The sequence below is a fragment of the Winogradskyella vincentii genome, from assembly GCF_020166345.1.
In the GTDB taxonomy this organism is placed as follows: domain Bacteria; phylum Bacteroidota; class Bacteroidia; order Flavobacteriales; family Flavobacteriaceae; genus Winogradskyella; species Winogradskyella vincentii.
This window is the reverse complement of the sequence record NZ_JAIUJS010000002.1, coordinates 173014-230684: the sequence shown is the minus strand read 5'-3', so window position 1 is coordinate 230684 and position 57671 is coordinate 173014. Positions and strand designations below refer to the sequence as shown.

Here is a 57671-nt window from a genome sequence, read left to right as displayed (position 1 = left end):
TAAAACAGTCTATGATTTTCTTGCCAAAAAAGGAGTAAGTAGATCTAGAATGCGTTATGTGGGTTTAAAACGAAAATATCCACTAGGTGGAGAACCAGCATATGATAGACGTGTAGAAATACAAGTAACACAAATAGATAAAACTGCTAATTAGTTTTTAGCATATTAATATGCGGTATACCATCTTCAAGGTACTCCTCTCCTACTTCTAAAAATCCTAAATTATTATAGAAACTTTTTAAATAGGTCTGTGCAGAAATTCTAATTTCTGAGACATTATACTTTTGTGAAACAGCTTGTATTGAAACTTCCATAATATCATTACCGTACTTATGATGTCGTTGTGTTTCCTTAACCACTACCCTGCCAATACCTGCTTCTTCAAAATAATCACCTGGTTTAAATATCCTTGTATAAGCAACTAACTTATTCTCTATATAACCTAAAACATGGAGTGCTTTCTGGTCTTTGCCATCAACATCTTGATAAACACAGTCTTGCTCTACAACAAATACTTCACTACGTAGTTGAAGTAAATCGTACAGCTCTTGTGTTGTTAATTCCTGAAATGTCTTAACTAAAGTTTTGAGCATAATTTAATCTTGAACAATAACATCCTTAGCATCGCATTTGCCATATTCTGGTTGAATATTAATATGGTTAATATCATACTTGTGGTAAATTAATTCTTCAATAGAATTTAAAATAACATCAAATTGTGATAATGTAATATCCTCTTTAAAATCAATATGAGCTTCGAGATGAATTTCTTCCTCATTTAATTGCCATATATGTACATGATGTACATTTTTTACAGCATCAATAGTTTGAATATCCTCTACTATAGATTTTACCGAAGTTGAATCTGGTGTAAATAACATTAGTACTTTAAACGAATTTTTTAATAAATCCCAACCCATTACAACCAGGTAAACTGCTATTGCTAATGTTAACACACTATCTATCCACCAGATTTCATAATATTTCATCAATAATCCACCAATAAGAACTGCAACACTTGCCAACATATCTGTTAATAAATGAAGGTAAGCACTCTTGAGATTCATATTGTCATCTGCATTCTTTTTAAGTAATAAAACACTAAATCCATTACCTAAAATAGCAATAATAGATAACCATATAACAAGATTAGATTCTATTTCTTGAGGGTTTCTAAAACGTTCAATTGCCTCAATAATTAATAAAACCGCCACAACTATTAATGTCGCAGCATTAATAAAAGCAGCTAAAATTTCAGCTCGTTTATAGCCGAAAGTACGTTTTAATGAAGCTTTTTTCTTGACTAATTTATTAGCTATCCAACTAATAATTAAGGATATAACATCACTAAAATTATGAAGCGCATCACTTAATAAAGCTAAACTACCAGAAACTATTCCACCAATTACTTGAGCTACAGTAATAGCAATATTTAGAAATATAGAAATTAATAAATTTCGACTGTTTAGATCGTGGTGGTGGGAATGGTTATGAGAGTGAGAATGACCCATCTAACATGATAATGGGATTTTATCTATACGTCTTTTATGACGACCTCCTTCAAATTCTGTTTCTAAAAATACATCTACCATTTTAATAGCCTGTGGTATAGAAGTAAACCTTGCTGGTATGCAAATTATATTAGCATTATTATGCTGTCTAGCTAATTCGGTGATTTCACTATTCCAACATACACCAGCTCTAACGTTTTGATATTTATTGGCTGTCATACCAACACCGTTAGCTGTACCACAAATTAAAATCCCTAGATCCACCCTTCCGTTATTGACATCACTTGCAACAGGATGAACAAAATCTGGATAATCTGCACTATCAGTTGTATCTGTACCATAATTTTTGATAGTATATCCCTTAGTTTTAAGGTGCTCTATAATTGCAGATTTATACTCTGGTCCTGCATGGTCGTTACCAATTGAAATAGTCATTTTTTTTGCTATTAATTATAAAGCACAAATTTACAATTTTTTAAAACTGGTTAATAGAATATATCATTACATGTTAATAACTGTTTACAACTATTTAAAATATTAATTAGGAATATCTAATAATTTTTTCAAACAAAAACTGAATATTAATAACCAAATAAGTTAGCTATTATTTTAAATGAAGTTATCAATAAATCAAATAGAGGAAATGAACAAAAACTTTGAGAAATATTATCAATAAAAACTATTAACATCTATTATCAACAGATGTTTACAATAAATGAAAATAACCTATTAATCAATTAGTTAATTATAATTAATGTGTTAATTACAGACTAATAAAGTGTAAACTAAATTCTTTCAAAAGAAAATTTATAAAACTTATACGCACTATTAACAGACTATAATAACCATTATTTATTTTTTAAAATTTTAAAAGAAAAATGATAATAGTATATATAATTGTGGATAAGTGATTTTAAGTTTTTAAAATTTACTAAATACTATCTAATATTATTAATGTAGCTTTGTAAAGAACTTAATATCTTCACTTCCACCTATATTAAGTTTAAAATGAAGAATTCCTAACACTTTTAGGAAATGAATATGATTATAAATTTAAATGACAAGAAAGAAAAAAAGGAGATCTAGAAACAATAAGATTTCCAACCTTACAAATACGATTCTAAGTATTTTAAAAAAAGAAAGAAATAAGACTTTTAATTATAAACAAATAGCTTCAAAACTCGGTGTAAATGACGCGAGTAGTCGAAACCAAATTATCAAAAAACTAGCCCAATTAAAGGTAAAAGGTGAGATAGAAGAAGTAGATAGAGGAAAATTTAAAGCTATTGTCAATACTGAGTATCACACTGGAATATTAGATTTATCTGCTAAAGGAAATGGTTATATAATCAGTAATGACTTTGAAAATGACGTTTTTGTTGCTTCTAATAATATTAATAAGGCCTTAGATGGTGATGAAGTTGAGTTTTATGCTTACCGAAGAAAACATCGAGGTAAACAAGAAGGTGAGATCACCAATATTATCAAGCGAACAAAATCAGATTATGTAGGTACTATCCAAATTCAGAATAGTAAAAAGTTTGCATTTGTAGTAGCTGATAGTCCAAAAATGTATACAGATATTTTTGTACCTATAAATAAAATCAAGAAGGCTGAGGATGGAGATAAAGTTTTAGTAAAACTTACTGACTGGCCAGAAAATGCAAGTTCTCCTTATGGTAAAGTAACTGAAGTATTAGGTAAACCAGGAGAGCACAGTACTGAAATACATTCTATTTTAGCTGAGTATGGATTACCACACCAATTCCCTCTAGAAGTTGAAGCCTATGTTAATAAATTAGACACTTCTATTACTGAAGAAGAAATTGCAAAACGTAGAGATATGCGTAAAGATTTAACCTTTACGATAGACCCAAAAGATGCAAAAGATTTTGACGATGCACTTTCATTTAAGGTTTTAGAAAACGGACTTTATGAAATAGGGATTCATATTGCAGATGTATCACATTACGTTAAACCAGATACGGTTTTAGATGACGAAGCTTATGAAAGAGCCACATCAATATACCTTGTAGATAGAGTAGTACCTATGCTACCAGAGATTTTATCTAATGGTGCATGTTCCTTGCGACCACGTGAAGAAAAATATACTTTTTCTACAGTGTTTAAAATGAATGATAATTGCGAAATTAAGGATCAATGGTTTGGTAGAACCGTAACTTATTCTGATGCTAGATTTGCATACGAAGAAGCACAGGCGATAATTGAAACAAAAAGCAGTGTTATACCTCAAGAAGTTTCTTTAACTGGTGAAACCTATAACACTGATCAGTCAATCACAGATGCTATTTTAAAATTAGATGAATTGGCTAAGAAAATGCGTACAAAAAGAATGCGTACTGGTGCAATTTCATTTGATAAGGTTGAAGTTAAATTTAATCTAGACGAGGAAGCAAATCCAGTAGGTGTATTCTTTAAGACTAGTAAAGATGCGAATAAACTTATAGAAGAGTTTATGTTATTGGCAAATAAACAAGTAGCTGAGTTTATTGGTAAGCAGAATCCTAAAAAGACATTTGTTTATCGCGTACATGATGAACCAGATGATTCTAAACTTGCTCAATTACAAACTGTTGTTGGTCGTTTTGGACATAAGTTAAATTTTAAGGACGGAAAAAGTGTTGCCTCTTCCTTAAATAAACTATTAACAGATGTAGTTGGTAAAAAAGAACAAAACCTTGTGGATACTTTAGCTATAAGGACTATGTCTAAGGCAGAATACACGACACAAAATATTGGCCATTATGGTCTTGCGTTTCAGTATTACAGTCATTTTACATCACCGATAAGGCGTTATCCAGATGTTATGGCACATAGATTATTACAACACTATCTCGATGGTGGTAAGTCAGCAAATGAAGATATCTATGAAGAGAAATGTAAGCACAGTAGTAATATGGAATATTTAGCAACTAAGGCTGAAAGAGATTCTATCAAATACATGCAGATTAGATTTATGCAGGACCACCAAGATGAAGAATTTTTAGGTGTAATTTCCGGTGTTACCGATTGGGGAATTTATGTAGAAATTATATCAAATAAATGCGAAGGTATGGTGAGCGTTAGAGATATGAAAGATGATACATATGATTTTGATCAGGACCATTACGCTATGATTGGTCGTCATAACCATAAAATGTATCAACTTGGAGAAGAAGTTATTGTTAAAGTTAAAAATACGGATTTAGTAAAAAAGCATTTAGATTTTTATCTAGTTGGAAAAGCAGTTAATGAAGATTAATTTTGTGTAACAATCCATTATTATGATTTTAACAACAACAAATTCTATTGAAGGCTATAAAATAGCTGATTACCTTGGTATTGTCACTGGCGTAGCAATAAATGAAAAAAAATTAGCCATGGGTTTCAGTATTTCTAAGTATTATCAGGCAATTCAATCTAGTATTGATGAAGTTAAAGAAAATGCGTTTCAAACACTCACGGAAAATGCCAGAAAATTAAACGCTAATGCTGTCGTTGGCATAAAAGTTGAAATAGAATTAACAACAAGTAATTATGCAATGGTCTCAGTAACCGGAACCGCTGTAAAAGCCACAGAATAAAATATAGCTATTATGAAAAAATTCGCATTAATCCTATCCCTTGTTTTTAGTATTACACTATTTGCTCAAGATACTGTTGAGAAAACAATTGGAGAATTCAAGACCGTAAAAGTTTATGATTTAATAAACTTAAATATGATTCAATCAAAAGAAAACAAAGTTGTTATTTCTGGTAAAAACAGAAAAGATGTAGAAGTAGTAAACAAAAACGGAAAACTTAAAATAAGAATGAATATTGAGGAAATTTATGATGGCAATGATACTGTTGTAAATCTTCATTACACCTCAGTTGACGAGATTGATGCTAATGAAGGAGCCAAAGTCGTTGTTAAGGACACTATAGAACAATTTGAGATTGAATTAAGAACTCAGGAGGGTGCCGAAATTACAGCAGAATTAAAAACGAGTTTTGCAACAGTTAGGGCAGTAACAGGTGGAATAATTAATGTTACTGGTCAATCTAAAAATCAAGATGTATCTATTTATACAGGAGGTATTTTAAATGGTGAGGAATTTGTAACAGAAAAAACGGATGTAAGTGTAAATGTCGCAGGTGAAGCTTACATAAATGCTACAGAATTTGTTGATGTTAGAATAAGAGCAGGTGGAGATGTTTTTATTTACGGAAACCCTAAAAAAGTTGATAAAAGCCGTGTATTTGGCGGTCGTATTAAACGCATGTAATCCTATAAGATTTATTACTTTTGTTTAAACGGCAATGTTTACATGATCGATGATATATTAACAGCAATTCCTTTTGGTATAATACTGGCCTTTACGATTGGCCCAGTTTTCTTTGTATTATTAGAAACTGGAGCAACCAAAGGATTTAAAAGTGCTGTTATTTTTGATCTAGGCGTAATTTTCGCAGATGTTGTTTTTATTGCCTTAGCCTTTTTTAGTACTAATAAACTGGTAGATAAAATAAAAGACGATCCCAATTTTCTCATTTTTGGAGGAGTGTTATTGGTCGTTTACGGCATCATATCTTTTATTAAAACCTCAAGATCCTTTCGTTCTATAGTTAAAGAATATGGCAGGATTGAATTACCCAAAAAGGACTATGGTAGACTTTTTATAAAGGGATTCTTATTGAATTTTATAAATATTGGAGTGCTTTTAGGGTGGTTAGGATTTATAGTTGTTGGTACTTCATTAACAACTTCTGAGAATGGCGTAATTATTTTTATTTCTACCATGTTGATTACTTATTTTTTAACAGATTTAGTAAAGATTGCATTAGCTAAAAGACTTAAAAACAAGTTAACACCGAGACGTGTATTCAAGACCAAAAAAATAGTTGCCTTGGTAATTCTAGGTTTTGGAGTTTTGTTATTGAGTCAGGGCCTATTCCCTGAGCTTTATGAGAAAAGTAAAGAGCAGATAGAAAGGGTTAAACCTAAAGATCTCAACATAAATTAAATATTATGAAAAAGAGTTTATTAATAATCTTATTTACCCTTTTTGTTTTTAGTGGATTCTCACAAAGTAGAACAGAACATTATGTGTTGCCAGAATTTACAGAAGGCATTGTACTTTTAAAAAATGGCGAAAGGAGCAAAGGTATTTTAAACTACAATGCCCTAACAGACAATATTATCATACAGAAAGAAGGTAAATTAATGCCATTAAATAATAATCTCGCTAGAAATACGGACACACTTTATGTAAGCAACCGTAAGTTTGTGAATAGGCACGGCAAGTTTATGGAGCTTTTATTAAACTCTAACGGCACTTTGTTTGTTGAATATTATTGTGTTTTAAAGTCAAACACAGAAGATAGAAATGCCTATGGAAGCTCAAGTCAAACCAGCACAACTGTTGTGGCCTCACAAGTTAGAAACCAAGGTGTGTTGTATAATCTTGAATTACCTGAACTATATGTTGCAGAATTAAAGTTGCGCTACCACTTTATCAAAGATGGTAGGGAATCGGGTTTTGAAACAATAAGAGATATAAAGAAGTTTTATGCAAACCGTAAAAAAGAATACAATTCTTTCAAGAAATCAAATAAGGTGGATTATAAGAACCCTAAGAGCGTTGCCGAATTGGTTTCATATCTAAACTCTTTATAATAAAAAAAACCCCTTTATTAAAGAGGTTTTTTGAGGCGTCTAGCGGATTCGAACCGCTGTACAAGGTTTTGCAGACCTTTGCCTAGCCACTCGGCCAAGACGCCTTTTATAAGGTGAGCAAATATAAAAATTATAAGTTATTTTTTGCGTTTCTGTGACATTTTTATAGTTACCATCTCAACATCTCCGCCTATAGGAGGATTAATTTTACTAACACTCACAGTAGCTTTTTTTACTAGTTGATCTTCATTAAATATTCTATCGAGTATTCTTTTAGCAACAGTTTCCAGTAATTTAGACGGAATAGACATTTCTTCTCTCACAATTTTATTTAAAAAAACATAATCAACCGTGTCGCTGAGTTTGTCTGATTTTGCCGATTCTGAGAGGTCTGCACTTACCTCTAAATCCACTCTGTAGTCACTACCAATTGCGGTTTCTTCTTTTAAACAACCATGGTTGGTAAAAACCCGAATATTTTCAACTTTAATAGTTCCCATGAAGCAAAAATACTATGATACTATTAAATATCCTTTTTCTCAAATGATTAGTTTGTGAAGAAATCAAAGATGTTACTAATAGCACTGGTTTTTGTTTTAAAAAACTCTGTATACGTGCACTTTTTACATGTTACAGATGTGAATTTCTGGTTTTGCACATCAAAGATTTTTGATAGCGTTCCTCCTGTCGCTCTCATTTCTCCCACATCATAGGTTGTGTTGTCACACTTTGGGCATTTATAACTCATAATTTTTTGGTATTGGTTTTATCTATTCTATAGGTAGGCAATAGTGCTTTAATGTTACAATTTGTTTAATTTTACGCTTTAAAATTTTGAGATGTCAGAAGATATAAAATCACTTAACTTTATTGAGCATATCATAGAAGAAGATTTGGCTAATGGTTTACCAAAAGACAAATTAAGATTTCGTTTTCCGCCTGAACCAAACGGTTATTTACACATTGGCCACACCAAGGCTATTGGAATTAGTTTTGGCCTGGGTGAGAAGTATGGTGCACCTGTAAACTTGAGGTTTGATGACACTAACCCAACCAAGGAAGAACAAGAATATGTTGATGCAATTAAAAGGGATATTGCTTGGCTTGGCTATAAATGGGAAAACGAACTTTATTCATCTGATTACTTTGACAAGCTTTATGATTGGGCTGTAAAAATGATTAAAGACGGGAAGGCATATGTAGACAGCCAAACGTCAGAGGCTATGGCAGAACAAAAAGGAACGCCAACCCAACCCGGAACTAATAGTCCATATCGAAATAGAAGTATTGAAGAAAACCTGGATTTATTCAATAGAATGAAAGCGGGAGAATTTCCGGAGGGCACCCATGTTTTAAGAGCCAAAATAAACATGGAAGATCCTAATATGTTGATGCGAGACCCTATTATGTATCGCATTTTGTATGCACACCACCACAGGACGGGAGATAAATGGTGCATTTACCCAATGTATGATTGGACGCATGGCGAAAGTGACTATATTGAACAAATATCTCATTCACTCTGTTCTCTTGAATTTAAACCGCACAGAAAGCTTTATAACTGGTTTAGGGATAATGTTTATGAATATTCGAGCGATTCATTACCTCTGCCGCCAAAACAGAGAGAATTTGCACGTTTAAACCTTAGTTACACCATTATGAGCAAACGCAAGCTCTTGCGTTTGGTTAACGAAGGACTAGTGTCGGGCTGGGACGATCCTCGAATGCCGACAATTTCTGGCTTAAGACGCCGTGGCTATACGCCAAATTCAATAAAGAACTTTATTGAAAAAGTTGGTGTGGCAAAACGAGAAAACATTATAGATGTGTCCTTGTTGGAGTTCTGCATACGAGAGGATCTAAACAAGACCGCAAACAGGGTTATGGCGGTTTTAAACCCATTAAAAGTTGTTATAACAAACTATCCCGAAAATAAAGAGGAGTTGCTAGAAGCAGAAAATAATCAGGAGGATGAATCTGCAGGGTTTAGAAAAGTTCCTTTTTCAAGAGAAATTTATATTGAAAAAGAAGATTTTAAAGAAGAAGCCAACAAGAAATTTTTTAGATTAAAATTAGGCGGAGAGGTAAGGCTCAAGAATGCCTATATAATAAGAGCCAATAGTGTTGTTAAGGATGATAATGGTGAAATAACTGAAGTGCATTGTACTTACGATACTGATACCTCAAAAAGAGTTAAGGGAACACTACATTGGGTATCCATAAAACATGCAATTACAGCAGAAATAAGAGAATACGATAGGTTATTTATGCATGAATCTCCAGATGGAGATAAGGAAAAAGATTTTATGGAGTTTTTAAACCCAGAATCTTTAAAGATTAAAACTGGCTATTTGGAGCCAAGCCTTTCTAGCGCTAATATAGGAGACAGGTTCCAGTTTCAAAGATTAGGGTATTTTGTGGTAGATCAAGATTCAAAAGAAAACGGATTGGTTTTTAACAAAACCGTTGGGCTAAGAGACAGCTGGGCAAAACAAAAGCCAAAACCTCAAAACAATAATCAAAATAAACCAAATCAGCCACCACAGAAACGTTCTGCGATAAGTGTTCTTCAACAATTGGGTAAAAAGTATACAAACCTTCCTGAGGAAAAACAACTTAAAGCAAAAGCACAGATTCTCAATTTAGCAAAAGAAATCTCATATGAAGAATTAGAACCGCTTTTCGGTACGGCTGTTAAAAAGTCTGGTACCCGAATCGCAACAATGATTGTTTTAAAGGAATTACTAAAAAAGGGCTTATCAAGAAACGACAGCATCGATGAGTTTATTGCCAAAGCGCGTGAAGACAAGAACCAATTACTGGTTTCTGAGGCAAGTGAAATATAAGTCAAGTTACAACTGATTGAAAACCCTTAAGATTTCCCCTTAAGGGTTTTTTTGTAACTTAGAGACACTAACTATAAATCAATTTAAATTATGGAACTACCTATTAATCCAATTGCGATAGGTGTCGCGGCTGTTGCCGCATTGCTTATTGGCTCTGTTTGGTACAATCCAAAAATGGGCTTCGGAAATGCTTGGATGAGAGAATCTGGAATGACCGAAGAAAAAATGAAAGGCGGAAATATGGGAATTATTTTCGGCTTAGCTCTGGTTTTTGCTGTTATGCTAAACTTTTTATTAATGCAATTCACAAACCATCAATGGGGTGCTTTAGGCATGATTGGAGGCGATCCAGAAAATGCAAAAGCCTCGTTTGAAGCTTTTATGGCTGATTACGGACATGCGCATAGATCTTTTGGACACGGCGCACTACACGGTGGAATATTTGGTGTTTTTGGAGCATTGCCTATAATTGGCACTATTGCTTTATTTGAACGAAAAAGTGCCAAATACATATTTATTAATGCGGGCTATTGGATAGTCACTCTAGCTGTTATGGGCGGTATTCTTTGTGCTTGGCACTAAAATTAAAACCCCGAAGCTTAACTTTGGGGTTTTATTTCTATTTTGGTTTTTTAGATTGAGCATTTTTCATTGCCTCACCAATCTGGTTACTGGCAGTAAAACTTGCAACCATGTCGTTAAGCATGTTACTGCCTGCCTGAGGTGAATTTGGCAATAGAATTAAATTACTATTTGTTTCACCACCGATTGCCTGTAAAGTGTCATAATGTTGTGTAACCACAATTAATGCCGAGGCTTCTTGAGAGTTAATCCCAACTTTATTTAAGACTTCCACGGACTCTTCTAGTCCACGCGCAATTTCGCGTCTTTGATCTGCAATACCTTGACCTTGTAAACGCTTGCTTTCAGCCTCTGCTTTAGCTTTTTCAACTATAAGTATACGTGCTGCATCACCCTCAAACTGGGCGGCAATTTTTTCGCGTTCTGATGCATTGATACGATTCATTGCGGCCTTAACCTGGGCGTCTGGATCTATATCGGTAACTAATGTTTTTATGATGTCGTAGCCATATTCAGCCATATATTGTTGTAAATCTCGTTTAACCGCAATTGCTATGTCATCTTTTTTTACAAATACATCATCTAATTTCATTTTTGGAACTTCTGCGCGGACCACGTCAAAAACAAATGAAGTAATTTGATCATGAGGATATTCTAGTTTATAAAAAGCATCATAGACATCATTTTTTACTACCATAAATTGAACCGACACCTTAATTTTTACAAAAACATCGTCAAGTGTTTTTGTCTCAATTAGAACATCTAGTTGTTGAATCTTTAGGCTTAGGCGCCCAGCAATTCTATCAACTAAAGGAATTTTCATTTGTAACCCCGACTGTCTTATGCTTTGGTACTTTCCAAAGCGCTCTATTATAGCTGCTGTTTGTTGTTTAACAATGAAAAATGAAGAAATTAAAATAACAAGTCCGAAAAAGATAATCGGAACTAGAATAAATTGGCCCATAGCATTATTGTTTTAGGTTAGCGAATATGAATTATTAAAAGTAAGTAATATTAAATTATTTTAGTTAGGTTTGTTTAATTAGCTATAATCTCCATGAACAAACCCCAACACATCCTATTAGTAGTAATTTGCCTATCATTTGTTACACTTGTTAACGCGCAGCATAGACGTTATGTTATCAAAAATGGAATAGCAATAGGGGGTGGGCTAACCCAATTTGACATATCAACAGACAATTTTAACACCAAAAAAGGAAACGGATGGCTTATTGGTGCCTCAGCGACTGGCGACCTTCCGAACAAATGGTATAATGTGAGCTATGGTTTACAAATTTCTGAAAACAACCTAGAAATTTCAGGTTATGAAACGGTAATTGATTTGGCTGGAGATAAAGAGATTGAATATAATTTGTTTGCAGTTCAACTTGCTTTTTTATTTCACGCTAAAATAGTACCCAATCTCCTCACAATAGATGCGGGCCCAATGCTTCAATATAACGGTAAATTAGAATTACAATCTGACAACGAAGAAAACCTTTACGTTTATTTAAATAACGGAAATAGCATTTTAGCGAAAGAATTAGAGGAAATTTCGGAGATAAACGTTAATGGAGCAATCGGCGCAACATTAGGTTTGGGTGCATTTAAGTTTAGGATTCAATATGTCTATGGTTTTACCAATATTTTGAATAAACTTAACGGGAACGAAGCTGAGTTTGGACCTCATACTGGCAATACAGACTTTAAAGGAAATCAGGCTATGATTAACTTTATGGCCTTAATTACTTTTTAGACCTCTAGAAGGATTCAATAGCAATTTCAATCCTTTTAATGGTTTCGTCTCTGCCTATCATAAACATTATGTCAAACACATCAGGGCCCTTTAAGGCTCCAACCAATGCTAAGCGCAGGGGCATCATCACTTTGCCAAAGCCAATTTCTTTAGAAGTGATCCAGTCTTTAATTGCAACACTAAGTGATTCTGCCGAAAATGCTTCGGTTCCTTCTATTACAGAAACCAATTCGCGCATTAGTTCGTCCGTGTCTTCCTTCCAGGCTTTTTTTGCCGCTTTTTCGTTATACCCTTCTGGTGCTTCAAAAAAGAAGTGGCTCAAGTCCCAGAAATCGTCAACAAAAGTTGCCCGCTCTTTAATTAAACCAACAACAAGCGCTATATAGTTTATGTCAATTTGCTCAAGAGTGTCGCGAGAAGCCTTAAATTCTTTGGCCAACTCAAGATCTAATTGCTCTTGCATATAGTGGTGATTAAACCACTTGGTCTTATCCGGATCAAAACGCGCACCGGCTTTGTTAACTCGCTTTAAATCAAATTCACTTACAAGCTGGTCAAGGTTGAAAATTTCTTGTTCAGTACCTGGGTTCCAACCTAAAAAAGCAAGGAAATTTATTACAGCTTCCGAAAAATACCCATCTTCCCTATATCCTCTTGATACCGATCCGTCAGGCGCGACATATTCTAGAGGAAATACAGGGAAACCCATTTTATCACCATCACGCTTACTTAATTTTCCCTTTCCGGTTGGTTTTAGAATTAAAGGAAGGTGAGCAAATTGTGGCGCCTTCCAGCCAAATGCATCATAAAGTAGCTGGTGCAATGCCAATGACGGAAGCCATTCCTCACCCCTTATCACATGGGATATTTCCATTAAATGGTCGTCTACAATGTTAGCTAAATGATAGGTTGGCATACCGTCGCTTTTAAACAGTATTTTATCGTCTAAGACATTGGTGTCAATAGTTATTTCGCCACGAATAATGTCTTTTAGATTCAAAATTTTATTCTGTGGGGATTTAAACCTCACCACATAGTCTTCGCCGGCACCAAGTTTTGCTTTAGTCTCTTCTTCTGAGAGAACCAAAGAGTTAACTAGTCGACCCTTTTCCCTGTTGTGCCAATTATAAATAAATGTTTTGCCTTTTGCCTCGTGATCTTTTCTGTGTTTATCTAATTCTTCTGAAGTGTCAAACGCATAGTAAGCCTTTCCATCCTCAATTAATTTATCGGCATATCGTTTATAAAGGTGTTTGCGCTCACTTTGTCTATATGGACCAAATTTTTCGTTTTTACCAGGACCTTCATCAAAGGGAATGCCACACCAATTTAATGCGTCAACAATATATTGTTCCGCACCTTCGACATATCTGTTTTGGTCAGTATCTTCAATCCGAAGAACAAATGCACCACCGTGTTTTTTGGCAAATAAATAATTGAAAAGAGCAGTTCTTACACCGCCTATATGCAATGGGCCTGTTGGGCTTGGCGCAAAGCGCACACGAACGTTTTTAGACATAATTGTAAATTATACCGCAAAGATAGTTTGATAAGACGTGACAACAAAGCGATTAACAATCTAAGAAACGATCATTTCTTTTGGTATGCGCTTGTTCATAATTTTAAACCAAAGTGGAGGCAACATTGCCAAGACCATTGACGTTGGATAACCAAAAGGCATCTGGGGACTTTCTTCATGGCAATCTAAAACCTGATATTTTTTTGAGGACTTATAGTGATGATCGCTGTGTCTTGTTAATTCATATAGCACAATTCTACCTACAACGTGATTAGAATTCCATGAGTGTACTTCCTTAACACGCTCATAGCGCCCGGATTTGGTTTGCTGACGTAACAACCCATAATGTTCAATGTAGTTTACAGTTTCAAGAAGTATAAAGCCCACAACCCCTGTGGCAACGGCAAAAACAAACGTTTTAATGCTAAATAATGAAAATACAGCCAATAAATAAGCTAGCTGCAAAATTGTAAACCAGAGCATATCGTTTTTCAAAGAAATAAATGAAAGACTGTTGTTTTTTAGCAGTTTGATTTGAATTTTCCACGCACTGAAATATTGTCTAACGGTTGATGTAAACCAAAAAGAATAAATAGACTGATTGAACCTCGCTGTCGCTGGGTCTTCTGGTGTTGCGGCATGCAGATGATGACCGTAATTGTGTTCTATGTAAAAATGCATATAAAAAGACGGCAGGAGCAAAGCTTTACCAATGAACCTTTCGTTTGTGGTTTGTCTATGTCCTAATTCGTGCCCAACATTTATGCCGTTTACACCCAATACTATACCAACAGAGACGATCAAGCCAATAAGCTCATATGTTTCAAGAGATGATGTCGAAACCAACAGCAGACCATATATCAAAATGCTATATACAACAGGAAGGTTAAAATAAAGCAACCAATCAAAAATGGTTTTTTTTAATTTAGTATCAACTTCATTGGGCTCTAGGTTTTTATTGTCAATCGGAAAAACCAATTCCAAAATTGGTATACAGACGAATGCAAATATTGGGGTTGCCCACACCCAAACGCCTTTAAATATAAGCCCAATAATGGCCATTAATGGAATTGAAAACGCTGCCAGATACTTCAGATCTTTCATCTATTTTAACAAATTAGAACTTTAATTAACAGAATCTTACCAAATTTAGGGAAATACCAATTAAAATAAAATTGTAGATTAGTAAGTTAGTATTACCATATGAGCAATTTTGAAACCATAAAAAGCAAGCTTGAGGTATTCATTAAGAAGTATTACACGAATGAACTTCTTAAGGGCGCCATACTGTTTTTTGCAATAGGAACGCTTTATTTAATAGTGGTTCTTTTTGTAGAGTATATGTTGTGGCTTAGTTCAACAGGAAGAACCATATTGTTTTGGGTATTCATAGCTGTTGAGTTGGGCCTGTTTATAAAATTTATAGCTATTCCCTTAGCCCATTTATTTAAACTTAGGAAAGGCATTAATTATGAAACGGCCTCAAAACTAATTGGAGGTCATTTCTCTGAGGTAAACGACAAACTACTCAACGTATTACAGCTAAACCAAAGCCCAACACAGTCTGATTTAATAATTGCAAGTATCGAGCAGAAAGCCATAGAGCTTAAGCCTATTCCTTTTCAGTTGGCCATAAATTTTAAATCAAATCTTAAGTATTTAAAATATGCGGCTATACCTATTGCAATAATAGCTTTATCCTTTTTGTCAGGTAGACTAAATTGGTTTAGTGACAGTTATGAACGTGTCGTAAACTATAATACGGCATATGAACCACCAGCACCATTTCAATTTTTTGTTGTAAACGATTCGCTTGCAGCAATAGAAAATAAAGATTTTAAATTAAGGATTAAGGTTGCTGGAGGGGTGATTCCAGAAAACGCACAAATTAATTTTAATAATCAATCTTATTTTTTACAACCAGTAGCAACGGGTGAGTTTCAATTTGTATTCAACCTATTAAAGCAGGACACAGAATTCATACTATCAGCCAACGGAGTTACCTCAAAACCATATAGTATAAACGTGCTGAATACGCCTAATTTGGTGAGTTTTGATATGGAATTAGATTATCCCGCACACACCAAAAAACAAGACGAGACATTAAAAAGCACCGGTTCAGCAATAATACCAGAAGGCACAAAGGTTACTTGGAAAGCGTCAACAAGATCAACTACTGAGGTTAATATTTATGCAGAGGACACCTTGAGGTTTACAAAAGAAGAAAGTGGTTTCAGCGCACAGAAACGCCTATTTAATAACTACAACTATAGCATCTCTACGAGCAACAATCAACTAAAAGACTATGAAAATTTAGCCTATAGTATAAATGTTGTGAAGGATGCTTATCCTGAATTAAAGGTTGAAGTCCAGAAGGATACTTTAGATGATCAAACGCTTTATTTTTATGGACAGGCGAGTGATGACCATGGGCTCAGTAAGCTACAACTAGTCTATTATCCATTAAATGATGAGTCAAATAAACACACAGAACCAATTTCTATTTCAAATTCTAATTTCAGTGAGTTTATAAGTTCGTTCCCTGATCAATTAGAATTAAAAGAAGGTGTTGGTTACCAGCTTTACTTTGAGGTTTTTGATAATGATGGTATAAATAAATATAAACGCACCAAAAGCAACGTTTTTAACTACAGAAAGTTGACCAAAGAAGAGGTTGAGCAAAAACAACTTCAACAACAGAATAAGACCATAAACGACATCAGCAAAACCTTTGATAAGCTTGAAGAACAGGATAAAAAACTAGAAGAGCTCTCTAAGACTCAAAAGGAAAAAGACCAACTTAATTTTAATGATAAGAAGAAATTCGAAGAGTTTTTAAAGCGTCAAAAGCAACAAGAGCAGTTGATGAAAAACTTTAACAAAAAACTACAAGATAATCTAGAGGAATTTCAGAACGAAAAGGAGGAGGAAGACCAGTTTAAAAAAGATTTACAAGAACGCCTAAAAGAAAATGAAGAAAAGCTTAAACAAGACGAGGAACTATTAAAAGAACTTGAGGAATTAAAGGATAAGATAAACAAAGAGGAATTCACCCAAAAGCTTGAAGAACTTGCAAAGCAAAACAAAAACAAAAAACGCAGTATGAAACAGCTGTTGGAGCTCACAAAGCGTTTTTATGTTATAAAAAAGACCGAAAAGATTGCGAATCAATTGGAGGATTTAGCAAAAAAACAGGAAGAGTCAGTTAAAAAGAAAAATGAAAACACAAAAGAAAACCAAGAGAAGTTAAATGAGGAATTCGAAAAACTTCAGAAAGATATAGACGAGCTAAAGCGTGACGACAGAAGGCTTCAGAAACCTATGAGTGTTCCAAGGGACGAATTCATAGAAAGCGAAATTAACTACGATCAAAAAGAGGCCAAGGAGTCTTTAGAAAAAAAGGAAGAAATTGAAGGTGAAAAGGGTGAGCCAACACCAGAATCGGAACAGGAGCTTAACAAAGCGGGAGAGCGTCAAAAAAAGGCCGCCAAGAAAATGAAACAGCTGGGCAACATGATGAAACAGTCATTATCTGGAGGTGGAGGCGGTGGCGACCAAGCTTCTGAGGATATTGATATGTTGAGGCAAATTCTCGAAAACCTCTTGTTGTTTTCCTTTGACCAAGAGGCATTAATGAACACATTTGAAGAAATAAATATTGACAATAATAAATACGGGAAATATATAATTGAACAGAGCAATTTAAGAGAGCATTTTGAACATGTTGACGACAGCTTATTCGCATTATCGCTAAGACAACCTAAGATTTCAGAAAAGGTTAATACACAAATAACAGAGGTTTATTTTAACATTGACAAATCTTTAGATCAATTAACCGAGAACAGATTATATCAAGGGATTGCCTCTCAGCAATATACGATTACCGCTAGTAATGAACTGGCTAGCTTTTTGAGTGATGTATTGGATAATATGGAAATGGCCATGAACCCTTCTCCTGGCTCTGGAGGTGGTCAGGGAGAACAGTTGCAGGATATTATTATGTCACAAGAGGAGCTAAACAAACAGATGGAGGAGGGCGTAAAGAAGAATGAAAGTGGAAAGCAAGGCGAAGAAGGTAGAGAGGGTGAGGGTGAAAAAGAAGGCGAAAAAGGCGAAAAAGGAGATAAAGGAGATAAAGGACAAAAGGGACAGGGAGAAAAGGAAGGAAACCAAGGTAAAAGTGGTACAGAGGGTCAGTCGGGTGAACAAGGCAACCAAAATGGTGGCCAAGGTAAAAATGGTACTGATGGACAACAGAACGGTAAAGGAGACTCAAACAATAACATGGAGGGTAAGAGCGGTAAAGATGGTAAAAACGGTAAATCAGGTAATAGTGGAAATGGTACAGAAGAAAAGAATGATGGCTATGGAGAGGGTGGCACTGAAGAACAAAACGCGGAGTTATTTAAGATTTATCAACGCCAGCAACAGTTAAGACAGGCCCTAGAAGATAAAATTGTAAAAGATGGAGAAATACAATCTGCAGGAGAGTTAATTAAAGAGATGGAGGAAATTGAATTGGATCTTCTGAATTATGGTTTTACAAATCAAACATTACAGAAAATGATGGATCTTCAACATCAGTTACTTAAACTTGAAAACGCTACTTTTTTACAAGGCCAAGATTCTAAGCGAGAATCTAAAACAAATACAGAGGATTTCAATAAAACGAACACAAATCAAATCCCAACAGCAAAACAATATTTTAATACTACTGAAATATTGAACAGGCAAGCACTACCTTTGCGTAATCATTTAAAGAAGAAGATTCAAGAATATTTTAAAAGCACAGATGATAAATTTTAATTTCGAAACGACTCTAGATCTAGAAGACGAAAAGAGATTGAAAGAATGGATCGCTGAAGCAGTAGCTACTGAGGAATTTCTTGTAGGCGAAATTAATTACGTGTTTTGTTCAGATGAATACTTACACAAGATTAACCTTCAGTATTTAAATCACGACACGTACACAGATATTATTAGCTTTGATTACGGGGTAGGAAATCAGCTACACGGCGACATTTTTATTTCCGTAGATCGAGTTAGGGAAAACGCCTTGAAATTTGAGGTTGATTTTAAATCTGAATTATTACGCGTTTTGATACACGGTATTCTACATTTTTGTGGCTACAAAGACAAGTTAGAAAATGAGGTCGATGCTATGCGCGCCAAAGAGAATTACTACATCTCTAGGTATTAGTGTTTATAAGCTTTTCAATGTATATTTGCAAAATTTTTGTTTAGAACTAATTTTGTTCCACGTGGAACAGTTTAATCAGGAAAGAATGTTTAGTGATGTTTATGATGTTATAGTTGTAGGTGCGGGCCATGCAGGAAGCGAGGCAGCGGCAGCGGCAGCTAACATGGGTAGCAAAACCCTGTTGATTACAATGAACCTTCAAAACATTGCTCAAATGTCATGTAATCCTGCAATGGGTGGAATAGCCAAAGGGCAGATTGTTCGAGAAATAGATGCTTTGGGCGGCTACAGCGGCATTGTTTCTGACACATCGGCCATTCAATTTAAAATGCTTAATAAATCTAAAGGCCCTGCCATGTGGAGCCCCAGGGTACAAAGTGACAGAATGCGTTTCGCGGAAGACTGGAGGTTGTTGCTTGAGAAGACACCCAACTTAGATTTTTATCAAGAAATGGTTTCCGGGCTTTTATTAGAGAGCGACAAGATTGTTGGCGTTAAAACCTCTCTTGGAATAGAGGTTAAGGCGAAATCTGTCGTACTAACCAATGGTACCTTCTTAAATGGATTGATTCACATAGGCGACAAGAACTTTGGTGGTGGCCGTGCTGGTGAAAGGGCCGCAACGGGAATAACAGAAGAACTTATGGAAATTGGGTTTGATTCTGGACGAATGAAAACAGGCACACCTCCTCGAGTAGATGGTCGTTCTTTAGATTATTCTAAGATGATAGAACAGCCTGGAGACAAAGACCCTGAGAAATTTTCCTACTTAGATATTACAAAACCACTAACAGAACAAAGGTCTTGTCATATGACTTATACTAGTCCAGAGGTTCACGATTTGTTGAGAGAAGGTTTTGATCGTTCACCAATGTTTAATGGTAGAATTAAAAGTGTGGGCCCTAGATATTGTCCTTCTATTGAAGACAAAATAAACAGATTTGCTGATAAGGACAGGCACCAGTTGTTTGTTGAGCCCGAAGGTTGGAATACTGTTGAGGTTTATGTAAATGGTTTCTCAACCTCTTTGCCAGAGGATGTTCAGTTTACGGCATTAAAATCAGTTGTTGGTTTTGAGAATGTGAAATTTTTCAGGCCTGGTTATGCAATTGAGTATGACTATTTTCCACCAACCCAACTAAAACATACTTTGGAAACAAAGTTGGTTGATGGGTTATTTTTTGCTGGGCAGATAAATGGCACAACAGGTTATGAAGAAGCGGCTTCGCAAGGTCTTATGGCGGGAATTAATGCTAGCTTAAAAGTGCAGGAAAAAGACCCTTTTACTTTAAAAAGAGATGAAGCATACATTGGTGTACTTATAGATGATTTAATCACAAAAGGAACAGAAGAGCCTTACAGAATGTTTACCTCAAGAGCAGAATACAGGACATTGCTTAGACAAGACAATGCAGATTTTAGATTAACACCAAAGGGGTATAATCTTGGCTTGGCATCAGAAAAGAGGCTAGAGCGAATGGAGGAGAAACAAAAGAAATCAGATGCCTTTGTTCAGTTTTTTAGAGAAACAAGCGTAAAGCCTGAAGAGGCAAACCCTGTTTTAGAATCAAAAAATTCTGCACCCGTAAAACAACAAGACAAGATGTTCAGGCTTTTTGCTAGACCGAATATTACAATTGATGATGTTAGAAAGTTCAAAGCAGTAGATCAATATATCGAAGAAAACAATTTAGATCCTGAAGTTATTGAGCAGACAGAAATTCAAGTTAAGTATGCGGGTTATATTGAAAAGGAAAAGAATAACGCTGACAAATTGAATAGGCTAGAAAATCTTAAGATCCCTAAAGGGTTTGATTATTCAAGATTAAAATCTATGAGTATGGAGGCTAGGCAAAAATTGGCAGAAATTCAACCAGTAACCATTTCTCAAGCGTCAAGAATTAGTGGCGTATCACCAAACGACATTTCTGTTTTATTAGTTTATTTAGGGAGATAATTAATGTTCCACGTGAAACATTTAAACTTTTATGTTTAAAAAATGAATGGAAAAATGAACCGATTAACTTATTTAAAGGTAAAAGACCATTCAGTTTCTGGAGAAGAATTTCAATTGATTTTTAATGAGGATACGGAAATGCTTGAAACCTTTCCAGCGCCAAATGAGGATCAATTATCCAAATACTATAAGAGTGAAGATTATATTTCACACACGGATTCTAAGCGAAATTTATTTGAGCATGTATACCACCTAATTAGATCCAGAGCCTTAAAAAAGAAATTGCGATTAATCAATTCCTTTGGAAATGAATCAAAACAACTTTTAGATGTTGGATGTGGCACAGGCGATTTTTTAAAAACTGCGTTAACAAATGGCTGGGCAGTTACTGGAATTGAACCTAATGAGCAAGCAAGAAAAATTGCAAATGTCAAAACCAACCAAAACGTTTTTGAAATTGGCCACCTTGCCAATCTGAAAGAACACTCCTTCGATGTTATTACACTTTGGCATGTCTTAGAGCATTTGCCGAAATTAGACACTCACATTCAACTTTTCAGAAAGCTGTTAAAACCAAACGGATTATTGATTATAGCGGTTCCTAATTATAAAAGTTATGACGCTGCCCACTATAAAGAGTTTTGGGCGGCATATGATGTTCCAAGACACCTGCGGCATTTTTCTAGAAAATCAATCAATAAATTATTTCAGAAGGAGAACTTTACACTTATTAAAACTATACCATTAATTTTTGACGCCTATTATGTTAGTTTGCTTTCTGAAAAATATAAGACAGGATATATGAATCCGTTAAAAGCATTTTGGGTTGGTCTGAAATCTAATTACCGGGCAAGACACAATAATGACTACTCTTCTTTAATTTATGTCTTAAAACAAACCAATTAACGTCAAAGAATCATTTTAATGGCTTTTTGGCCCAACAATCAACAGGTTAACTGCCCAATTTAAAAAGGGGTGTTAAACAGCTTTATTTGGCTCCGATTTTTATTGAAATTATTAATAAGTAACTTAATATTTATTGATTTTGTATATAGTTATAAAAAAGTCTATTTCACACGCTAACTTTTTTACATTTGCAAAGATTTATACGAAATTGAAATTATGAAAAAATTAATCCTTCTATTGTTTATTACCTTAACAACAATGGCTTGTCAAGAAGAACAAAAAATAGCTTTTGTAGATAACGCTAAAGTTGTTAATGAATATCAAAAGAAAAAAGACTTTGAGGAGAAGTTCAAAGCAAAAATAGAAACCTTTAATAAAAAAGCTGATAGCTTGCAACAAGCAATTCAAGTTGAGGCACAATTGTTTCAATCGCGCGCTGCTAAAATGAGACAAAACAAAGCAGAGGAAGAGTACAATGCACTAGTTCAGAAAAAACAAATGCAGGATTATCAACTTGGTAATGAGGAAAAGCTATTGCAGGCAGAAGGACAAAAGGAAATAGATACCCTGGTTAAACAAGTAAAAACGTTCATAAAAGACTACGGAAAACAAAATGGATATACTTTTATTTTAGGCGCCAATGAAGCAGGTAGTGTTCTCTATGGGTCTGATGCTAAGGATATTACAGATAAAATTATAGCAGAACTTAATAAGGAAAAGGATAATTCTGGCACAAAAGAATAGACTAAGTTTATATAAAATTAAAGCCAAGCTTATGCTTGGCTTTTTTTATGAAGTAATCGAGTTAATTTAATAGACAAGTCTGTAAGAATTATCTTAGAATTTCCATTTCGCTCAATATGATATACAGCATCTTGAATTTCTTTTGAAATTTCCAAAATATTATTATCGTGGACAAAAGGTGCAAATTTCTCTAATTTAAAGTTTTCTGATTTTGGTTCAAGATATACCAACTCATTTGCTTTGTAATTAAGCAATAAAGCTTGCCTAAAATAATTTAGACAAAACCTTAGAAACTTTTTTTGCGTTTCCCTACCGGTTTTGGCTATTTCCTCTGACCACGAAATAAGATCATGGATAGCGCTTTTATTTCCTTTGGCTTTAAAAGCAGATCGAATCCAAACAACAAACCACTTTTCAAACTGAATATCTTCACTATCCTGGTAAATTAAGTCGCAAGCCTTGTTATAATTACCGTTTGATTGGTGGGCTATTTTTGAAGCTACTGATTTTTCAATATGAAAGTTTTTTACCAAACCGCTGGCAATAGTTTCTTCTGGTAACAAAGGAAAATGTAGAACTTGGCATCGCGACTTTATGGTGTTGATTATTTGTTCTTCATCTTCTGCGATCAATATAAAAACAGTCTTTTCTGGTGGTTCTTCTATAAGCTTTAATAATTTATTTGCACAAGCTGTATTCATTTTCTCAGCCATCCATATTATCATTACCTTATAACCACCCTCATATGATTTTAATGATAGTGATTTAACTATTTCATGGGCCTCATCTACACCAATTTGCCCCTGTTTATTGTCTACACCCAAAAGATTATACCAATCAAATAAATTACCATAAGGCTGCTGTTCTAATAATTGTCTCCATTCTTCTAGATAGAAGTTAGAAACGGGTTTGCTTTTAACTTTATGGCTTGTAGTTACAGGAAAAGCAAAATGTAGATCAGGATGAGAAAAGTTGTTAAACTTTAGATTGCAAGACTCATTACCCCCTAAATTTTCACCCTGTACATTTCCACATAGTAAATATTGAGCATAAGCTAATGCCATGGGCAAGGTGCCTGAGCCTTCTGGCCCAACAAACAATTGTGCATGTGCAATCCTCCCCTTATCAACGCTTTTTGTTAAGTGACTTTTAATATGTTCCTGCCCTAAAATATCTGAAAATAGCATGAAACAAAACTATGCATTTTTTCTACTAACCAAAATTTTAAAAGCATTGATATAACAGTGAATTCATTTTTTTTAAAAAACCTTAAAATGCTTGATGTTTATTATAGGTTTTTATTGGTTCTAATCTTTATATTTGTTTCTTAAACAATATAAAATGAAGACATTAAAAGATTTTAATTTCCAAGATAAAAGAGCATTAATAAGAGTAGACTTTAACGTACCTCTTAATGAAAATTTTGAAGTAACTGATGCTACGAGAATTGTTTCTGCCAAACCAACAATTATTAAAATATTAGAAGACGGAGGAAGTTGTGTTTTAATGTCTCATTTAGGAAGACCAAAAGGTGTGCAAGCCGAATTTTCGTTGAAACACATTATTACAAAAATTGAAGATGTTTTAGGGGTCGAGGTGAAGTTTGCTGAAAATTGTGTTGGCGAGGAAGCTGAAGCTATGGCTAACGCACTTCAGCCGGGAGAAATATTGCTACTGGAGAATTTACGATTTCATGAAGAGGAAAAACAAGGTAATTTGGAATTCGCTGAGAAGTTATCAAAGCTAGGTGACATTTATGTTAATGATGCATTTGGTACAGCTCATAGAGCCCATGCCTCAACAACTATTGTGGCCCAGTTTTTTCCTGAAGCAAAATGCTTTGGGCACCTCTTAGCAAAGGAAATAGAAAGCATTAAAAAGGTATTAGAAGATGGAGAAAAACCAGTGCTTGCAATATTAGGTGGCGCTAAGGTTTCATCAAAAATCACGGTTATTGAAAACATTTTGGATAAAGTAGACCATCTTATTATTGGTGGCGGAATGACTTTCACCTTTGTGAAGGCCCAAGGCGGAAGTGTTGGTGAGTCTATTTGCGAAGATGATAAAATGGAACTTGCACTAGATATATTGAAACAAGCTGAGGCCAAAGGAGTAAAAATTCATTTACCAGTAGATGTTGTTGCGGCAAACAGCTTTAGCAATGATGCAGATACACAGGTAGTAGATGTAAAGAGCATTCCTGATGGCTGGCAGGGATTAGATGCGGGGCCAAGATCTTTAGAGAATTTTGACAGCGTAGTTAATCAAAGTAAAACTATTCTATGGAATGGACCGTTAGGGGTTTTTGAAATGGAAACATTTTCCAAAGGAACCATTGCGCTTGGCAACTCAATAGCCAAGTCAACAAAAGGTGGCGCTTTCTCTTTAGTGGGTGGAGGAGATTCAGTAGCGGCAGTAAAGCAATTTGGGTTTGAAAACAAGGTAAGCTATGTAAGTACTGGAGGTGGAGCAATGTTAGAAAGTCTTGAAGGAAAGACTTTGCCAGGTATAGCCGCAATACTGAATTAATATTTCAACACTATACTATAGTAAAAACGCGTTACTTTTAATGCGTTAAATAATTTAAACCATGAAGTTAAAGGGTAATATTACAATCTACATGTGCTTTATTGTGTGCGTGACATATGCTCAAGTAGATAGTACAGCAACAAGCAAGAATGAACCCTTAAAGGTTGGTGATTCTATTATAGATGGCAGAACAATAAGCACACAAAACAAAATCCCAGCTGAATTAGATACCCTTGGAATTAAGAACCTGCAAGACTTGACCGAAGCCAAGGAATTAGATCAGAAATGGTTGGAGGAACTGTACAGCAACTCGCTTTATGATACAATTTACAAATCTGTTTCAGAATTAACCTACGAACCTGTTGATTATCCAGAATTGACAACTGATACATTGAAGGCAAGGCTTGAGCGCCTCAATGCAAGAACACCTTTTAATGTGGAGTACAACCCCTCCTTGGAAAGTGTAATTAAGCGTTTTTTAAAACAAAGAAGGTCCTCGCTAGAAAGACTTATGGGGCTAAGCCATTTTTATTTCCCAATGTTTGAGCAAGAATTTGACAATTATAACATTCCGCTAGAAATGAAGTATTTGGCAATTGTTGAATCCGCATTAAAACCCAGAGCACGATCCCGGGTCGGCGCTACAGGGCTATGGCAATTTATGTTTGCAACCGGAAGGGAATACAAATTGGATGTTAGTAGCTATGTAGACGAGCGCAGCGATCCGATTAGATCTACAACAGCAGCGGCGCAATACTTATCTAGATTATATAAAATATTTGGTGATTGGGACTTAGCATTAGCGGCATATAATTCGGGACCAGGTAATGTTAATAAGGCAATAAGACGATCTGGTGGTTATAAAAATTATTGGAATATAAGATCTAATTTGCCAAGAGAAACAGCTGGGTATGTTCCATCTTTTTTAGCCACTATGTATATTTTTGAATACGCAGAAGAACACGGATTTAAACCTGAGAGACCAGCTTTTCAGTATATTGAAACAGACACTGTGCATGTAAAGCAAATGATTAGTTTAGACCATGTTTCTGACGTGACTGGAGTAAATATTGAGGAGCTTCAATTTTTAAACCCTTCATATAAATTAGACGTTATTCCCAAAGTAGGTGGTAAGACTTATGCATTGAGATTACCTCGTGAAGCTATTGGTGTGTTTACGTCTAATGAGGATAAGGTTTATGCTTTCGCTCAAACGGAATTTAATAAACGTGAAAAACCACTACCTCAACTTTTTAATCAAGATTCTAAAATTAGGTATCGCGTAAAGAGTGGAGATTATTTAGGAAAGATTGCAAGACGATATGGCGTTAGAGTAAGCCAGATAAAACGCTGGAATGGATTAAGAAGCAATAATTTAAAAATAGGCCAACGACTTACCATATACCCAAGAAATCCAGTTGCGTCACCACCACCAAAGACCAATAAAAAATCAACAGACACTAAGGGCAGAATGACCTATAAAGTAAAAGAGGGTGATTCCCTTTGGATTATTGCACAAAAATTTTCTGGAGTTTCTGTAGAGAATCTTAAAGATTGGAACGATATTAGTGGTAGTAATCTCAAAATAGGAATGACACTAATAGTGTCTAAATAAACACCAAAAAATTCAAAAGATATGAGAGTAGTATATACTGTATTAATGTGCATGCTTTTTCTAACTTGTGGCGAAGGCAACAGCGACGGAAAGAAAGTTTATTTACCAGCGTCTAACGGAAATTTAAATACAATATCTGTGGTGGTAGATAATTTGCTTTGGGATAATAAGGTTGGAGAAAGCATAAGAAACATTTTTGCCGCGCCTTTGAATGGATTGCCATTAGACGAACCATTATTTAAAATTCGTCAAATCCCACCGCAGGTTTTTGATGGCTTTGCTACTCGAAGTAGAATTGTTCTTAAAATAGAGAAGGGTAATTTACAACCAACCACAGAAATCGTTAATGAAGCCTTTGCAAAACCACAAACAGTTGCGGTAATTGGAGGTAAAACAGATGCAGAAATAATTAATCAACTTAAAGAAAATAAGGATAAAATTATTGATGCATTTAACAAAGAAGAGGTAAAAGAAAAACAAAGGAGAATAAAGCTGTCTTTGCTTGCTGACGAAAAAATGGAGGAAAGTTTAGGCTTTACAATAAACATACCTTCTGCATATAGAATAAGCAAAGCAACAGATGATTTTTTCTGGGTGAGAAAGAATATAAGCAACTCAAAAACAATGGAGTTTATGTTTTATGAAATTCCATTAGAATCAATTTCAAGGGGAGATAGTACGATTGTTGATATAGTTAATATGAGAGATCGTGTGACAAAAACGAAAATACCTGGTGAAGACAATATTTACATGAAGGTTGAAGAAGCATATGCCCCCTCAATGTTTAACACCATAATAGACAATAAACCAACATACGAGGTTAGAAGTGTTTGGACAATGAATGAATATCCAATGGCCGGACCATTTATCACCTACTTAATAGAGGACAAAATTAATAACCGTTATTTGGTTGCAGATGGTTACGTATATGCACCATCACTTAGTAAACGAGATTTAGTGTTCGAGTTAGAATCGATAATAAAATCAATAAAGATTAAATAAAATAAAAAAGCCAGCTAAGATGCTGGCTTTTTTTGTGGTGTTATTTTTTATTCTTTTTCCTCGTTTGAAGATTCATCTTTGCTGGCATCCTTAAACTCTTTCAATCCACTGCCTAGCCCTCTCATTAATTCAGGAATTTTTCTCCCACCAAAAAGGATTAAAATTACTACCGCTATTAATACCACTTGGGGCCACCCAATAGCTAAAGGTATTGTAACAAAACTCATAATTTTTAATTTAGGCTACAAAGTTAATAATTAAACTTAAATAACAACGTTGTTTAGCTAACTTTAGCACTTAATAACAATAAGGTTTCAGTATTTTAACTAATTTTGTTTCGATGGCAAAAAAGAAAAAAAAAGAAAAAAAATTAGCCAAAAAATTACTACATCAGTATCGACTTGTAATCTTAAATGAAGATACTTTTGAAGAGCGTTTTGCTATAAAGCTCACAAGATTAAATGTCTTTGTTTTGACGTCAATTTCTGCAATTGTATTAATCTTCTTCACCACCTTACTTATTGCGTTTACACCTTTAAGAGAATATATTCCCGGATATTCTTCTGCAAGATTAAAAAAAGAAGCCTCCTTATTAAACTATAAAACCGATTCGCTTGTAAGAGAGCTTGAGCTGAACAAACAATATTATTCCTCAATCAGAAAGGTGCTAACAGGAGATATTGCCTCTGTTGAATTTAATAGAGATTCAATAATGGAACTCGCAAAGAATGATTTAGATTATTTAGAAGTAGAGAAGAACAAAGAGGACTCCATTTTGAGGGCAAAAGTAGAAAAAGAGGATAAATATAATTTATTCGAATCCTCAATTGACCCATCCAATTTTGTGCTATTTCCACCAGTTAACGGAACAATTTCTGATGATTACGATATAAAAGAAAAACATTATGCAGTAGATGTTGTTGTTGCAACAAATACACCAGTTAAAGCAGTTGCCGATGGCACAGTGATTTTTGCAGAATGGACGGTAGAAACAGGGTATGTGGTTATTATGGAGCATAATCAGGAATTAATTTCGGTATATAAGCACAACTCTGCCATAACAAAATCTCAAGGTGATTTAGTAAAAGCAGGCGAAGTTATTGCTATGTCCGGTAACACAGGCGAATTGAGTACAGGTCCACATCTGCATTTTGAGCTTTGGAGTAAGGGCTATCCGGTTAATCCAACCAACTTTATTGATTTTTAGTAATGTCTTCTATAAAAGAAAAACTTTCCAAACCATTTGCTAGCCTGGTGGCAAAGCGTATAGAAAAATGGGCAAGAAATCCAGAAAAAACCCAACAAAAGGTATTTCGAAATTTAATTAACTCCGCAACAGACACATCATTTGGTAAAGACCATAATTTTAAAAAGATTAGCACATATGAGGAATTCAAGTCCAATGTACCAATAAGAGATTATGAGGATTTGAGGCCTTATGTGGAAAGAGTAGTAAATGGAGAAGATAATGTACTTTGGAAAGGAAAACCACTGTATTTTGCCAAAACATCAGGGACTACTTCTGGCGCTAAATATATTCCTATTACCAAAGAGAGTATGCCAACCCACGTAAAAGCCGCAAGAAATGCGATTCTTATGTATATTCACGAAACCGGCAATACTCAATTTGTTGACGGTAAAATGATATTCTTGCAGGGAAGTCCGATTCTAGAAGAAAATAACGGGATAAAACTTGGACGCCTTTCAGGTATTGTTGCTCATTATGTTCCAAAGTATCTTCAAAAAAACAGAATGCCTTCGTTTGAAACCAACTGCATTGAAGACTGGGAGACAAAGGTAGAGGCTATTATTGATGAAACGTTGAGGGAGGACATGACTATTATTTCAGGTATTCCGTCTTGGGTACAAATGTATTTTGAAAAACTAATTGAAAGAACAGACAAGAAAGTAGGAGAGATCTTTAAGAACTTTAGTCTATTTATTTTTGGAGGAGTTAATTATGAACCATATCGTGCAAAGTTTGAAAATTTAATAGGACGAAAAGTAGATAGTATAGAATTGTATCCTGCTAGCGAAGGTTTTTTTGCATTTCAAGATAAGCAAGATGAAAAAGGGATGCTTCTGCAGCTTAAGTCTGGTATTTTTTATGAATTTGTAGAGGCAGATAAATTTTACGATGAAAACCCCGAGCGAATTACAATTAAAGACGTAAAACTTGAAGTAAATTATGTTATGATAATATCTTCAACCGCAGGATTATGGGCATATAATATTGGTGACACTGTGCAATTTACCTCTTTAAAACCGTACCGTGTGATAGTTAGTGGTAGAATTAAACATTTTATATCAGCATTTGGAGAGCATGTCATTGGTAAAGAGGTTGAGCAAGCATTTAATGAGGCAACAGAAAACACAAGTATTACGGTAAACGAGTTTACTGTAGCGCCACAAATTAATCCTAATAATGGCCTGCCTTATCACGAATGGTTTATTGAGTTTGAGAATTTACCCGAAAATGAAGCGAAGTTTATAAAAGATTTGGACAATTCATTACAGCAACAAAACAGTTATTATTACGATTTAATAGCTGGTAAGGTGTTACAACCACTAAAACTGACTAAGATTAAAAAGGACGGTTTTCAAAATTACATGAAATCTATTGGGAAACTAGGAGGGCAAAACAAAATACCTAGACTTTCTAACGATCGTAAAATTGCGGATAAGTTATATGAACTTCAATTGACTAAATAAGCTATATTTGCAGGTTAAACAAAACAATGAGTAAAAACAATAAAAATCATAAAAGAACCAGAGCCCAAGAAAGTTCTAATGCTATAGAGCGCATGTATATTACAATGCGCCATTTGTTTAATCGCGGTTTTTACAAACCAATGGGTGTTTCTGGAGAAACACTTAGAGAGGCGCTACTTTTATTAAGGCCTGAAATTTACGGCTCAATAGCAGATGAAAAGGCTGAATTAGAGGGACTATTTTATGTAATTGATAGGTTGCCTCAAGGAATTGAAGAATGCTCATATATTAATTTAACCAGTGATGAAGGTTATGCCAATTCGCATTTCACGCCGATAATTCCTCAAAAGCGAAGAAGAAATTGTTATCGTATTGATGACGAACAGATGAATATTGAAATTACCAGAGGGCGATCAGAAATATATGATATTTTAACACACTTAACTTTTTTGTTTGTTGAATCTCATAAAATTAGTGAGCGAGTATTAATTAATGAACGTGGTGATACTACTCGAGATTGGAAAAAGCTGGAGAAAGCGGTAATATCAAACAAAAAGCTTACCCAAAAAGAACGGGAGATTGCCATTACACACACTGCAAACATCTTAGGACGGACCTTTAATGAGTTGACCGAGGCATATCCTAATTTTGCTTCAGAGGGTCAGCCCGAGCGATTATTACATATAATTTATTGGTTGGGAAAATTAGCCATCGAAGAAAAAATTAACAATAACAAAAGAACAATCACGTTCAGTCCAGTTTTAAGAGAACGACTTGGGCACCATATACATGGAGAAATATGGGCAGACGAGATAAAAAGTGTTTTACATAAAAACAATTTACTTGAAAGGCCTATTCATATCATAAGCGCAAATATGCACAGCGTTATGAATTCATTGTTTGCCGAATCTACACTTAAAAGCAATAGTAAAATTAAAGACATTTATGATGTTTATAAGTCATTAAGTGACCCGAAAAATCAGAGCGCTCGAGACAAGGTTGAAAAAACTGCGACACAAAACGGAATGATCTATATCAAGGATGCGTCAGGCACCAATATTGATGTTCAAATTTTTGATACGGATAAAATTGATTTTTCGAAAACAAATTTTAATTATCTTGAAAAACAAAAGCAAAATAAAGCCGTTATTTTTGTTATGGATTATGCTTTTGGTGAACAAGCATATGAAACACTTGACGAACTATTAAAGCCAGTAAAGGTAAATGGCAAAAAAGTTCATTTAAATGTAAAATCCATATCAATTATGGGTAAGGCAGGAATTTTAGAAGGCTGTAAAGGAGATGTCATGATTCCGTCAGCACATATTTTTGAGGGTACAGCTGATAATTATCCTTTTAAAAATGAACTAACTAAAAACGATTTAGTAGATTGCGGCGTAGACGTATGTGAAGGAACAATGATAACAGTTTTAGGTACTTCTTTACAGAATAAAGAGATTTTGAAATTTTTCAAGAACTCAACCTGGAATGTAATTGGATTGGAAATGGAAGGTGCCCATTATCAGAAAGCAATTCAGGCAGCTTCCAAAGTGAGAGGAAATATTAATGGAGATGTAAAGGTTAGATATGCCTATTATGCAAGTGACAACCCTTTAGAAACAGGTAGTACTTTGGCGTCAGGAGGACTGGGAACATCTGGTGTTAAACCAACATACGTAATTACAAATAAAATTTTAGAACAAATATTTAATTCATAGAACATGAGTGAAAATTTACCAAAAAACTCACAAAACGAAGAAGTTGATTTAGGGCAACTTTTTAATGCTATTGGAAGACTTTTTGAAAAACTCTATTCGTTTATAGGCAGGATTTTTAAAAGTTTATTTAAAGTAATTATTTACACTCTTAAACCAGTAGTAAACAATTTTAAAATAATTACAATAATTTTATTTACGGCTGCTGTTTTGGGTTTTATTACAGAAAAATTCACTGAACCGATTTATGTGTCCGATATGCTAGTTAGACCATATTTTGACTCAAAATATCAACTTGCAAATAATGTCGATTATTTTAATGCATTGATTGATGCAGAAAATTATCAGGAACTTTCCCGAATATTCGAAATTGATACTGTTGGGGCCTCTCATCTACTTGGTTTTGAAATGGAAATTGGACCGGAAACCCAAAACGACTTACTTCAAGACTATGATAACTGGATAAAAACAATTGATAGCACGCTAGCTGAAGATGTGTCCTATGAGGATTATATAGAAAACAGAGATATTTTAGCAGGAAAAATATTTTCAATTAAAGCAACATCTACAACTCATGATATTTTTCCTAGCCTTGAGCAAGGTTTTGTAAAAACATTTGAAAACGAATATTCTCAGAAACTAAAGAAAATAAGAGATTCAACGATATTGATTAAGAAAGCTTATCATGAAATTGAACTTAAGAGAGTGGATAGCCTTCAAAAGGTTTACTTAAAAATTTTAGAAAAAGAATCTGATAAAGATCAACTTTCTTTGGGTGAAGGAGGCTTATTTCCAATTACTCAAGAAAGATCAATAACTAGGGAGTATGAACTTTTTCAAGAAGAACTTAGGGCAAGAAGCGCAATTAGAAGTCTTGATGAACAATTAATTGAAGAGAGTGATTTTTATGACATATTATCAGGGTTTGAGGACGTGGGAACAATTGAAAAAGAATTATACACAAGGTATTCAGTTGTATTTCCATCAATTGTCCTGGCATTTATGGCATTGCTTTTTGTCTTTATGAGAGCATTTACGTTTATTAAGGATTATGAATAAACATGAATAAACATGAATAAACATGAATAAATCTAATGCCATATTAATAACTGGAGGGGCTGGGTTTATTGGGTCAAATTTCATTCATTATTATTTAAAAACGTACAACCAAACAAATATTGTTAATCTAGACAAGCTCACATATGCCGGTGAGCTTTCTAATTTAAAGGAGGTTGAGAATAACGAAAGATATCAATTCGTAAAAGGAGACATTTGCGACAATAGCCTGGTTGATGACTTGTTTAAAAAACATAAATTTAGTGGAGTTGTTCACTTCGCCGCAGAATCACATGTTGATAATTCTATTTCCAAACCGGACGAATTCATAAAAACTAATATTTTCGGGACCTTTAATTTATTGAATATTGCAAAAAAATATTGGATGCAAGATTCGTTTGTTTTTAAAGAGGGTTGTAAATCGAATAGATTTCATCATATTTCAACAGATGAGGTTTATGGATCATTGGGGGCTACTGGATTATTTTCGGAAGATACCCCTTATGCACCTAATAGCCCATATAGTGCATCCAAGGCTTCTTCAGATTTTATAGTAAGAAGTTATTTCCACACCTACGGAATGAATGTTGTTACAACAAATTGTAGCAATAATTATGGACCTAAACAACATAAGGAAAAACTCATTCCAACCATAATAAAAAGAGCAATTGATAATGAACCTATCCCAATTTATGGAGACGGCAAAAACATAAGGGACTGGCTATATGTGGAAGATCATTGTGAAGGGATAGATTTAGTATTTCAAAACGGAAAAGCTGGTGAAACCTACAATATTGGTGGGGGAAACGAATATAATAATTTATACATCGCTCAGAAAATATGTGAAATTTTGGACGACGTATTACCAAAAGACAAGCCATATTCAGATCAAATTACTTTTGTAAAAGATCGACCGGGCCATGATTTTAGATATGCTATTAATGCGAGTAAAATCACAAATGAATTGGGTTGGAAACCCAAAGAAAATTTTCAAACTGGAATTGAAAAGACCATCAAATGGTATTTAAATAAATTTTTTCTGTAATGAAAGGAATAATATTAGCAGGAGGCTCAGGCACTAGACTATACCCATTGACATTAGCAGTTAGCAAGCAATTAATGCCAATTTATGACAAGCCAATGATTTATTATCCTTTGTCCACCTTAATGTGGTCTGGAATCAATGAAATCCTAATTATTTCTACACCTAAAGATTTACCACTATTTCAAAAACTATTGGGCGATGGCACAAAATATGGGTGTCAATTTCAATATGCAGAGCAAAAACAACCTAACGGATTGGCTGAAGCATTTCTCATTGCAGAGGATTTTATAGGAAGAGACAATGTGGCTTTAATACTTGGAGATAATATTTTTTATGGCACAGGGTTGGCAAGATTACTTCAGCAAAACGTTAATCCGGAAGGAGGTATAATTTATGCCTATCACGTCCACGACCCCGAACGTTATGGTGTTGTGGAATTTGATAATAACGAAAACGTGATTTCAATAGAGGAAAAACCAAAAAATCCTAAATCTAATTATGCAGTACCAGGTATTTATTTTTATGACAATTCAGTAGTTGAAAAGACCAAGAAAATAAGCCCAAGCGCAAGAGGAGAACTAGAAATTACAGATGTTAATAAAGCATATTTAGAAGAGGGTAAATTAAAAGTAAGTATTCTTGACAAAGGAACAGCTTGGCTAGACACAGGAACATTTAATTCCCTAATGCAAGCATCTCAATTTGTACAAGTTATAGAAGAGAGACAAGGTTTAAAGATTGGTTCAATCGAAGAAGCAGCACTTAAAATGGGCTATATCGATGAGCAACAATTCAATAAAGTTATAGAACCTTTAACCAAAAGTGGCTATGGCAAACACTTGCGAAGTTTAATAACTAAATAGAATGATTGTAGAAAAGACAAACCTTAAAGGATCATTCATAATACAACCAAGGGTTTATAATGACGAGAGAGGTTATTTTATAGAGTCTTTTAATCAAAAAGATTTTAAAGAATACACGGGACTGGATATTTCTTTTGTACAAGATAACGAGTCTAAGTCTTTATATGGTGTATTACGCGGTTTGCATTTTCAAACCGGGCAACACGCACAAGCAAAACTTATTAGAGCTATTAAAGGGCGTATAATGGATGTAATAGTTGACATAAGGCAAGGCTCAGACACATATGGCCAACACTTTAGTATTGAGATATCAGAAGAGAATAAAAAACAACTTTTTATACCTCGAGGTTTTGCTCATGGATTTGTTGTACTTTCAGAAGAGGCTATAATATCTTATAAATGCGATAATTTTTATAATAAAGATTCAGAACGAGGAATAATATATAATGATTCAAGTTTAGACATAGACTGGAAAGTAAGTCGGCAAGATTTAATAATATCCAGTAAGGATCTTTCCTTACCAAAATTTAAAAATATTTAATATGGCAAGGGTATTGGTAACTGGATCTGATGGCCAACTTGGTATGTGTCTTCGTGAAATCCAATCGCAATATCCAGATATTTCATTTCATTTTACGAACAAAAACAAACTTGATATTACCAAGAAAAGAGAGCTAAATAGTTTTTTTAGTAGTAATAAAATTAATTGGTGTATCAATTGTGCAGCATACACCAATGTTGACAAAGCAGAAGAAGAGCCAGACAGCGCAAGCCTTATTAATAAAAAAGGAGCAGAAATTTTAGCTGAAGTCACCAACACCCAAAATGTTACTTTAATTCATGTTTCAACAGATTTTGTGTTTGATGGTAAACAAAAGAACCCTTATACAGAAAATGACAGGACTAACCCCATTAATATATATGGTAAAACAAAATTAGATGGAGAGAAAAGCATTGTTAAACTAAATCAAAACCATTTTATAATTAGAACATCTTGGTTGTATTCTAAGTATAAAAGCAACTTTTTAAAAACTATGTTGAAACTTGCCACAGAAAAGAACAAAATAAATGTTGTAAGTGATCAATTTGGTTCGCCAACAAATGCTATAGATCTTGCTCATGTAATTTTAAAATTAATATTGGTGGATTCAAAGTCATATGGTATATATCATTTCAGTAATGAAGGAGTTGTGAGCTGGTTTGAATTTGCCAAGACAATTTTCAAGGAAAAACAAATTGATATTGAAGTAAATCCCATAAAAACAGAAAACTATATAACATTGGCAAAACGTCCATTATATAGTGTTTTAGATAAAACAAAAATAAAAGAAACCTTTAATTTGTCTATACCCTTTTGGAAAGACAGTTTGAAAGAAACAATTTCAAAATTATGATCAACAAAAATCTAGAAATAGCAATAAAAGCATCTTTAAAAGCAGGTAAAGAGATAATGAATGTTTATGATTCTGTATTTGAAGTAGAGTACAAAGATGATAAGTCGCCTCTTACTGAGGCAGACAAAAAGGCAAATGATGTAATAAATAAATTTTTAATTCCAACAGAAATCCCAATTATTAGTGAGGAGAATAAGCAAATTGATTTCGATGTTAGAAAAAATTGGTCTAAATGTTGGATTGTAGACCCGGTTGATGGTACAAAAGAATTTATTAAAAGAAACGGTGAATTTACTGTGAACATTGCTTTGGTTAACAAGGGAGTCCCTGAGCTTGGTGTTATATATGTTCCTGCATTAAAAACACTGTATTTCTCTGATGTAAAGCAGAATTTGGCCTATAAATCAATAATTAATGAACATGATGTTTCCATAGAGAAAGCCATACAATTATCAACACCAATAAAACCCAAATCACATTCATCATTAGTTGAAGTTGTTGGTAGCAGGTCTCATATGAGCCAAGAAACCCTCGATTTTGTTGAACATTTAAAATCCTTAGGCAAAGATGTAGAAATTGTATCAAAAGGAAGTTCTTTAAAGTTTTGTATTGTGGCTGAGGGCAATGCGGATATTTATCCTAGATTTGCACCAACTATGGAATGGGATACTGCGGCTGGACATGCAATATGTAATGCTGTTGGATTAGAAGTAATTTCAAAGGAGACTGACAAGCCCCTTTTATATAACAAAAAGAATTTGTTAAATCCTTGGTTCATAGTCTCAAAGGGAAAAAACTAGAATGACGACCTACAGAAAAGAATCACATATACGAAGCCTTTTAAAAGGTATATCATGGAGGATTGTTGCCACGACTGACACAATACTTATTGTGCTTCTCATAACATGTCTTCAGGGTCAATGTAGTATTGATCACGCCATTAAGATTGGCTTAGTTGAATTTTTGTTGAAACTCTTAGTTTATTATGTACACGAACGTATATGGCAAAGGGCTTTAAGCGATGGCGTAGTAACCAAAAAAGAGACTTTTTTCAAAACAATTTCATGGCGCATTATTGCAACAACAATGACATTCTTAATTTCTGGAGCAATATTAAATGCTTATGATGAGATTGCCCTTTATATAGCCCTCACTGAATTATTCACGAAATTTGTTCTTTACTATTTGCACGAAAGACTTTGGTTGACATTGCCTTTGGGAAAAATAAGAAACTACATATTTGGAAAAAAGAATTGATATGTCAAAAAACATTGTTCCTCACAACTATCACATAACAAAACAGGATAGATTAAAAAAAAACAACCATAAAAGTTTGTTGCTTTGGTTTACTGGTCTGTCAGGATCAGGTAAATCTACAATTGCTAATTTGGTAGAGAACGCTTTGTTTAATGATGGGATTAACACTTATTCGCTTGATGGAGACAATATAAGAAAAGGAATAAACAACGACCTTTCATTTTCGGCTGAAGACAGAACGGAAAATATTAGAAGAATTGCTGAGGTTGCAAATTTAATGTTAGATTCTGGCTTGGTGGTCTTAGCTGCATTTGTGTCTCCCTACAAAAAAGATCGAGAGAACATTAGAACTATCGTTAAAGATGTTAACTTTGTCGAAATTTATGTCAATACAAGTCTCGAAGAGTGTGAGAGAAGAGATGTTAAGGGGCTTTATAAAAAGGCGAGACTTGGAGAAATAAAAAACATGACTGGGATTTCTGCTCCATATGAAGCACCAGAAAACCCAGATATAGAAATAAACACTGAAGAAGAAAATATTGAAGATTCTGTAATGAGAATAGTCGATTTTATAAAACCTAAACTAAATCTCAAAAATGCGTAAGTATTATTTAAACTATTTGGATGAACTAGAAAGTGAGGCAATTTTTGTTCTTAGAGAAGTGTGGGCACAATTTGATAATCCTGTTATTTTGTTTTCAGGCGGAAAGGATTCAATAGTAGTAGCTCATTTAGCAAAGAAAGCATTTTACCCTTCAAAAATTCCATTTCCATTAATGCATGTCGATACAGGACATAATTTCCCTGAAACTATTAAATTTAGAGATGACACCATAAAAGAGTTAGGGGTACAACTCATAGTGGGCTCAGTTCAGGAGTCAATTGATCAAGGAAGAGTTGCGGAGGAGCAAGGTAAAAACGCAACAAGAAATGCACTACAAATAACAACACTTTTGGACGCAATTGAATATAACAAAATTGATTGTGCAATTGGAGGTGGCAGAAGAGATGAAGAAAAAGCTCGTGCAAAAGAACGTTTCTTTTCACACAGAGACGACTTTGGGCAATGGGACCCTAAAAACCAGAGACCTGAACTTTGGAATATTTTCAACGGCAAACATTTCGAAGGCGAACATTTTAGAGCATTTCCAATTAGTAATTGGACTGAAATGGATGTCTGGAATTATATAAAAAGAGAAAATATTGCGATTCCATCGCTTTATTTTGCGCATGAAAGAGAAGTTGTGTGGCGTCAGGAAAGCTGGATTCCAAATTCAGAATATTTAGTCTTGGAAGATCACGAAGAAATTGTAACAAAAAAAATACGTTTTAGAACCTTAGGCGATATCACCATTACTGGAGGAATTGAATCAGATGCTGACACCCTTGAGAAGATTGCAGATGAAGTCTCTGGGATGCGAAAAACAGAACGCGGGAACAGGAGTGATGATAAACGTTCTGAATCAGCAATGGAAGACAGAAAGCGCCAAGGATATTTTTAAAAAAACTCAACATGTTAGACAAAAATCAACTACTTAGATTTACAACAGCCGGAAGTGTGGACGATGGAAAAAGCACATTGATAGGACGTTTGTTATATGATTCGAAATCCATTTTTGAAGACCAATTACAAGCAATAGAAAATACGAGCAAGAAAAAGGGACATGATGGTGTTGATCTTGCACTCTTCACGGATGGTTTAAGGGACGAAAGAGAACAAGGTATTACTATTGATGTTGCTTACAGGTATTTTACCACACCAAAGCGAAAATTTATTATCGCAGATACACCAGGCCACATTCAATATACAAGAAATATGGTTACAGGCGCGTCTACAGCGAACGCGGCCATAATTTTGGTAGATGCTAGGCATGGGGTTATTGAGCAAACTAAAAGGCACTCTTTCATTGCTTCATTATTACAAATTCCACACGTTATAGTATGTATTAACAAAATGGATTTGGTTGATTATGCTGAAGAATCTTATAATCGTGTTATTGATCAGTTTGAGGAGTTTTCTTCTAAAATGCTAGTTAAAGATGTAAGGTTTATACCTATAAGTGCTTTAAATGGAGACAATGTGGTTAACCGCTCTGAAAATATGGACTGGTATCAAGGAGCGCCATTACTGCACACATTAGAAACAATGCACATTAGTAGCGACATTAATAAGGTTGATACTAGGTTTCCAGTTCAAACAGTTCTCAGGCCTCAGAGTGATGAGCATAGGGATTATAGAGGATATGCAGGCAGGGTTGCTAGTGGGATAATTCGTGTTGGTGATGAAATAACTGCCTTACCATCGGGATTTACCTCAAAAATAAAATCTATTGACACATTTGATAAAACTTTAGAAGAAGCCTATGCGCCAATGTCAGTCTCTATAACTCTTGAAGACGATATTGATATTGGTAGAGGGGACATGATAGTTAGGACCAAAAACCAACCTGAGACCTCTCAAGACATTGAGGTGATGTTGTGTTGGTTAAACAACAGTCCCGCTAAACCAAGAGCAAAATATACTATAAAACATACTTCAAATGATCAAAAGGCAATGATCAAAGAAGTTATTTATAAGTATGACATTAATACTTTAGACAGAAATAAGGTTGACAAAGACCTAAAAATGAACGACATATCTAAGGTAAAAATTAGAACAACAAAACCATTAATGGTCGATCCATATAGGGAAAACAGAACAACTGGCAGTATTATTTTAATAGATGATGCTACAAACGAAACAGTAGCTGCTGGAATGATTATTTAATGCAATTTGTTTTATACATGAAGAATACGGTTTTAATATTAGCTATAATGATGCTGTTTGTTGCTTGTAAGAAGGAAAAACCATCAAACATGGTAACAGAACCTACACCTATAATAATTGAAAATGATATTAAAGAATTAATTATAAAACTTAGTTTTAAAACGAATAAAAGTGATGTTTTTAAAATTATGGTTAACAATATAGCTGTAGATGAACTCCAAAAAAAGAACATTCACATTTCTGAAGAGGTTGTTCCAACCTCAGGCATTGATGAAATTTCTGCAAATTTTGGGGACAATAATATTTCAAATAATGTTTTAATCAATTTCGGAAACAAGGAAGTTAAAGAAGTTGAAATTATGGACATTACCGTAATATTTGGGAATAACCAGATTAGTCTTAAAACCCCTGAAGATCAAAATAGATATCTAAATTTCAATAAATTTATTGAAAAAGATACAACATCTAATAAACTAAGAACCAAAAGAGTTAACGGAGCCCATAATCCGACAATATATTTTAAACGAAATTTGGTTAATTTATTAAAAAAGGAGTAACTTTTTAAGGACTTAAATTTATAAGTTTCTAATAGGGTTCTCTAATTTTAAAGAATCAATCAATCAAATAAAACCTTATAACAAGAAATAAGTGTTAAAAGAGCTTTTAAACAAGAAAGAAGGCTTAATAAATAGTAGCTTAAAAGTTCTCTTTACAAGAGTTTTAGGAATAGTGATTTTCTTTGGCCTTTCATTATTCTTAACTAACAATTTTACCCCAGAAAGTGTCGGACGATATGATTTTGCTAGATCAATTTTATTAGTGGTTGGAGGAATTTGCTTGCTTGGGACCAACCAATCAATTATTTATTATTCAGGTTACTTTAAAGCAAATAATTCTATAGCCTCCCTAAGAGGAGTCTACATTAAAATGGTAACAATAATAATTATTGTTGCGGCCTTTTTTTTGATGCTGAAAACTTTAATTAAAGATGATTTTTTTAATACCTTTTTTGATAAACCCGATGCTTCAGAAATCATTTTTAAAGTAATTGTAACTCTATTTATTTATTCATGGGCAATGTTGAATGTGGATATGATTAGGGCTATGGGTAAGACCTTATTATCTGAGTTTTACCGTAATATTTTACGATATCTTCCTTTTTTCATTGTTGTCCTTATTTTAGCCTCAAAAGACATGAAGGGCCTTTTAATTGAAGCTTATTTGATTAGCTTTTCAGTTTTATGGTTAGTGACTTTACTTTATATTATAATAAATATTCCGAAAAGTAAGACTAATCATGGCGAAACCCCAACAACATTTAAAAGTATTCTTTTTAAGTCTTACCCAATGGCAATAAGTGCCATTTCTTTTTTTATGCTCCAAAGTATTGATATTATTTTATTGGGAAGATTTGAGGTATATGATAAAGTTGCATATTATTCGGTAGCAGTAAAACTTGCAACGATTACTACACTCTCATTGATATCTGTTAATATAGTTATTGCTCCAAAAATAGCAGAATTGCACACCATGAAAGATTTAAACAACCTACAACTGACACTTACTAAAAGCTCGAGAATTATTTTTGGATTAAATTTATTATCTGTTGTAATATTGATATTATTATCAAACTTTATTCTAACTTTATTTGGGGACGAATATGTTGAAGCAAAAAACGCATTAATAATATTGTTAATTGCGCAATTAATCAGTTCTTTGTGCGGTTCTGTAGGCGTGTATATGAACATGACGGGTAAACAGTTAATCTTACAAAGGTTTTTGTTAGTTGCTCTATTTCTAAATATTGTTTTGAATTGGCTGTTAATACCTAAATACAGCTTGGTAGGCGCTGCCTATGCAACGAGTATTAGTATTATGTTTTGGAATGTAGCCGGAGCTTTTTATTTATACAGAAAAGACTCAGTAAAGACATTTTTAAATTAATCTATGAACAAAAGACTTCCTAATTTCATTATCGTTGGATTCCCAAAATGTGGATCTACATCACTTCATTATTATTTAAACGATCACCCTGAAATATTTATGCCAACCCAGAAGGAATTGCATTATTTTACAAATGAAAAATTATCGCAATTAAATGAGGGGCCACAGGATAATAAGGTGAATCAATTTAACATTAGTAGTTTTTCTGAATACCAAAAGAAGTTTAAGAATGTGAAAAACGAAAGGGTAATCGGAGAGGTTTCACCTTCGTATATTAATTATCCGGAATGTATTGATAAAATTAAAGAAAAACTAGGTGATGAAGTAAAGATTATCATTATTGTTCGTGACCCGATAAAGAGAGCGTTTTCAAACTACCTTCATTTGGTTAGAGAATCGCGTGAAAAACAGAGTTTTTATGAAGCCTTAAAACAGGAGGATCAAAGAAAGAAACTCAAGTATTCTGACTTTTGGTATTACTCTTTTAATTCTATGTATTATGATAAAATTAAGGCTTTCAATAATGAATTTAAGGACGTCTTAATAGTAAAAACAGAAGATTTAAATAAAAAAGCGACAGATGTACTTAAAAGTGTTTATGAATTTCTTGAAGTTGATTCAAATTATTTGCCAGGTAATCTTGAAAAAAGATATAACCCGGGTGGGGTTTTTGAAGAAAATCTGATCACAAGGTTTTTCTTTAAACAAAGTAGTTTACGAAGTTTTATAAAAAAAGTCGTGCCCATAACGCCATGGATGAAGCACATTAAACAAAAAATGATTAGTAAATATAAAAAACCCACTCCGTCTATTGATAAAGATTCAGAAGACTATTTGGTAGATCTTTTAAAAGAGCAAGTAATAAAGCTTAACCAGGAATTTCAGATTAATATTGACGACTGGAACCCTAAATTTCAAAAAAATTAATTCAATGATTTCGAACAAGAGCAACCTTCCTAATTTCTTAATTGTTGGTGTAGCAAAATGTGGTACAACTTCTTTGGTTAAGTATCTTGATGAGAATCCAAAAATTTTTATAAGCAAAAACAAAGAACCGAGATACTTAACATATGATATTCTATCAGAACAGGGTTATAAAGGCCCGGGTGACTTTAGACCCAAAAAAATTGCTGTGAAAACAGCTGAATCGTATCGTCAATTATTTAAGGAAGCTGAAGAATTTATAGCAATTGGAGAGGCCAGTACCGATACTATTTATTATTATGAACATACTATAAATAGAATAAAGGATGAGTTTGGAGATCCAAGAATAGTTATCATGCTAAGGGATCCGGTAAAAAGGGCAATCTCAGCATATTCTCATTTAATTAGAGAAGAACGTGAAACCCTATCCTTTGAAGACGGGCTTTTAAAAGAAGAAGAACGGTTAAACAATGGTTATGAATGTATCTGGGGTTATGTTAAAGGAGGTCTATATTATGAACCAGTAAAGGCATTTAAGGAGGCGTTTTCTGAAGTTAAGATATTAATATTTGAAGACTTCGTTAAAAACAGTAAAGAATCAGTTAATGAGGTTCTATCATTTTTGAAGGTAGAACATGCACATGATTTTAGTATGGACAGATTTAATAAATCTGGAAGACCAAAAAACAAATTGATAAATAAATTTTTGACTAGAAAATCCTGGTTAAAGTCTATTTTAAAAAAAATACTAGGTGAAAAGCTTGCATTAAAAGCCAAAGGCAAAGTACAGGAATCGAATCTACAAAAAATACAAATTGACAGACGAGTACAAAACAAGCTATATTTGAACTTTAAGAAGGACATTGAACAATTAGAAAAATACTTGGGTATTAATCTTGAACAATGGAAATATTAAATATTAATGAATTCCTTAACCAAAAGATATAACATTGAAAATTTTATCCTCTCGTTAGTTTTATTGGGCGTTTTTTTTCTGCCCTTTAATTCTTTTAGGGGTCTGGGATTGCTAGGTGAATTTGACAGGGATTCTTGTGTACTGTTTTTTCTTGTGGCCTTTCTCTTTATATTGCTTTCAGGAAGGTTAAAGGTTCCGTATAAAAACAGTTTATTTCAATTATTAATAATATTTCTTTTATGGGCACTCCTTACCGTGGTGCTTAACTCCTTTGATATGTTTTCTTATTATTTTAAGAAAACATCAGGTGTTGTGAGGTTTTTAAGGCAGTATATGGCGCTCATCATATCATCAATAATTCTATTCCTCACCTTTTATAATGCACTGAATCACAAATCTTTACTTAAAATTGTTTTTAGAATTCGCAAAGTGATTTTATATTCCTTAATGATTGTGGTCATATATGGGAGTATTGAATATTTGATAGTTGAATTTAAAGTAGATTCATTAAGAGAAACACTTTATTTATTTAATTATCTACCATTTACGGATGTACTCATAGACCAGAGAACTTATAGAATATCGTCTGTTACTTTTGAACCCCCTGCACTTGCAACATATTTAATAACAGCCAGTGGTTGGATGTTTAGCTATATTATTACTGACAAAGGAATTAAACGGTTTGTTCCAGCTTTATTGGTTGTTTTGTTTTCATTTTTATCTGGTTCTAGAGCTGGGTTTTTTATAATTATTGTTCAAATCTTTATTTTCATTCTTTATATTTTAAAGGACAGAAAATTCAATCGATTATTTGTAAATATATTCTTAACTACAGCTTTTTCATTTGCCTTTGTCGTGGTTTTTTTCGGCAGTACAGCAACTGAGTATGTTTATGATGAATTAAACTCTTTTGAATTAGAAGACAATGTTCACGCAAACTCAAATAAAACTAGATTTGGGATTCAATATGCATTATTTGAGGTTTTTAAAGAAAACCCCATTAGGGGAGTTGGTTTTGGTTTACAGGCTTTTGAATCAAAGGAGAAATACCCAGATTGGGCAACTGAAAACAATTGGGAGTTTAGCTGGAGATATCTCAATGAAGATGAACCAAGTTTCCCGCCAGGCTACAATATGTATTTAAGATTGCTTTCAGAGACAGGAATAATAGGATTGGGCATATTTGTACTATTTCTTGTAAGCATACTATTGTGTTGTTATAATATGACGTTTGTGAGAAAGGGCGATTTCAGGGTTCTAGGATTTATAATTACCATATCTATGGCAGGTTATATATTTAATTGGCTTAAGATGGATACCTTTAGAATTTATGGGTTTTGGCTATGCCTTGCGCTATTAATTGCTTATCAAAAGCAGAAACAAATAAATATTGAAAAAACAAGCTAGTATAATTGTTCTCATACCGCATTATAATAATCCCGAGGGATTAAAGGCGTCTCTATCATCTATTAATGAAAGTGAAGAAAAAGTTGATATTTTAATTGTAGACGACGGAAGCACAAAATCACAATTTAATAAGGAAGAAATTATAGATTGTTATAGGTGTGGAGAGATAAGGTTTTTAGATCTTGATTCCAATGTTGGGATTGAACGAGCTCTTAATTTTGGTCTGAAGGAGATAGAGAAACACAATTACGCTTATATTGGGAGATTGGATTGTGGTGATATTTGTAAGAAAGACAAATTCAAAAAACAGCTTCAATTAATGAATGAAGACCCTAATTTGTACTTGTTGGGCACTTGGGTTAATATAATTGATACAAAAGGCAAACATCTATATCATTTAAAACACCCACAAACCTATAAAGAAATAAAAAAGAAAATGTATCTAAATAGCATGTTTGTGCATCCCACAGTTGTTTTTAGATCTCAACTTATGCAAGAAATAGGTTATTATCCAACACGGTTTGAGGCTGCTGAAGATTATGCATTCTTTTTTAAAGTTATTAACAAATTTAAATCAGAAAACTACCCCGAATTTCTTCTTGATTATGTGATTGACGAAGACTCAATATCATCTTCTAAAAGGAAAATTCAAGTAAAAAGCAGAATAAGAATAATTTTAGACAATTTTTATTTTGGATGGTACCCTGTTTATGGTTTACTGAGAAATGTAAGCTTATTATTTGTATCAAGAAAATTTACAACAAAACTGAAAAAACTATTTTCAAAGAATTGAATTCTTTAAACAAAATATACCAATTTCTTTTCTACGCTCTTGTATTTGTCATTCCTTATGAGGATGATGTAAGGGCTGTTCCAAATCTGTTATTAATTGCGCTAACTATTTTATTACCATTTGCAGAAAAAAAGTTGATTTTCAAAATTCGAAACAATAATATATATCTGTATACATTTTTATTTGTAATTGTCATTGGCCTTACATCATTTATGTCTTCTAGTTTTTCAAATGATATCTATGTTATAAAGAAACTATTATTAATTTTCCCAATTTTAATTCTTTCTATACCAATAAAACAAAAAGAAGGAATGATGATAGCTTTTGTGCTGTCAATAATTCTTGGCAATCTAATATCCTTGCTGGGGCTTGGTATGCATATATTGCAAAGCGGCACATTTGAAATAGCGACAGGTAATGAAATTAACGACATCCTATTTGTTGAAAGATTATATTCGGGTATTTTAAATTGTTTAGGCATTGCTTTTTCATTTAAACTAATGGCATTGAACAATAGGCTAAAAAAAGCCATGATAGCTAACGTGATTTTTAGTTTATTTATGATTTTTCTCGTTGTTTCAAGAATGGCGATGCTATTAAGCTTAATAATTTGTTTTATTAAGATTTTCAGTTTTACTAGTAGAAAAAAAGCTTTAATGCTCACAGGTTTTGGAATTGTAGTATTAACGGTTTTCCTTGTTTTAAATCAAAACTTTTATAAAAGATTCTTGTACAACAGTAATGAGGTGAATTTATTTGAAAAGATAAAAGCATGGGAACCCAGATTTGTAATCTGGAGTTGTGGTTATGAAATTGCTGTTTCGGCTGAAAACAAGTTTTTAATTGGGAATGGATTTCTTCAAACACAACAATCCTTGAATAACTGCTATAATAACTACATTAATAAAAAAAAGAAACTAGATTACTTTTTAAATAGACGTTTTAATTCACATAACCAATATTTAGATTTATTTCTAAGTAAGGGAATAATTGGTTTATCCCTTTTTCTGGGCCTCATTTTTTTATTGTTCAAACAAAATAAAAAGGATTCTGATTTATTAAGCGTTTTGTTGGTATTAGTTTTTTATATGCTAATAGAAAATGTATTTCACAGGCAAATCGGTGTATATTTGACCGGATTAATTATAGTCGTTTTAGGACTTCATAATCGAGAAATTGAAAAGATAAATGAGTAGAATAAAAATAATCCATATACTTCATTCAGTCGGTGGTGTAGATACATCACTAAGAATGATTATAAACAATATTGACCCGTCAAAGTTTGAAAATATCGTAATACACGGAAGAAAGGACAATACGGATTTTTACGACAGGGACAATAATAAAGTAAAAGAATACTTTCTTCCTATTGAAAGAGAAATTAGCTTTATAAAAGATCTTAAATCTATATTTAAAGCCAAAAAAATCATTAAAGCAGAAAAGCCAAGTATAATCCACGCACATAGTGCCAAAGGAGGTGTCATTGGTAATGTACTAGGTTTTTTCTTTAGGTCAATCCCAATTCTTCACACACCTCAGGCCTATTCATTTTTAAGTGCAGAATCTCCATTTAAGCGTAAAATATTTGTATTAATAGAAAGGTTAGTGAAGGGTAAAAATTCATACTTGTTGGCATCTTCAGAATCTGAATTAGAAAGAGGGGTTAAAGAAATAAAGTACACAAAAGACAAAACCTTACTTTTTAACAATTGCATTGAGCCAATAAAGTTAAACCCAGAGTTTAAAAATTTATCGAGTTATAACCTTCCAGATAACTTTATTTGTACCGTAGGACGCCCCTCTTATCAAAAGAATATAGAAATGATGATTGAGTCATTGAAACTTGTAAGAGATCAAATACCCAATATTCACTTGGTAATTATGGGGATTGGGGTGGTTAGTCCAAATACTGAAAATGTTAAAGCGTTAATTAAAAAATATGGACTAGAAAAAAACACAACATTGATTAATTGGACTGAACGTGAACGAATTTTCCACATCGTATCAAAGGCGAAATTTTACCTTTCTACAGCGAGGTACGAAGGTTTACCATATGCAATAATTGAAGCTTTGTCACTTTCTAAAGCAATTATTGCAACAAATTGTGACGGCAATAAAGATTTAGTTATAGAAAACTATAACGGATATTTAGTTAATGAAAATGATCATGTGAATTTTGCTGAAAAAATCATTTCTCTATACGAGTCCAAGGAAAACAGAACAACCTTTGAAAAAAACTCATATCAATTGTTCAATGACAGCTTCAATTTAAATAAAAATATCACAAATTTGGAAGGCATATATCATCAGTTAGCATAATAATATCAAATTGACTGTTATATGACTGTTTCTGTATAAGTTTTTTAATATATTAAACTATCTTTACGCATTCTAAAATTAGAATAAAAGAATGATTTATAACAAGCGCTATTCTAGATGGATAAGACCAGCGTTGTTTATCCTAGATTTAATAGTAATCCTAGTATTATCTTATGTTTTTTTAACTAAAAATTGGTTAGACCTGTTGTTTTTTGGTTCGTTCTGGGTGTTTTTGTTTTTTTTCTTTTCTTATTCCCAAGTTTACAGGTTCAGCAAAATTATCAATATCTTATTCCTGTTATCAAAACAGATTTCAGTATTTGTTCTGCTAATTTTCGCATTTTATTATGTAACTGATTCAAAAGTTAGTTTTCAGCAAATTTTCTTATTCTACATTGCAATACTATTCTTGTTTAATTTGTGGAGAACAATTCTTCACCATTTCTTCAGAAAATACAGGATTGTGACAGGAGGTGAGTTTAATAGGGTTGTTATATTAGGAAAAAACAAATCTACAGAAAGATTAAAAGACCTCTTTAATAATGAGCCTAGCTATGGCTACAAGTTTATTGGGTTTTTTACAGATAAAAATGATTCTGATAAATTAGGAGGTATTTCTGAAAGCATTACATTTATTGAACAAAACTATATTGACGAAATATATTGCTCTATAAAAGAACTAACAAACGAACAAGTTTCTAAGCTTATTTACTTTGCTGACAACAACCTAAAAACACTTAAGTTCATACCTGACGATAAATATATTTTTTCTAAAAAGCTAAGGTTTGAGAATTATGATATAATACCAATTCTTTCATTAAGTGAAATCCCTTTAAAATCGAATATAAATAGATATGCCAAGAGGTTGTTTGATGTTATATTTTCTTTGTTCGTTATCATATTTTTACTTTCATGGTTTACCCCAATTTTAGCAATTATAATTAGACTGGAGTCTAAAGGGCCAATTTTTTTCAAGCAATTGAGACATGGGGCAGATTTTAATTTATTCGCTTGTTATAAATTCCGGTCTATGATGGCAAATAAAGAATCTGACACAAAGCAGGCCTCTAAGAATGATATGAGGGTTACAAAAGTTGGAAAATTTATTAGAAGGACGAGTATTGATGAGCTTCCACAATTTTTTAATGTATTATTCGGTAGTATGTCTGTTGTTGGACCAAGACCAATGTTATTAAGTCATACGAATGATTATAAAAACAAGATAAATAAGTTTATGGTAAGGCATACCATTAAACCAGGAATTACAGGATTAGCGCAAGTTAGTGGGTATAGAGGCAATATCGAAACAGATATGGATATGCAAAATCGAATTAAGTATGACATATTTTATGTTGAAAATTGGTCTTGGGCTCTAGATCTAAAAATTATCATAAGAACAGTATTAAACGTTCTTGAAGGAGAAGAAAAAGCATATTAATAATTTAAAGAGGAGCAGAATTTACACCTCTCAGATAAAGTAAACTAATTGTCTAAATGGAGTTTATACGTGGGCGTTTTTCATGGATTCTAAGACCCGTATTAATAATTTATGATCTTTTAGTTGTTAATGTGGCCGCGTATTTACTACTTAATTTAAACAACCAAGGGCTATACTTTTTCGAGTCGGATTTTTTAAACAATAAGAATTTACTTTTTCTAGTCTATTCAATTACGTTGTGGTTGCTCTCATCGTATTTGTTAAAATTTTATAAGGTATATAGATATACTTCTTTACTAAAATTATTGTCATTGATTATAAAGCAATTTATTGCTTTTGCAATAATTGTTTTTGCTTTTGTTGGGGTATTCAGGAGTGTGGATATAGAGGCATTTGTAACTCTAAAATATTTACTACATGTTTTTTTGTTTATAGGGGCTATTAAGCTTTTAAGTTATTATACCCTTAAATCAATTAGAGTTTATTTTAAAGGTAATCTCAGAAATATTATGGTAATTGGTAGTGGGGAGTCAGTTGTGGAATTAAAAAAAATATTTACAAAACAAAAGGAACTGGGCTATAATATAATTGGGGTTTTTAATAATTCAGGTGGGGAAGAATCTAAAGGAAATATAAATGACAGTTTTAATTTTTTAGAAAACAATGACTATGTAGATGAAATTTATTGTGCAATAGACGAACTAAGTGAAAAAGAGATTAATGAATATGTTAGATTAGCTAATCTGAAACATTGTAATATCAAGTTTATACCCAATACAAATAAGCTCTTTACCAAAAGGTTAAAAACAGACTATTATAATTACATTCCGGTCTTAACAATACAAGGTGTTGCATTAAATGATGACATAAATAAGGCAATAAAAAGACTATTTGATATTATTTTTTCGCTACTTGTTATTGTTCTTGTTCTTTCTTGGTTATCTGTAATCTTATTTATTTTAATAAAATTAGAATCAAAAGGCCCTTTATACTATAAACATCAACGAACAGGTATAAATTATAGAGTCTTTAATTGTTATAAATACAGATCAATGAAAATTACTGAAGAGATTGAGGGCACTTATGTTAAAGAAAGTGATTCAAGAGTAACAAAGATTGGTAAATTTCTGAGAAAAACCAGTTTGGACGAATTGCCTCAGTTTATTAATGTATTTTTAGGGGATATGAGTGTAGTGGGCCCTAGACCTCACATGCTGTCATATACGGAGAACTATTCTAAAAAAATCAACAAATACAATTTCATTTTTAGACACAATGTTAAACCAGGCATTACCGGATTAGCACAAATAAAGGGTTATAGAGGAGAAATCAAGTTAGATAAAGATATTGTTAATAGAATCAAATATGATATTTTCTATATTGAGAACTGGACTTTATTATTAGACATCAAAATAATTATTCAAACAATCCTCAATATTATAAAAGGCGATGAAAAGGCTTATTAAGAAGGTATAAATGGATCAGCTTGTCTCAATAGTGACTCCAATATTTAATAAGGAGAAGGTCATTGAAGAAACCATTCAAAGTGTTTTAAATCAAACCTACACTAATTGGGAGCTGTTATTGGTAAACGACGCTTCGTCTGATAATAGTTCTAATCTTGTCAAAAAGTTTGTGGAGCAAGACGAGCGAATTAAATATTCTGAATTTTCTTCAAATAAGGGCGCGGCTGAAGCAAGAAACTATGGGTCTAAAATGGCAAAAGGGGAATATATTGCTTTTTTAGATGCAGATGATTTATGGCACAAAACCAAACTAGAAATTCAAATACAGGCATTAAACGAGAAAAATATAGACGTATGTTTTGGTAGTTATGAGATGGTAGATTCAAAAAGCAATCCTCTAAATATTAAAGTCCACACATTACCAGTTTTAACTTATAATAAGCTACTCAAAGCTAATTACATTGGTAATCTTACAGGTATCTATAACTGTAAAAACCTAGGTAAAATTTACACTAAGGATTTAAAAAAAAGACAAGATTGGTTATTGTGGATTGAAGCTTTAAAAAGAAGTCAAAAACCGGCTCATGGTATTTCAGAGACTATCGCGTATTATAGAAAATCAGACAATTCGCTTTCGTCGAATAAAGTGAATTTAATAAAACATAATTTTAATGTTTACAGAAAAGGCTTGAGATTCAATTTTGTAAAATCATGTTTTTATTTATTGTTGTTTTTCTATGAGCACTTCTTTGTAAAATCTAGACTGATTAAATCTATAGCTTAGATGAGAATTGTTTTAATTTCCCTGCTTTTGAGCGTAGAAGCTTACTGACCTTTTCAAAATCAACAATAAGCCCAGGTTCTAAATAACGTTCAATTTCGTTTTTTATATTTTCTTTTTGATTTTTTGTAAGTTCAATTTTACTCAGATATTTTATGATAAAATGGTCTGTTGTTAATTGTTCAATGATAAACTCTATAACATTACCATCATTCTCAATTACACTTTTTGTGACATAGTAAAATGTTAATCCGGCAGCTTTTTTACCACTAGGTAAAATTACAATGTCGTTAGTTCTACCAGTAAGTTTTTCTAAGACGGGTTGCCTTTCTGTACTTTGTTGTGACAAAGATCCTATATCACCAATATCATATCTAATAAAAGGATGTGCCTTATTATAAAATGAAGTAATTACTACGCGACCATCTTTTCCGTGAGGCACTAAATTTCCATCTGCATCAACTATTTCAACTAGAATTGTTTCGGTATTAACAACCCAATCACCTTTTGGGTTTTCAAATGCAATCAAATCAAGCTCGGATGCGCCATATTCGTTTACCACAGGAATTCCAAATTGAGCTTCCATTAAAGTTTTATCTATATCAAACAACATTTCAGACGTAACAATACAAACCTTTAAACTAGGGCATATATCTGTTAATACAATCTCCTTTCTCTTTAAAAATTTTGCAAATTGAACAATAGGGCTAGTATAACCATTAATAAACTCAAATGAAGTTGATTTAAACTTTTTAAGTGTATTCTCGAATGAATTATCGCTTAAATCAAAAATCGAGAATCGATATCGATTGCTAAAAAAATCTTTTACACGCTCTTTATAATATCCCCTCTTATCTAATGGAATCCCATAAAACCTTGCTTGTTTTGACTTATTAAAATCAATGTTGTACCAAGAGAACCTATCTATTATCTCAGCCCAAGTCATGGCATGACACCATTTGTCTTTCGCAAAAATGAATGGGTCTCCAGAACTTCCGGATGTTTTATTAAGATATACATTTTTAGGAGTATAACCTTGAGATAGTCTTTTCTCAATAGGTTGTTGCAAATGACGCTTCGTCATAATTGGCACAGTTGCCCAATCTTCAATATTGATATCCCTTCCAAATACCTTATAAAACGAATTATGCTCTAAATGATGTTTTAGGATTTCCCGTTTTTTGATATCGACATAAGTTTTAAAGTCGCTGTCTGATTTTTTTTGAATTTCAGCCAAAACCTTTTTGGCTTTGTCAATTTCAAAACCATTTAATTTCAGAGAAATATCAAATAATCTCAAATGTCCTTCAGGTGTTTAAGGTTTATGTAAATTAATTGTTTTTTAATCTTAAAACCAATTATTTTTGCCCAAACAAAATTTCAGCATGAATATTTTAGTACTTGGTTCGGGAGGAAGAGAGCATACATTCGCATGGAAAATAGCTCAAAGTGATCATTGCGACAATTTATTTGTTGCACCTGGCAATTCAGGAACATCCACTGTGGCTACAAATTTGAATATTGGAGTTACAGATTTTGAAGCCATTAAGGATGAGGTGCTAAAGCACGATGTGAAATTGGTAGTAGTTGGCCCTGAAGATCCATTAGTGCATGGCGTTCACGATTTCTTTATAAATGATGCACAATTGAAGCATGTTAGTGTTATTGGGCCACAAAAAGCGGCTGCTGAATTAGAGGGTAGTAAAGAATTTGCTAAGGAATTTATGATGAGGCATAATATACCCACGGCAGCATATGAGAGTTTCACAAAGGATAATGTAGAAGATGGATATAAATTTCTAGAAACATTAAATCCTCCATACGTTTTAAAAGCAGATGGTTTAGCTGCTGGCAAAGGTGTATTAATTCTTGATGATTTGGATGAGGCCAAATTAGAATTAAAGCAAATGCTTGTGGATGCTAAATTTGGTGATGCAAGCACCAAAGTTGTTATAGAAGAATTTCTTGACGGAATAGAACTGAGTTGTTTTGTGCTTACTGATGGTAAAGATTATAAAATACTACCAACTGCAAAGGATTATAAACGCATTGGCGAAGGAGATACAGGTTTAAACACTGGCGGAATGGGCGCAATTTCACCAGTACCATTTGCTACAGAAGACTTTCTCAAAAAGATTGAAGATAGGATTGTAAAACCAACTGTTGATGGGCTTGCAAAAGATAAATTACCTTACAAAGGATTTATATTTATTGGATTGATAAAAGTTGGAGATGAACCTAAAGTAATTGAGTATAATGTCAGAATGGGTGATCCGGAGACAGAAGTTGTTTTGCCAAGGTTAAAGACAGATTTGGTTAAGATATTCGACGCGATTTCAAAGCAAACCCTTTCAGATATTGAATTAGATATTGATGAAAGAGCGGCAACAACTGTAATGTTAGTATCCGGTGGATATCCTGAAGCCTACGAAAAAGGTAAAGAAATTTTTGGTCTAGAAAATGTAAAAGACTCATTAGTCTTTCATGCAGGTGCAAAAGAATCGGATGGTAAAATAGTAACTTCAGGTGGTCGGGTTATGGCAGTAACTTCATTTGGAAATACGTATCAAGACGCCGTAAAAAAATCTTACCAAAGCATAAAAAAATTATGTTTTGATAAGATGAATTATCGTAAGGATATTGGATTCGATTTATAAATAAGAGTGCGCAGTTACACTTTTATCTTCCTCGTTATTACTATTGTATTTAGCTAATTGCATCATCCAATACACAAAAGCAACTAAGCCAATAATTGAAAATATCCAAGAAATTATATTCGCAGAGAACCAGCTTTCTAGTTCTAATGCTCTTAACGCATCAAATGGAGCAAATAGTACATTGACAAATAAATCTTCTATTCCGTAAAAGAAATCCTTCATAACTTTTTAAATTTACGAAGCAAAAATACAAAAAGAGTTAATGATTACAAGTGTTTTTAATAAATCTAAGCCTATAAATTTTATTCTAGTCCTAGTATTCGTAATAACGGTTTTTGTGATTGCAAATTTTAACACTCTTTTTAATTTCACAGAGAGCATTTTAAAAATACTATCTAAATTACTTCTGATTGTTTTTTTAGTTTTTTTAGTGGATTTCATTGTTTCTAAAAACAACCTCACACAGAGAAATAGTTATGCTATTATGGCTTTTGGGATCTTACTTGCATTGTTCCCAAACATATTAAACAATATGGATTTACTACTTGCTAACCTTTTTATTGTTTTTGCTTTGAGAAGAATAATTAGTTTAAGCTCAAAGAAAAGTATTAAAAAGAAATTATTTGATGCGTCATTCTGGATAGCACTTGCTACACTTTTTTATTTCTGGGCAATATTGTTTTTTGCAATTATTATTGTAGCGTTAATTTATTATTCTCAAAATGACTTAAAGAATATTATCATCCCATTTGTTGGCATAGCCACTGTCGCTATGTTTTTATCGATGTACAATATCATATTATACGATGTGTTTATAAGACCATCAAATTTTGAACGCTTCGCGAGTTTAGATTATACGGCATACAATAGTAGTGAGTACATTTTGAAGCTAACTGTTTTGTTTACTTCTTTTGTTTGGACAGTTATTTACTATTTTAGGTCATTATCTGAGAAGAATAAAAAAAACAGACCATCCTTCTATCTCATTGCTTGGGCTTCGATAATTGCAATCTTAATAAGTATAATTTCACCCACTAAAAATGGTAGCGAATTTATTTTCTTGTTGGCACCGTTTTCAATTATTTTAGGTAATTACATTGAGGCCATATCAGAAAAGTGGTTTAAGGAAGTTTTTGTTGGTGCTTTAATAGCTACACCAATAATTGGTTTAATTCTGTAATTTACTGCCAAAGGCCAAATCACCTGCATCACCTAAACCAGGTATGATATATCCTTTTTCATTTAGATCTTCATCTATAGACGCAATCCAAAGATGAATATCGTTATCCACTTTGCTATCAACATAAGCCACTCCATCTTTAGCACCAATCACGCTTATTATATGAGTTTCCTTTGGTGTCCCAAAAGGTTTAAGAGCTTCTAAAGTGGCATAAATTGATTGACCTGTGGCTAACATGGGATCTGCAACTAACAATGTTTTACCCTCTAAGTCTGGGCAAGTTAAATATTCAATAATGATTTCAAAATCATGAGTAACGTCGTTGTGTTTTCTATAAGCTGAAATAAAAGCATTTTCTGCATTATCAAAATAATTCAACAACCCACTGTGAAGTGGTAATCCCGCTCTCAAAATAGAGCAAATGACAATGTCGTTTGAGTATAAATATTCTTTTGAAATTCCCAGAGGGGTTTCTGTTTTTTGAGGAGAAAAGTTTAAAACTTTGCTTAATTCATAGGCTAGTATTTCTCCAATACGCTCAATATTTCTCCTAAACCTCATACTGTCCTTTTGGATATTTTTATCTCTTATTTCAGACATGAAAGTATTTAACAATGAAGGGGTTTCGGAGAGATTGTGTATTTGCATTTTAAGACTGTTTCAGTAATGGCTAAGTTAATAATTCAAACTATATTTGCATATCCAAATATTAGTACAGATATGTTTTCAGATAAAGCTAATGCTATTTTTAAAGATGTAATTAAAACTTACAAGGTTTTAAACACTGTAGACCAGCCATTTACTAACAAATATGATAGAAATGAAGATTTAATTTCACACCTATTATATAGAAAAAGTTGGATTGATACCGTGCAATGGGCATATGAAGATATCATTAGAGATCCGAATATAGATCCTGTTTCCGCATTAGAATTAAAACGAAAAATTGATGCATCTAACCAGGATAGAACCGATACTGTTGAGTATATTGATAGTTACTTCTTGGAAAAGTTTAATGATGTTGAAGTAAAGCCATATGCTAAAATAAATTCTGAAAGTCCTGCGTGGGCCATAGACAGGTTATCGATTCTTGCATTAAAAATTTATCACATGCATTTAGAAACTATTAGAGAAGATGCGAGTGAGGCACACAAGGAGGCTTGTGAGAAAAAATTAAATGTTTTGTTAGAACAAAGAGTCGATTTGAGTAA

At 33.2% G+C, this 57671-nt stretch carries 57 protein-coding genes and 1 tRNA gene (2 of these 58 only partly in view); 44 read left to right on the top strand and 14 right to left on the bottom strand.

What is annotated here, in order from left to right:
- Positions 1 to 154, top strand: partial view of an OmpA family protein gene (locus LBV24_RS04245; protein ID WP_224477350.1) — the 3' portion only. Its footprint begins 686 nt before the window's first position; the window shows 154 of its 840 coding nt (coding positions 687-840); its start codon lies beyond the left edge, outside the window; its stop codon occupies positions 152 to 154.
- Here the strand turns inward: LBV24_RS04245 and LBV24_RS04240 are convergent.
- The 3 genes from LBV24_RS04240 to rpiB are packed head-to-tail and all read right to left on the bottom strand — an operon-like array spanning position 147 to position 1946.
- Positions 147 to 593 carry a GNAT family N-acetyltransferase gene (locus LBV24_RS04240; RefSeq protein WP_224477349.1) on the bottom strand — a complete coding sequence of 149 codons (447 nt, stop codon included), beginning with the start codon at positions 591 to 593 and terminating at the stop codon, positions 147 to 149. The genes LBV24_RS04245 and LBV24_RS04240 overlap by 8 nt on opposite strands.
- 3 nt (positions 594 to 596) lie before the next feature.
- A complete protein-coding gene (locus LBV24_RS04235; RefSeq protein WP_224477348.1) occupies positions 597 to 1511 on the bottom strand; it encodes a cation diffusion facilitator family transporter in 915 nt (304 codons plus the stop codon).
- Complete coding sequence (gene rpiB / locus LBV24_RS04230; protein ID WP_224477347.1) at positions 1512 to 1946, bottom strand: ribose 5-phosphate isomerase B; 435 nt, start codon at positions 1944 to 1946, stop codon at positions 1512 to 1514.
- A gap of 622 nt (positions 1947 to 2568) precedes the next feature.
- On the opposite strand from rpiB, the gene rnr reads away from it, so the two are divergent.
- From rnr to LBV24_RS04205, 5 genes are read left to right on the top strand one after another with little or no spacing between them, the layout of a single operon-like run.
- Positions 2569 to 4773: a ribonuclease R gene (rnr, locus tag LBV24_RS04225; protein WP_224477346.1), complete on the top strand. Its 2205-nt coding sequence runs from the start codon at positions 2569 to 2571 to the stop codon at positions 4771 to 4773.
- A gap of 22 nt (positions 4774 to 4795) precedes the next feature.
- Positions 4796 to 5095 carry a YbjQ family protein gene (locus tag LBV24_RS04220; protein WP_224477345.1) on the top strand — a complete coding sequence of 100 codons (300 nt, stop codon included), beginning with the start codon at positions 4796 to 4798 and terminating at the stop codon, positions 5093 to 5095.
- A 12-nt stretch (positions 5096 to 5107) separates the two neighbouring features.
- Positions 5108 to 5779, top strand: a complete 672-nt coding sequence (locus LBV24_RS04215; RefSeq protein WP_224477344.1) for a head GIN domain-containing protein — start codon at positions 5108 to 5110, stop codon at positions 5777 to 5779.
- A 42-nt stretch (positions 5780 to 5821) separates the two neighbouring features.
- Entirely contained in the window at positions 5822 to 6517 is a 696-nt protein-coding gene (locus LBV24_RS04210; RefSeq protein ID WP_224477343.1) for a LysE family translocator, read from the top strand.
- A 5-nt stretch (positions 6518 to 6522) separates the two neighbouring features.
- A complete protein-coding gene (locus LBV24_RS04205) occupies positions 6523 to 7170 on the top strand; it encodes a hypothetical protein (protein ID WP_224477342.1) in 648 nt (215 codons plus the stop codon).
- A 33-nt stretch (positions 7171 to 7203) separates the two neighbouring features.
- Here the strand turns inward: LBV24_RS04205 and LBV24_RS04200 are convergent.
- The 3 genes from LBV24_RS04200 to LBV24_RS04190 form a co-directional block, all read right to left on the bottom strand.
- A tRNA-Cys gene (locus LBV24_RS04200) sits at positions 7204 to 7274 on the bottom strand.
- Positions 7275 to 7307: 33 nt separating this feature from the next.
- Positions 7308 to 7670 (bottom strand): dihydroneopterin aldolase, encoded by a 363-nt coding sequence (folB, locus tag LBV24_RS04195; RefSeq protein ID WP_224477341.1) that lies wholly within the window; start codon positions 7668 to 7670, stop codon positions 7308 to 7310.
- Between the two features lie 47 nt (positions 7671 to 7717).
- Positions 7718 to 7918: a zinc ribbon domain-containing protein gene (locus LBV24_RS04190; protein ID WP_224477340.1), complete on the bottom strand. Its 201-nt coding sequence runs from the start codon at positions 7916 to 7918 to the stop codon at positions 7718 to 7720.
- A 91-nt stretch (positions 7919 to 8009) separates the two neighbouring features.
- On the opposite strand from LBV24_RS04190, the gene LBV24_RS04185 reads away from it, so the two are divergent.
- On the top strand, positions 8010 to 10016 hold the full coding sequence (locus LBV24_RS04185) for a glutamine--tRNA ligase/YqeY domain fusion protein (protein ID WP_224477339.1): 2007 nt from the start codon (positions 8010 to 8012) through the stop codon (positions 10014 to 10016).
- A 90-nt stretch (positions 10017 to 10106) separates the two neighbouring features.
- The gene (locus tag LBV24_RS04180; protein ID WP_224477338.1) at positions 10107 to 10598 is read left to right on the top strand and encodes a DUF1761 domain-containing protein; all 492 of its coding nucleotides are present in this window, start codon (positions 10107 to 10109) and stop codon (positions 10596 to 10598) included.
- A 37-nt stretch (positions 10599 to 10635) separates the two neighbouring features.
- On the opposite strand, the gene LBV24_RS04175 is transcribed toward LBV24_RS04180, so the two are convergent.
- A complete protein-coding gene (locus tag LBV24_RS04175; protein ID WP_114301895.1) occupies positions 10636 to 11562 on the bottom strand; it encodes an SPFH domain-containing protein in 927 nt (308 codons plus the stop codon).
- A 93-nt stretch (positions 11563 to 11655) separates the two neighbouring features.
- Here LBV24_RS04175 and LBV24_RS04170 point away from each other — a divergent pair, with 93 nt between their 5' ends.
- Positions 11656 to 12354, top strand: coding sequence for a hypothetical protein (locus LBV24_RS04170; RefSeq protein ID WP_224477337.1), 699 nt, complete (start codon positions 11656 to 11658; stop codon positions 12352 to 12354).
- 4 nt (positions 12355 to 12358) lie between these two features.
- Here the strand turns inward: LBV24_RS04170 and gltX are convergent, their stop codons facing one another.
- Complete coding sequence (gltX, locus tag LBV24_RS04165) at positions 12359 to 13873, bottom strand: glutamate--tRNA ligase (protein WP_224477336.1); 1515 nt, start codon at positions 13871 to 13873, stop codon at positions 12359 to 12361.
- Between the two features lie 60 nt (positions 13874 to 13933).
- Positions 13934 to 14977, bottom strand: a complete 1044-nt coding sequence (locus tag LBV24_RS04160; protein WP_224477335.1) for an alkane 1-monooxygenase — start codon at positions 14975 to 14977, stop codon at positions 13934 to 13936.
- A gap of 99 nt (positions 14978 to 15076) precedes the next feature.
- Here LBV24_RS04160 and LBV24_RS04155 point away from each other — a divergent pair, with 99 nt between their 5' ends.
- The 5 genes from LBV24_RS04155 (at position 15077) to LBV24_RS04135 (ending at position 22680) form a co-directional block, all read left to right on the top strand.
- A complete protein-coding gene (locus tag LBV24_RS04155; protein ID WP_224477334.1) occupies positions 15077 to 18679 on the top strand; it encodes a hypothetical protein in 3603 nt (1200 codons plus the stop codon).
- Positions 18666 to 19073 carry an rRNA maturation RNase YbeY gene (ybeY, locus tag LBV24_RS04150; RefSeq protein WP_224477333.1) on the top strand — a complete coding sequence of 136 codons (408 nt, stop codon included), beginning with the start codon at positions 18666 to 18668 and terminating at the stop codon, positions 19071 to 19073. The genes LBV24_RS04155 and ybeY overlap by 14 nt, the downstream gene beginning before the upstream one ends.
- An 85-nt stretch (positions 19074 to 19158) precedes the next feature.
- Complete coding sequence (gene mnmG / locus LBV24_RS04145; RefSeq protein WP_224477651.1) at positions 19159 to 21030, top strand: tRNA uridine-5-carboxymethylaminomethyl(34) synthesis enzyme MnmG; 1872 nt, start codon at positions 19159 to 19161, stop codon at positions 21028 to 21030.
- A gap of 54 nt (positions 21031 to 21084) precedes the next feature.
- The gene (locus LBV24_RS04140; RefSeq protein ID WP_224477332.1) at positions 21085 to 21936 is read left to right on the top strand and encodes a class I SAM-dependent methyltransferase; all 852 of its coding nucleotides are present in this window, start codon (positions 21085 to 21087) and stop codon (positions 21934 to 21936) included.
- A 216-nt stretch (positions 21937 to 22152) separates the two neighbouring features.
- Positions 22153 to 22680 (top strand): OmpH family outer membrane protein, encoded by a 528-nt coding sequence (locus LBV24_RS04135; RefSeq protein WP_224477331.1) that lies wholly within the window; start codon positions 22153 to 22155, stop codon positions 22678 to 22680.
- A gap of 29 nt (positions 22681 to 22709) precedes the next feature.
- Here LBV24_RS04135 and LBV24_RS04130 read toward each other — a convergent pair whose 3' ends face one another.
- Positions 22710 to 23867, bottom strand: a complete 1158-nt coding sequence (locus LBV24_RS04130) for a DNA polymerase III subunit (protein ID WP_224477330.1) — start codon at positions 23865 to 23867, stop codon at positions 22710 to 22712.
- A 154-nt stretch (positions 23868 to 24021) separates the two neighbouring features.
- Between LBV24_RS04130 and LBV24_RS04125 the strand changes: the two genes are divergently transcribed.
- The 3 genes from LBV24_RS04125 to LBV24_RS04115 all read left to right on the top strand — a co-directional run bounded on the left by LBV24_RS04125 (position 24022) and on the right by LBV24_RS04115 (position 27826).
- Positions 24022 to 25209 (top strand): phosphoglycerate kinase, encoded by a 1188-nt coding sequence (locus LBV24_RS04125; RefSeq protein WP_224477329.1) that lies wholly within the window; start codon positions 24022 to 24024, stop codon positions 25207 to 25209.
- Between the two features lie 61 nt (positions 25210 to 25270).
- Positions 25271 to 26824: a LysM peptidoglycan-binding domain-containing protein gene (locus LBV24_RS04120; RefSeq protein ID WP_224477328.1), complete on the top strand. Its 1554-nt coding sequence runs from the start codon at positions 25271 to 25273 to the stop codon at positions 26822 to 26824.
- 21 nt (positions 26825 to 26845) lie between these two features.
- The gene (locus LBV24_RS04115) at positions 26846 to 27826 is read left to right on the top strand and encodes a DUF4837 family protein (protein ID WP_224477327.1); all 981 of its coding nucleotides are present in this window, start codon (positions 26846 to 26848) and stop codon (positions 27824 to 27826) included.
- A gap of 47 nt (positions 27827 to 27873) precedes the next feature.
- Here LBV24_RS04115 and LBV24_RS04110 read toward each other — a convergent pair whose 3' ends face one another.
- A complete protein-coding gene (locus LBV24_RS04110; RefSeq protein ID WP_114301906.1) occupies positions 27874 to 28053 on the bottom strand; it encodes a twin-arginine translocase TatA/TatE family subunit in 180 nt (59 codons plus the stop codon).
- A gap of 113 nt (positions 28054 to 28166) precedes the next feature.
- Between LBV24_RS04110 and LBV24_RS04105 the strand changes: the two genes are divergently transcribed.
- From LBV24_RS04105 to LBV24_RS03990, 24 genes are all read left to right on the top strand, one after another.
- Positions 28167 to 29033, top strand: coding sequence for a M23 family metallopeptidase (locus tag LBV24_RS04105; RefSeq protein ID WP_224477326.1), 867 nt, complete (start codon positions 28167 to 28169; stop codon positions 29031 to 29033).
- Between the two features lie 2 nt (positions 29034 to 29035).
- Complete coding sequence (locus tag LBV24_RS04100) at positions 29036 to 30538, top strand: GH3 auxin-responsive promoter family protein (RefSeq protein WP_224477325.1); 1503 nt, start codon at positions 29036 to 29038, stop codon at positions 30536 to 30538.
- A gap of 26 nt (positions 30539 to 30564) precedes the next feature.
- A complete protein-coding gene (locus LBV24_RS04095; protein WP_224477324.1) occupies positions 30565 to 32256 on the top strand; it encodes a DUF6909 family protein in 1692 nt (563 codons plus the stop codon).
- Between the two features lie 3 nt (positions 32257 to 32259).
- Positions 32260 to 33312: a hypothetical protein gene (locus tag LBV24_RS04090; protein WP_224477323.1), complete on the top strand. Its 1053-nt coding sequence runs from the start codon at positions 32260 to 32262 to the stop codon at positions 33310 to 33312.
- A gap of 22 nt (positions 33313 to 33334) precedes the next feature.
- Entirely contained in the window at positions 33335 to 34354 is a 1020-nt protein-coding gene (gene rfbB, locus LBV24_RS04085) for a dTDP-glucose 4,6-dehydratase (RefSeq protein ID WP_224477322.1), read from the top strand.
- Positions 34354 to 35217 (top strand): glucose-1-phosphate thymidylyltransferase RfbA, encoded by an 864-nt coding sequence (rfbA, locus tag LBV24_RS04080; protein ID WP_224477321.1) that lies wholly within the window; start codon positions 34354 to 34356, stop codon positions 35215 to 35217. Before rfbB ends, rfbA begins: the two co-directional genes overlap by 1 nt.
- Position 35218: 1 nt before the next feature.
- Positions 35219 to 35758: a dTDP-4-dehydrorhamnose 3,5-epimerase gene (rfbC, locus tag LBV24_RS04075; protein ID WP_224477320.1), complete on the top strand. Its 540-nt coding sequence runs from the start codon at positions 35219 to 35221 to the stop codon at positions 35756 to 35758.
- A 1-nt stretch (position 35759) separates the two neighbouring features.
- Entirely contained in the window at positions 35760 to 36611 is an 852-nt protein-coding gene (rfbD, locus tag LBV24_RS04070) for a dTDP-4-dehydrorhamnose reductase (protein ID WP_224477319.1), read from the top strand.
- Positions 36611 to 37411, top strand: coding sequence for a 3'(2'),5'-bisphosphate nucleotidase CysQ (gene cysQ / locus LBV24_RS04065; protein ID WP_224477650.1), 801 nt, complete (start codon positions 36611 to 36613; stop codon positions 37409 to 37411). The genes rfbD and cysQ overlap by 1 nt, the downstream gene beginning before the upstream one ends.
- Position 37412: 1 nt before the next feature.
- A complete protein-coding gene (locus tag LBV24_RS04060; RefSeq protein ID WP_224477318.1) occupies positions 37413 to 37868 on the top strand; it encodes a DUF2061 domain-containing protein in 456 nt (151 codons plus the stop codon).
- Position 37869: 1 nt separating this feature from the next.
- On the top strand, positions 37870 to 38472 hold the full coding sequence (gene cysC, locus LBV24_RS04055; protein WP_224477317.1) for an adenylyl-sulfate kinase: 603 nt from the start codon (positions 37870 to 37872) through the stop codon (positions 38470 to 38472).
- The gene (cysD, locus tag LBV24_RS04050) at positions 38465 to 39370 is read left to right on the top strand and encodes a sulfate adenylyltransferase subunit CysD (RefSeq protein WP_224477316.1); all 906 of its coding nucleotides are present in this window, start codon (positions 38465 to 38467) and stop codon (positions 39368 to 39370) included. The genes cysC and cysD overlap by 8 nt, the downstream gene beginning before the upstream one ends.
- A gap of 11 nt (positions 39371 to 39381) precedes the next feature.
- On the top strand, positions 39382 to 40635 hold the full coding sequence (gene cysN, locus LBV24_RS04045) for a sulfate adenylyltransferase subunit CysN (RefSeq protein WP_224477315.1): 1254 nt from the start codon (positions 39382 to 39384) through the stop codon (positions 40633 to 40635).
- 17 nt (positions 40636 to 40652) lie between these two features.
- Positions 40653 to 41192: a hypothetical protein gene (locus tag LBV24_RS04040; RefSeq protein ID WP_224477314.1), complete on the top strand. Its 540-nt coding sequence runs from the start codon at positions 40653 to 40655 to the stop codon at positions 41190 to 41192.
- A 91-nt stretch (positions 41193 to 41283) separates the two neighbouring features.
- Positions 41284 to 42579 carry an MATE family efflux transporter gene (locus LBV24_RS15260; RefSeq protein WP_224477313.1) on the top strand — a complete coding sequence of 432 codons (1296 nt, stop codon included), beginning with the start codon at positions 41284 to 41286 and terminating at the stop codon, positions 42577 to 42579.
- A 3-nt stretch (positions 42580 to 42582) separates the two neighbouring features.
- Positions 42583 to 43506: a sulfotransferase family protein gene (locus tag LBV24_RS04030; RefSeq protein WP_224477312.1), complete on the top strand. Its 924-nt coding sequence runs from the start codon at positions 42583 to 42585 to the stop codon at positions 43504 to 43506.
- A 4-nt stretch (positions 43507 to 43510) separates the two neighbouring features.
- Positions 43511 to 44419 carry a sulfotransferase family protein gene (locus LBV24_RS04025; RefSeq protein ID WP_224477311.1) on the top strand — a complete coding sequence of 303 codons (909 nt, stop codon included), beginning with the start codon at positions 43511 to 43513 and terminating at the stop codon, positions 44417 to 44419.
- A gap of 276 nt (positions 44420 to 44695) precedes the next feature.
- Positions 44696 to 45826 (top strand): O-antigen ligase family protein, encoded by a 1131-nt coding sequence (locus tag LBV24_RS04020; RefSeq protein WP_224477310.1) that lies wholly within the window; start codon positions 44696 to 44698, stop codon positions 45824 to 45826.
- Complete coding sequence (locus LBV24_RS04015; RefSeq protein ID WP_224477309.1) at positions 45810 to 46619, top strand: glycosyltransferase; 810 nt, start codon at positions 45810 to 45812, stop codon at positions 46617 to 46619. Before LBV24_RS04020 ends, LBV24_RS04015 begins: the two co-directional genes overlap by 17 nt.
- Positions 46616 to 47815: an O-antigen ligase family protein gene (locus LBV24_RS04010; RefSeq protein ID WP_224477308.1), complete on the top strand. Its 1200-nt coding sequence runs from the start codon at positions 46616 to 46618 to the stop codon at positions 47813 to 47815. The genes LBV24_RS04015 and LBV24_RS04010 overlap by 4 nt, the downstream gene beginning before the upstream one ends.
- Positions 47808 to 48938 carry a glycosyltransferase gene (locus LBV24_RS04005; protein WP_224477307.1) on the top strand — a complete coding sequence of 377 codons (1131 nt, stop codon included), beginning with the start codon at positions 47808 to 47810 and terminating at the stop codon, positions 48936 to 48938. Before LBV24_RS04010 ends, LBV24_RS04005 begins: the two co-directional genes overlap by 8 nt.
- A 91-nt stretch (positions 48939 to 49029) precedes the next feature.
- Positions 49030 to 50376 (top strand): undecaprenyl-phosphate glucose phosphotransferase, encoded by a 1347-nt coding sequence (locus LBV24_RS04000; protein WP_224477306.1) that lies wholly within the window; start codon positions 49030 to 49032, stop codon positions 50374 to 50376.
- A 56-nt stretch (positions 50377 to 50432) separates the two neighbouring features.
- Positions 50433 to 51842 (top strand): exopolysaccharide biosynthesis polyprenyl glycosylphosphotransferase, encoded by a 1410-nt coding sequence (locus LBV24_RS03995; RefSeq protein ID WP_224477305.1) that lies wholly within the window; start codon positions 50433 to 50435, stop codon positions 51840 to 51842.
- Between the two features lie 10 nt (positions 51843 to 51852).
- Complete coding sequence (locus tag LBV24_RS03990) at positions 51853 to 52626, top strand: glycosyltransferase family 2 protein (protein WP_224477304.1); 774 nt, start codon at positions 51853 to 51855, stop codon at positions 52624 to 52626.
- Here LBV24_RS03990 and LBV24_RS03985 read toward each other — a convergent pair.
- Positions 52616 to 53923, bottom strand: coding sequence for a phenylacetate--CoA ligase family protein (locus LBV24_RS03985; RefSeq protein WP_224477303.1), 1308 nt, complete (start codon positions 53921 to 53923; stop codon positions 52616 to 52618). The genes LBV24_RS03990 and LBV24_RS03985 overlap by 11 nt on opposite strands.
- Positions 53924 to 54008: 85 nt before the next feature.
- Between LBV24_RS03985 and purD the strand changes: the two genes are divergently transcribed.
- Positions 54009 to 55280 (top strand): phosphoribosylamine--glycine ligase, encoded by a 1272-nt coding sequence (purD, locus tag LBV24_RS03980; RefSeq protein WP_224477302.1) that lies wholly within the window; start codon positions 54009 to 54011, stop codon positions 55278 to 55280.
- Here the strand turns inward: purD and LBV24_RS03975 are convergent.
- Positions 55275 to 55502 (bottom strand): DUF6341 family protein, encoded by a 228-nt coding sequence (locus tag LBV24_RS03975; protein ID WP_224477301.1) that lies wholly within the window; start codon positions 55500 to 55502, stop codon positions 55275 to 55277. The two genes, purD and LBV24_RS03975, sit on opposite strands and share 6 nt — an antisense overlap.
- A 40-nt stretch (positions 55503 to 55542) precedes the next feature.
- Here LBV24_RS03975 and LBV24_RS03970 point away from each other — a divergent pair, with 40 nt between their 5' ends.
- On the top strand, positions 55543 to 56460 hold the full coding sequence (locus LBV24_RS03970) for a DUF6427 family protein (protein WP_224477300.1): 918 nt from the start codon (positions 55543 to 55545) through the stop codon (positions 56458 to 56460).
- Here LBV24_RS03970 and upp read toward each other — a convergent pair.
- On the bottom strand, positions 56449 to 57108 hold the full coding sequence (upp, locus tag LBV24_RS03965; protein ID WP_224477299.1) for a uracil phosphoribosyltransferase: 660 nt from the start codon (positions 57106 to 57108) through the stop codon (positions 56449 to 56451). The two genes, LBV24_RS03970 and upp, sit on opposite strands and share 12 nt — an antisense overlap.
- 72 nt (positions 57109 to 57180) lie before the next feature.
- Between upp and LBV24_RS03960 the strand changes: the two genes are divergently transcribed.
- On the top strand, positions 57181 to 57671 hold the 5' portion of the coding sequence (locus LBV24_RS03960; protein ID WP_224477649.1) for a DUF4254 domain-containing protein. It continues 118 nt past the right edge of the window; only the first 491 of its 609 coding nucleotides appear in the window; it begins with the start codon at positions 57181 to 57183; its stop codon lies beyond the right edge, outside the window.

Excerpts from the sequence above, each read along its gene's own strand:
- LBV24_RS04025 (WP_224477311.1), top strand. The coding sequence starts at position 43,511 with ATGATTTCGAACAAGAGCAACCTTCCTAATTTCTTAATTGTTGGTGTA.
- LBV24_RS03970 (WP_224477300.1), top strand. The coding sequence starts at position 55,543 with ATGATTACAAGTGTTTTTAATAAATCTAAGCCTATAAATTTTATTCTA.
- ybeY (WP_224477333.1), top strand. The coding sequence starts at position 18,666 with ATGATAAATTTTAATTTCGAAACGACTCTAGATCTAGAAGACGAAAAG.
- LBV24_RS04210 (WP_224477343.1), top strand. The coding sequence starts at position 5,822 with ATGATCGATGATATATTAACAGCAATTCCTTTTGGTATAATACTGGCC.
- LBV24_RS04005 (WP_224477307.1), top strand. The coding sequence starts at position 47,808 with ATGAGTAGAATAAAAATAATCCATATACTTCATTCAGTCGGTGGTGTA.
- purD (WP_224477302.1), top strand. The coding sequence starts at position 54,009 with ATGAATATTTTAGTACTTGGTTCGGGAGGAAGAGAGCATACATTCGCA.
- rfbD (WP_224477319.1), top strand. The coding sequence starts at position 35,760 with ATGGCAAGGGTATTGGTAACTGGATCTGATGGCCAACTTGGTATGTGT.
- LBV24_RS03990 (WP_224477304.1), top strand. The coding sequence starts at position 51,853 with ATGGATCAGCTTGTCTCAATAGTGACTCCAATATTTAATAAGGAGAAG.
- LBV24_RS04190 (WP_224477340.1), bottom strand. The coding sequence starts at position 7,918 with ATGAGTTATAAATGCCCAAAGTGTGACAACACAACCTATGATGTGGGA.
- LBV24_RS04155 (WP_224477334.1), top strand. The coding sequence starts at position 15,077 with ATGAGCAATTTTGAAACCATAAAAAGCAAGCTTGAGGTATTCATTAAG.
- LBV24_RS04170 (WP_224477337.1), top strand. The coding sequence starts at position 11,656 with ATGAACAAACCCCAACACATCCTATTAGTAGTAATTTGCCTATCATTT.
- LBV24_RS04205 (WP_224477342.1), top strand. The coding sequence starts at position 6,523 with ATGAAAAAGAGTTTATTAATAATCTTATTTACCCTTTTTGTTTTTAGT.
- LBV24_RS04110 (WP_114301906.1), bottom strand. The coding sequence starts at position 28,053 with ATGAGTTTTGTTACAATACCTTTAGCTATTGGGTGGCCCCAAGTGGTA.
- LBV24_RS04120 (WP_224477328.1), top strand. The coding sequence starts at position 25,271 with ATGAAGTTAAAGGGTAATATTACAATCTACATGTGCTTTATTGTGTGC.
- LBV24_RS04000 (WP_224477306.1), top strand. The coding sequence starts at position 49,030 with ATGATTTATAACAAGCGCTATTCTAGATGGATAAGACCAGCGTTGTTT.
- LBV24_RS04105 (WP_224477326.1), top strand. The coding sequence starts at position 28,167 with ATGGCAAAAAAGAAAAAAAAAGAAAAAAAATTAGCCAAAAAATTACTA.
- LBV24_RS04125 (WP_224477329.1), top strand. The coding sequence starts at position 24,022 with ATGAAGACATTAAAAGATTTTAATTTCCAAGATAAAAGAGCATTAATA.
- LBV24_RS04020 (WP_224477310.1), top strand. The coding sequence starts at position 44,696 with ATGTTTTCTTATTATTTTAAGAAAACATCAGGTGTTGTGAGGTTTTTA.
- rfbA (WP_224477321.1), top strand. The coding sequence starts at position 34,354 with ATGAAAGGAATAATATTAGCAGGAGGCTCAGGCACTAGACTATACCCA.
- rfbC (WP_224477320.1), top strand. The coding sequence starts at position 35,219 with ATGATTGTAGAAAAGACAAACCTTAAAGGATCATTCATAATACAACCA.
- LBV24_RS04095 (WP_224477324.1), top strand. The coding sequence starts at position 30,565 with ATGAGTAAAAACAATAAAAATCATAAAAGAACCAGAGCCCAAGAAAGT.
- gltX (WP_224477336.1), bottom strand. The coding sequence starts at position 13,873 with ATGTCTAAAAACGTTCGTGTGCGCTTTGCGCCAAGCCCAACAGGCCCA.
- LBV24_RS04090 (WP_224477323.1), top strand. The coding sequence starts at position 32,260 with ATGAGTGAAAATTTACCAAAAAACTCACAAAACGAAGAAGTTGATTTA.
- mnmG (WP_224477651.1), top strand. The coding sequence starts at position 19,159 with ATGTTTAGTGATGTTTATGATGTTATAGTTGTAGGTGCGGGCCATGCA.
- LBV24_RS04130 (WP_224477330.1), bottom strand. The coding sequence starts at position 23,867 with ATGCTATTTTCAGATATTTTAGGGCAGGAACATATTAAAAGTCACTTA.
- LBV24_RS04100 (WP_224477325.1), top strand. The coding sequence starts at position 29,036 with ATGTCTTCTATAAAAGAAAAACTTTCCAAACCATTTGCTAGCCTGGTG.
- rfbB (WP_224477322.1), top strand. The coding sequence starts at position 33,335 with ATGAATAAATCTAATGCCATATTAATAACTGGAGGGGCTGGGTTTATT.
- cysD (WP_224477316.1), top strand. The coding sequence starts at position 38,465 with ATGCGTAAGTATTATTTAAACTATTTGGATGAACTAGAAAGTGAGGCA.
- LBV24_RS03975 (WP_224477301.1), bottom strand. The coding sequence starts at position 55,502 with ATGAAGGATTTCTTTTACGGAATAGAAGATTTATTTGTCAATGTACTA.
- LBV24_RS04160 (WP_224477335.1), bottom strand. The coding sequence starts at position 14,977 with ATGAAAGATCTGAAGTATCTGGCAGCGTTTTCAATTCCATTAATGGCC.
- LBV24_RS04215 (WP_224477344.1), top strand. The coding sequence starts at position 5,108 with ATGAAAAAATTCGCATTAATCCTATCCCTTGTTTTTAGTATTACACTA.
- LBV24_RS04180 (WP_224477338.1), top strand. The coding sequence starts at position 10,107 with ATGGAACTACCTATTAATCCAATTGCGATAGGTGTCGCGGCTGTTGCC.
- LBV24_RS04040 (WP_224477314.1), top strand. The coding sequence starts at position 40,653 with ATGAAGAATACGGTTTTAATATTAGCTATAATGATGCTGTTTGTTGCT.
- LBV24_RS04115 (WP_224477327.1), top strand. The coding sequence starts at position 26,846 with ATGAGAGTAGTATATACTGTATTAATGTGCATGCTTTTTCTAACTTGT.
- rnr (WP_224477346.1), top strand. The coding sequence starts at position 2,569 with ATGACAAGAAAGAAAAAAAGGAGATCTAGAAACAATAAGATTTCCAAC.
- LBV24_RS04175 (WP_114301895.1), bottom strand. The coding sequence starts at position 11,562 with ATGGGCCAATTTATTCTAGTTCCGATTATCTTTTTCGGACTTGTTATT.
- LBV24_RS04235 (WP_224477348.1), bottom strand. The coding sequence starts at position 1,511 with ATGGGTCATTCTCACTCTCATAACCATTCCCACCACCACGATCTAAAC.
- LBV24_RS04185 (WP_224477339.1), top strand. The coding sequence starts at position 8,010 with ATGTCAGAAGATATAAAATCACTTAACTTTATTGAGCATATCATAGAA.
- cysC (WP_224477317.1), top strand. The coding sequence starts at position 37,870 with ATGTCAAAAAACATTGTTCCTCACAACTATCACATAACAAAACAGGAT.
- LBV24_RS03995 (WP_224477305.1), top strand. The coding sequence starts at position 50,433 with ATGGAGTTTATACGTGGGCGTTTTTCATGGATTCTAAGACCCGTATTA.
- LBV24_RS04140 (WP_224477332.1), top strand. The coding sequence starts at position 21,085 with ATGAACCGATTAACTTATTTAAAGGTAAAAGACCATTCAGTTTCTGGA.
- upp (WP_224477299.1), bottom strand. The coding sequence starts at position 57,108 with ATGCAAATACACAATCTCTCCGAAACCCCTTCATTGTTAAATACTTTC.
- LBV24_RS04220 (WP_224477345.1), top strand. The coding sequence starts at position 4,796 with ATGATTTTAACAACAACAAATTCTATTGAAGGCTATAAAATAGCTGAT.
- LBV24_RS04135 (WP_224477331.1), top strand. The coding sequence starts at position 22,153 with ATGAAAAAATTAATCCTTCTATTGTTTATTACCTTAACAACAATGGCT.
- LBV24_RS04060 (WP_224477318.1), top strand. The coding sequence starts at position 37,413 with ATGACGACCTACAGAAAAGAATCACATATACGAAGCCTTTTAAAAGGT.
- LBV24_RS04030 (WP_224477312.1), top strand. The coding sequence starts at position 42,583 with ATGAACAAAAGACTTCCTAATTTCATTATCGTTGGATTCCCAAAATGT.
- cysN (WP_224477315.1), top strand. The coding sequence starts at position 39,382 with ATGTTAGACAAAAATCAACTACTTAGATTTACAACAGCCGGAAGTGTG.
- LBV24_RS04240 (WP_224477349.1), bottom strand. The coding sequence starts at position 593 with ATGCTCAAAACTTTAGTTAAGACATTTCAGGAATTAACAACACAAGAG.
- folB (WP_224477341.1), bottom strand. The coding sequence starts at position 7,670 with ATGGGAACTATTAAAGTTGAAAATATTCGGGTTTTTACCAACCATGGT.
- rpiB (WP_224477347.1), bottom strand. The coding sequence starts at position 1,946 with ATGACTATTTCAATTGGTAACGACCATGCAGGACCAGAGTATAAATCT.